Raw genomic sequence first — 48943 nt, forward strand, 5'->3', positions numbered from 1 at the left:
CTGGGCGGCGCCGTTACCCTTGCCGATGATCAGGTCGAGGCGGCCGGCGGACAGGTGGTCCAGGGTCGCGTAGTCCTCGTAGGCGCGCACCGGGTCGAGCAGGCTGAGCGTGGTGACGGCGGTGAACAGCCGGATCCGCGAGGTGAGCGCGGCGATGTGGCTCAGCACGACCGGTGGCGAGGAGGAGATGAACGGCCGCTCGTGGCGTTCGCCGACGCCGAATCCGTCGAAGCCGAGCTCCTCCGCCAGCAGCGCGTTGTCGATCACTTCGCGGAAGCGCTCCCCGGTGGACTTCCGCACGCCGGTCACGGGATCCGGGGCGTGCACGATGAGGGTGACGGCCAGGAATCTCACGGCGCCACCTGCCGGGCCGGCGGCCGCGCGTCGAGGTCGGGGCGGGCGTCGGGGTGGGCGAGGCCCAGGTGGTCGCGGAGTGTGGTGCCCGTGTAGTCGTGGCGGAACACACCGCGTTCCTGGAGCAACGGGACGACGGTGTCGGCGAATTCGTCGAGACCGCCGGGAGTGATGTGCGGGACCAGGATGAAGCCGTCGGCGGCGTCCGTCTGGACGAAGGTGTTGATGGTCTCGGCGACGGTCGCCGGGGAGCCGACGAACGACTGGCGGCCGGTGGTCTCGATGACCAGCTCGCGGATCGACAGGTTCCCGGCCGCTGCGCGTTCGCGCCATTGCGCGGCGACGGCGATCGGGTCGCGGAACATCCGGACGCTCGCCCGGCCGCGGGCGATCGTGTTCTCGCCGGGATCCGGGTCGATGTCGGGGAGCGGGCCGTCCGGGTCGTAGCCGGACAGGTCCCGGTTCCAGACGTGCTCCAGGTACTTGATCGCGGTCTGCCCGCTGACCTGCTGGCGTCGCACCTCACGCGCCCGCTCCCGCGCCTCGGCGTCCGTGTCGCCCAGCACGAAGGTCGCCGCGGGGAGGATGAGCAGTTGTCCTGGGGTTCGGCCGTGGCGGGCCAGGCGTCCCTTGACGTCGGAGTAGAAGTCCCGCCCCGCCTCCAGGGTGCTGTGCCGGCTGAAGATGGCGTCCGCGCTCGACGCGGCGAACTCGCGGCCCTCGTCGGAGTCGCCGGCCTGGAAGATCACGGGGCGGCCCTGGGGGCTGCGCGGCACGTCGAACCGGCCCTCGATGTCGAAGTGTTCGCCCCGGTGCACGAAGGTGCCGACGCCCGCGTCCTTGAGGAAGACGCCGGATTCGCGGTCGGCGACGATCTCGTCACCGTGCCAGGAGTCGAACAGTTCGGTGGCGGTGGCGAGGAACTCCGTGGCCCTTGAGTAGCGCTGGTCCTGCGGGAGGAAGCCGCCACGGCGGAAGTTCTCGCCGGTGAAGGCGTCCCAGGAGGTCACGACGTTCCAGGCGGCGCGTCCGCCCGACAGGTGGTCCAGGGTGGCGAACTGGCGGGCCACCTCGTAGGGCTCGTTGAAGGTGGAGTTGATGGTGCCGGTCAGGCCGAGCCGTTCGGTGACCGCGGCGAGGGCGGACAGCACGGTGAAGGTGTCGGGCCGTCCTACCACGTCCAAGTCATATATCCGGCCTCCCTGTTCACGCAGCCGCAGTCCCTCGGCGAGGAACAGGAAGTCGAACTTGGCGCGTTCGGCGGTCCGGGCGAAGTGCGCGAACGAGCTGAACTCGATGTGGCTCCCCGCCCGTGGATCGCTCCACACGGTGGTGTTGTTGACGCCGGGGAAGTGGGCGGCGAGGTGGATCTGCTTCAGGGGCCTGCCCGTGGTCGGGTCGCTCATGGTCGTGGGGCTCCTCAGGCTCGGACGGCTGCGTAGCGGTTGGCGGGGCGTTCGAGTCCGAGCAGGCCGCGCAGGGTGTCCGCCTCGTAGGCGCGCCGGAAGACGCCTCGGCGCTGGAGTTCCGGCACCAGGCCCCGTGTGATGGCCTCCAGGTCGTGCCCGATCGCCGCGGGGCGCAGACGGAAGCCGCTGAGTCCGGCCCGGCGCCGTTCCAGGAGCAGTTCGGCCAGTTGTGCGGGCGTACCGGTGAACACTTCGGCGTCACTGGCGTAGGAGTGTCCCGCCAGGTCGTCCAGGCGGGCCTTGCGGTCCTTCGCCGTCGCCGGGTCGCCGTCCAGGAACACGACCAGGTCACCGAAGATGTGCAGCGGCTCCTCGGCCCGCCCCGCCGCGGCCTGGGCGGTGCGGATCTCTTCCACGGCCGCGCGGGCCTGGTCGGTGTCGTGCGGGGTGATGTAGCCGATGTCGGCGGAACCGCCCACCAGTCGGCGGGCCGCGCCGTGGTGCGCGAGCGCGCTGACGAGGGGCTGTCCCTGCGGTGGCCGGGGGGTGATCGAGGGGCCCTTGACGCTGAAGTACCGGCCTTCGAAGTCGATGTAGTGCAGTTTGTCGCGGTCGATGAAGCGGCGGGTGGCGACGTCACGGATCTCCGCGTCGTCCTCCCAGCTGTCCCACAGGCGGCGTACCACCTCGACGTGGTCGGCGGCCTCCTCGAAGAGCTCGCCGATCAGTGCCCTGCCCGCAGGGGTGTCCCGGTCCCCGGCGCCGAGAGGCGGGAAGGAGCGGCGGCCGAAGTGCGCCGCCTCGTTCCGCCGTGCGGACACCTGGACGCGCAGGCCCGCGCGACCGCCGCTGACGTAGTCCAGGGTGGCGATCGCCTTGGATATGTGGAACGGCTCGGTGTGGGTGGCGACCACCGTCGGAATCAGGCCGATATGGCGGGTCAGCGGTGCGACGCGGGCGGCGATGAGCACCGCGTCCAGCCGGCCCCGTACCTGGTCGGTGCGGCCGTCCGGCTCTGTGGGGTGCGAGGACTGGAGTCCGAGCGCGTCCTCGAAGGTGACAAGGTCGAGCAGGCCGCGTTCGGCCTCGGTCACGAGGGCGGCCCAGTAGCCGGCGGTGAGCAGGTCGCGGGGCCGGGCGCCGGGCTCACGCCATGCGGCCGGGTGCCAACCCGTGCCGTCGAGCGCGACGGCGAGACGGAGCGGAGGGGATGCGGACACGAAAGGGGTGCCTTCCTGGTGCGGGAGTGCCGGGCGGGACGGTCGCGACCGTGTGCTCATCGCGGAACTCCGGAGCCCGCGAAGGGAACCTGGGCGGCGGGCGCGGCCCCCTGGGCGCGCAGCGGGTGGGTCCACAGACCCTGCGCCCGAAGCCTCGGCAGCACGCCCTCGCCGAACCAGTACGCCTCCTCCAGGTGCGGGTAGCCGGAGAGGACGAACTCCTCGATGCCCAGGGCGTGGTACTCCTTGATCCGCTCGGCCACCTCGGCGTGGCTGCCGACCAGAGCCGTGCCCGCGCCACCGCGCACCAGGCCGATGCCGGCCCACAGGTTGGGGTGGATCTCCAGGGAGGCGCGGCTGCCGCCGCCGTGCAGGGCGAGCATGCGCCGCTGCCCCTCGGACTCGCTGCGGGCGAGCCCTTCCTGCACCGCTCGCACCGTCTCCGGGTCGAAGCCGTCCAGGAGGCGGTGCGCCTCCGCCCACGCCTGTTCGGAGGTGTCGCGGGTGATGACGTGCAGGCGGATCCCGAAGCGGAGGACCCGGTCCTGACCGGCGGCGAGCCTCCTGATCCGGGCGATCTTCTCGGCGACCTGGGCCGGAGGCTCCCCCCAGGTGAGGTAGACGTCGGCGTGGCGCGCCGCGATCTCACCGGCGATGGGCGACGAGCCGCCGAAGTACACCTCGGGGACGGGGTCGGGCAGCCGCGCGAGCCGGGCGTCCGCGACCCGCAGGTGCTCGCCGTCCAGGTCGACTGTCCCGCCCTCCCACAACTCGCGTACGACGTGCAGGAATTCCCCGGTACGGCGATACCGCGCGTCCTTGTCGAGGAAGTCACCGTAGGCGCGCTGCTCGTGGCTCTCCCCGCCCGTGACCACGTTGAGCAGCAGCCGGCCGCCGCTCTGCCGCTGGAAGGTGGACGCCATCTGCGCGGCGAGCGTCGGTGAGACGAAGCCGGGTCTGAAGGCGACCAGGAACTTCAGCCGCTCGGTGTGCCGGCTGACCATGGCGGTGGTCAGCCAGGCGTCCTCGCACCAGGCGCCGGTGGGGGTCAGCGCACCGGTGAAGCCGAGGTCCTCCGCGGCGCGGGCGATCTGGCTCAGGTAGGCCACCGTGGGCGGCCGGTCCTGTCCCGAGACGGTGGCCGGGGTGCCGTGGCCGCCGCCGACGACATGACGGCTGTCTCCGTTGGTGGGCAGGAACCAGTGGAAGGTGAGGTTCACCGGGGCTCACATCTCTCGCGGGTCGTCGGCGTTCGCGGTCGGGGCGTTCATCCGGCGGCCGCCAGCAGGGCCGTACGGCTTCCGAGGGCGACTGAGAACTGGTCCACGACCTGTGCGAGGGCCTCGGCCGGACCCGGCGCGACGGTCAGGTTGCCGTCGTCGCCCACCGCGATGTCCTTGTCCAGCGTGAACCAGCCCTGAACGATATGCGCGGCGCCCATGGAGCTGAGCACCGGACGCAGGGCGTAGTCGATCGCCAGGACGTGGGCCGTGGTTCCGCCGGTGGCCAGCGGAAGGACGGTCTTGCCGGCCAGGCCGTACTGCGGCAGCAGGTCGAGCAGCGCCTTCAGCAGCCCGGAGTAGGCGGCCTTGTACACGGGCGTACCGATCACCACCCCGTCGGCGCGGTCGAAGAGCGCGGCCGCCTCGCGGATCGCGGGGTGCTGGAAGTCCGCGCCGAGGAGGGCGTCGGCGGGGATGGTGCGGACGTCCAGCGGGATCACCTGGTGTCCCTGGGCCGTGAGCCGCGCGTCCAGGTGGCGCAGCAGCCGGCCGGTGCGGGAGGTGGCGGAGGGACTTCCGGAGACGGACAGGACGGTGGCCATGGCGGACCTTTCGGGGCGTGGGGACGGCTACTTGTTGGTCTTGGGCAGACCGGGCGGGTTGATCTCCGACTTCGCCACGGCTTCGTCGGACAGGCCCCAGCGCTTCAGCACCTTGGCGTAGGTACCGTTCTCGATGATCTTGTCGAGGGCGTCGGCGAGCGCCTTGACCAGTCCGTTGTCCTTCTTGGTGGTGGCCGCGATGAGTCCCTGGAGGGTGGCGCCGGCGCCGGAGTAGGTGCCGACGACCTCCGTCTTCCCGGTGGTGGCCGCGTGGTAGGCGGCGGTCGGGTTGGGGCCGAGGTAGAGGTCGATCCGGCCGGACTGGAGGGCGAGGTAGGTGTCGCTGTCGTTCTGGTAGTACTTGATGTCCACCGGCTTCAGGCCGGCCTTGACGTCCTCCTTGCTCCACTCGATGAGCAGCTTCTCCTGGTTGGTGCCGCTGCCCACGGCGACCGTCCGGCCGGCCACGTCCTTGGGCCCGGTGACCTTCAGACCGCTGCCCCTCTTCGCCTCGAAGCCGAGGTTGTCCTCGCGGTAGGCGGCGAAGTCGTACTTCTCCTTGCGTTCCTCGGTGTCGGTGATGTTGCTGAAGCCGACGTCGTACTTGCCGCTGTCGAGGCCGACGAAGATGTTCTCCCAGGAGACGGTGTTGACGTGCGGCTTCAGGCCGAGGACGTCGGCGACCAGGTGGGCGATGTCGGGCTCGACGCCGATGACGGACTTGTTGTCGGTGGCGTAGAAGGTGAGCGGCGCGGCGGAGCCGGAGGAGCCGACGATCTCCAGCGTGCCTCTCTCGCGGATCGCCTCGGGCACCTCGGCGGCGATGGATTCGACCCTGCCGGTGGTGACGCGGTGCTGTTCGGGGCTGAGGTTGATCTTCGTCCTGCCGCCCGTCGTGGCCGCGACCTCGGTCGTGCCGCCGTCGGAGGGGTTGCCGCAGGCGGCGAGGACGAGGGCCGAGGCGAGCGTGAGGCCTGCCGCGGCGGTTCGGCGGGCGGTGAGGGTGGGCACGGTCGTTCTCCTTGCGTGGGCGTGCGGGGTGAGGGGCGGTCAGAGGACCTTGGAGAGGAAGGCGCGGGTACGTTCCTGCCGCGGGGCGTCCAGGACGGCCGCCGGCGGACCCTGTTCCACGACGACCCCGCCGTCCATGAACACCACGGTGTCGGCGACCTCGCGGGCGAAGCCGATCTCGTGGGTCACGACGATCATGGTGGTGCCGGTCCGGGCCAGGTCCTTGACGACGTCGAGGACCTCGCCGACCAGTTCCGGGTCGAGCGCGGAGGTGGGCTCGTCGAAGAGCAGCACCTTGGGTTCGAGGGCGAGCGCGCGGGCGATGGCCACGCGCTGCTGCTGGCCGCCGGAGAGCTGCCGCGGATAGGCGTCCGCCTTGTCGGCCAGGCCGACGCGCTCCAGCAGCCGGCGGGCGCTTTCCTCGGCCTCCTTACGAGGGCGGCGCAGCGCCGAGACGGGGGCCTCGACGAGGTTGTCGAGCACGGTCAGATGCGGGAAGAGGTTGAAGTTCTGGAAGACGAACCCGATGTGGGTGCGCTGCTTGAGGACGTCCCGCTCCTTCAGTTCGTGCAGCTTGCCGCCGGCGCGGCGGTAGCCGATGAGTTCGCCGTCGATGCCGATCCAGCCGCGGTCGACCTTCTCCAGGTGGTTGATGGTGCGCAGCAGCGTGGACTTCCCGGAGCCGGAGGGGCCGAGGATCACGGTGACCTCGCCGGCGCGGACCCGCAGGTCGACGCCGCGGAGCACCTCCAGCGGGCCGAAGCTCTTGTGGACGCCGTGCACGTCCACCATCACGTCGTTCATCGGCCTTCTCCCGCGGGTGCCAGGGCCTTCAGGGGGATGACGGGACCACCGCGCCGGTTCGCCGCGGCGAGCAGGTCGCGCGGGAAGCGGCGGGCGCGCCGGAGCGGGCTGGGCGGCGGGGTGCGACCGGCGCCCCGTGCGTACCGGCGCTCGACGTAGTACTGGGCGACCGAGAGCAGGGAGGTCAGTGCCACGTACCAGGCGGTGGCGACCAGCAGCAGCGGGATCACCCGGCCGTTGCGCCCGTAGATCACCTGCACCCGGTAGAAGAGCTCGCCGATCGACATCACGTAGACGACCGAGGTGCCCTTGAGCAGGCCGATGATCTCGTTGCCTGCCGTGGGCAGAATGGCGCGCATGGCCTGCGGCAGCACGATCCGGCGGATCTGCCGCAGCCGGGGGATGCCCAGCGCGGCGGCGGCTTCCAGCTGGCCGTGGTCGACCGAGACGACGCCGCCGCGGACGATCTCGGCCGCGTAGGCGGCCTGGTGCAGCGTCAGCCCGATCACGGCGGCCCCGATGGTGCCGATCAGGCTGTTGCTGTCGACCGACCAGAGCACCGGGCCGAAGGGGACGCCGACGCCCAGCTCCTCGTACAGAGCGCTCAGGTTGAACCAGAACACGAGCTGGACGATCATCGGGATGGACCGGAAGATCCAGATGTAGGTCCAGGCGACGGTCCGCAGCACCGGGCTGTGTGAGAGTCGCATGAAGGCCAGGACGGTACCGAGGAGGAAGCCCAGCACGGTCGCGTAGGCGGTGAGCTGAAGGGTCACCCACACCGCCTGGACGATCGTCTCGGACAGGACGTAGTCGCCGAAGACTCCCCATTCCCAGACCGGGTTGGTGGCCAGCCCGTGCACGAACTGGGCGACCAGCACGACCACGGCGACGGCCGCCGTCCAGCGGGCGTAGTGGCGGACGGGGACGACCTCGAGAGCGGCCGGCTCGTCCGGAGCGGGCGGCGCGCCGGGGTCGGGGGCGGTGTCCGGCAGGGCCGCGCCGGGCGGGGCGGCGCCGGTGGTGGATGACATCGTCATGTTCCTGCTCGACTCTCAGCTGTGCTCGGGCGGATTGATCCGGGACGACTCGATCGCGGAGGCGGAGGTGCCCCACTTCCTGAGGATCCGGGCGTAAGTGCCGTCCTCGATCAGCTCGTTGACGGCGGCCTGGAACGCCTTGGTGAGCGGGGAGCCCTTCTTGAAGGCGAAGCCGACGTCGAGGCGGTGGTACTCCCCCACGAAGGCCGTCCCCGACGCGGGCTGCGCGGCCTGGTGGCGCAGGCCGTTGATGGTCGACATGATCACGTCGATGCGACCCTGCTGGAGCGCGGTGAGGGTCGCCGCGTTCTCCGAGTAGACCTGCACGTCGTACGGCTTCCTGCCCGCCTTCGCGCACACGTCCTTCTGCGCGGTGAGGGTCGCCTCGAACGTGGTGCCCGCCCCGGTGCCGATGGTCAGCCCGCACAGCTGGGTGAGGTCGGTGACCTTCTTCTTGAGTACGGCCCCGCCCTTCTTCACCGCGAAGCCCTGGCCGTCGTCGATGTAGGTGACGAAGTCGATGGTCTTCAGGCGTTCGGTGGTGACGCCGAAGTTGCCGGTGCCGAAGTCGTACTTGCCGCTGCCCAGGGCGGGCAGGATCGTCTCGAACGAGGCACCCTGACGCCGCAGCCGGATGCCGAGGACCTTGGCCGCCGCGTCGGCGAGGTCGATGTCCTGGCCGGCGGGCGCCTTGTCCGGGCCGTTCGGGTAGTACGCGCCGGGCGGGGACCCGATCGAGCTGCCGACCCGCAGCGTGCCCGCCCTGCGGACGCCGGCGGGCAGCAGGGCGGCGACGGAGTCCACCTCGCGCACGGCGGCGACCGGGTCGTCGGTCGGGGCGGGGGACGCCTGGGCACCCACCGCCGTGGCGCCGGGGGTGTCGCCGGAGCCGCAGGCGGCCACCGCCAGCAAGGGCAGCAGCGCGAGGCCGGCGGCGACCCGCGGACGGGTTGCGGACCTTCGGAGGTTTGCGGGGCGGCCCCCCTTCCCGTCCCGGCCGCCGAGGTGGGGTGGTCGGGACACGGAAGTCATTCGCCCACCGCCGCGAAGGTCCGGGGCCCGTGTGCCGCCCGCTCGGTCTCGCGTTCGGCGTCGCGTTTGGCGACCTCCTCACGGACGATCGGGATCACGTACCGGCCGAAGTCGATGGCGTCGCCCAGCAGGTCGTAGCCGCGTGCGGAGAGGATGTCGACACCGAGGTCGTAGTAGTCCAGCAGGGCCTGGGCGACCGTCTCCGGGGTGCCGACCAGGGCGTTGGAGTTGCCCGCGCCACCGGTGGCGGCGGCGGTCGGGGTCCACAGGGCTCGGTCGTAGCGCTCCCCCGCCTCGGCGATGGCGACCAGCCGCCGCGAACCGGTGTTCTCAGGAGTCGCGGCGCCGCGATGGGGCCGTACGGGGCCGGCGGCGCGCCGCTCCCGAATGGCACCGAGCGTGCGGTGGGCCTTCTCCCAGGCGAGTTCCTCGGTCGGGGCGATGATCGGGCGGAACGCGACCTGGATGCGGGGCACGTCGGCGCGGCCCGCGGCCTTCGCCGCGGCCCTGACCTCCTCGATCTGCTCGGCGGTCCGCTCCAGTGGCTCGCCCCACAGGCAGTAGATGTCCGCCTCGGCGCCCCCGGCGGCGTACGCGGCGGGTGACGAACCGCCGAACGACACCCTGGGGCGGGGCTGCTGGACGGGGAAGACGTCGCTGACGAAGTCGTGGAAGCGGTAGTGCTCGCCCTCGTGGTCGAACGGCTCGCGGCTGGTCCAGATCTTCTTGACGATCCGGATGTACTCGCGGGTGCGGGCGTAGCGCTCGTCCTTGGTGAGGGTGTCGCCCTCGCGGCCCTGCTCGTGGTCGTTTCCGCCGGTGATGAAGTGCACCGTCAACCGGCCCTCGCTGATGCGGTCGAGGGTGGCGAAGGTCTTCGCGGCGAAGGTCGGGTACGAGACGTTCGGGCGGTGGGCGAGCAGGATCTGGAGCCGGTCCAGCCGGCTCGCGACGAACGCGGCGGCGGGCGCCGGATCCGGCGATCCGGAGCCGTAGGCGAACAGCACCCGGTCCCACCCGTGCTCCTCGTGGGCCCGGGCGAGCCGGAGCGTGTACTCCTTGTCGAAGGCGGCGCCGGAGCGCGGGGTGGTCTCGGAGCCGTCGTTGGTGGCGGCGATGCCGAGGAACTCCACTGGCATGGGAGATGGCCTTTCCTCAGGTCTTCGGTGCCGGGTCCGGGCAGGCGGAGCGGCCGGCGGGCACGGCGGAGCAGCAGCCCCGCGGATCGTGCGACGGCACGTCCCGGGTGCTGGGAGACGGGTTGAGCGGGTGTGACGACGCGGGGGCGATGGGCGTCGGCTGAGCGGGGCGGCGGCAGCGCGCGTCGGTGCGTCCCGCGGACCGTCCCCACACGGATCAGCGCGGATCAAGCGCGGATCAAGCTCGGATCAGCGCGTGTCGGCGAGGGCGTGGGACGGTGCCACGAGGGGAGGAACTCGGCCCGCGACGGGGTGACCGAGGGAGGGAAGGGCCGGTCGGACGGCCCGCTGCCGCTTCAGGCGCAACACGCCGCGGACCACACCCGACCGAAGTCGATGTGGCCACGGGTGACCAGGCGCTGATCGGCATTCATGTGCTTAATTGAGCAGTACATCTCGCGTTCCGTCAACCACGGCCCGGATGACGGACGGGCGTTGAGCCGCTCCCGCGTGGTTGACACCGGCGCGCCGCCGCCGCATACGATCGAGGAGGAAACGGCTCCGCCGCGCGCGGCGGCCGTTCCGGCCGCGTTGAGGGACGCGGCGACCGTGACGACGCCGAAACCGGGGCCGCCCGCCCCCTCCTGCCCGCGCTGTCTCCGCGCGGATTCCGCGCACGTGTGTGCCGCCGTGCGGTCAACGGCGCCCGCGCCTCCCTCCCCTGGAGAGTCCCCCTGATGGTTTCGCCGTCCGACGTCACCGATTCCTCCCGCCCGCCGGCATCCGCCCCGCCCGCGGACCTCCGGGCGACCCCCGGCCAGGGCCCCGCCGCCGACCTGCCGCGCATCGTGCCCCGCCGGCACCTCGGCCGCCGGCTGACGGCCGGCGCGGCGCTGCTGGCCCTCGCCATGGCGGTCGACTCCGTGGTCCGCAACGACGCCTTCCAGTGGGCCGTGGTCGGCCGGTACTTCACCACCTCCGCCGTGCTCGACGGGCTGCTGCTCACGCTCTGGCTGACCGGTGTGGTCATGGTGCTCGGCTTCCTGCTCGGCATCCCCTTGGCGGTGATGCGGCTGTCCGGCAACCCGGTGCTGCGTACGCTGAGTTGGGGATTCGTCTGGATCTTCCGGTCCACCCCGCTGCTGGTGCAGTTGCTGTTCTGGTTCAACATCGGCGCCCTCTACCCGACGCTCGGCCTCGGTATCCCGTTCGGGCCGCGGTTCTTCACCGTCAGGACGGTCGACCTGCTCGGCCCCACCCTCACCGCCGTCATCGGGCTGACCCTGCACGAAGCCGCCTACGCGGCCGAGGTGGTGCGCGGCGGGATCCTCTCGGTGGACGCCGGCCAGACGGCGGCCGCCCAGGCTCTCGGCATCGGCAGGCTGCGCACCCTGCGCCGGATCGTCCTGCCGCAGGCGATGCGTTCCATCGTGCCGGCCGCGGGCAACATGCTGATCGGCACGCTGAAGGGCACCAGCATCGTCAGCGTGCTGGCCGTGCACGACCTGCTGTACTCGGTGCAACTGGTCTACAACCAGACCTACCAGATCATCCCGCTGCTGATGGTCGCCACCCTCTGGTACATCGCCGTCACGACGCTGCTCAGCGCGGGACAGTTCTACGTCGAGCGGCACTACGCGCGCGGCTCCACCCACCGGCTGCCGCCCACCCCGCTGCACAGGCTCAAGGTGCGTGCGGCCGGACTGCGCGCCCGGCTGGAGAGGGCGACCGCACCGGAGGCCCGCCCGGCGGTCGACGGCGACCGGTGAACACATCCGCGGTGAACACGTCCGCTCAGCGCCTTCCCTATAATTCCTATCGATTTACTAGGGAAGCGTTGACGCCGGCCCGGCGGGATGCGCAGGATGATGTACGCGCCGCTGCGGCAACGACCCCTTCGCCGCCGGGCGCGAGGCGCACGGCCGGTACCTGGCAGCACGGGCGGGCTGGTGAGCCAACCGCCCCTCGAAACCCTGCCGTTGACTTCGAGGAGACCTCCACCATGGACGTTGCCACCGCGCCGTCCGGCCCCCTTCCGGACTCCGGCCCGACCGGACCCGGCCACGCGCACTGGCTGCGCGTGGCCCGCGAGGCGGCGGACGACCTGGCCACGGACGCGGTGGCCCGGGAGCAGGCGGGCAAACCCCCGCTCGACGAGGTGTCCCGGTTGCGCGAGGCGGGACTGCTGGCGCTTCTCGTGCCGGCGGAGTCGGGAGGGGGCGGCGCGGACTGGACCACGGCCTACGCCGTGGTCCGGGAGATCGCGGCGGCGGACGGCGCGATCGGCCAACTGCTCGGCGGTCACTACTTCCTGGCGTGGAGCGCCCGGTTCCTCACCGACCCCTCCCGCGCCGCCCGGCTGGAGCGGCGGTGCGCGGCGGAGCAGTGGTGCTGGGGCGGCGGTCTGGCCCGTCAGGATTCACTTCTGACGCTGACCCGGGCGCGCGGCGGCGGCCATGTGCTCGACGGCCGGCAGAGCTACTCCACCGGAGTCCTGGTCGCCGACCGCCTCGCCGTGCGGGCCGTGCGGGCCGATACCGGCGAACCGCTCGCCGTCGTCGTCGATCCCGCCCACGACGGCGTCGGTACCGGTGGCGACGCCGACACCTTCGGCCAGCGTCTCGCGGCGGGCGGTAGCGTGGAGTTCGACTCCGTACCGGTCGCCGCCGACGACGTACTCGGTTCCCTGTCCGCGGACGAGGACATCCTGTCGCCCCCGACCGCCCTGGCCTCTCCGGTGGGGCGTCTTCTCTCCGTCCAGCTCCGTCTCGGCATGGCGGAGGGGGTGCTCGCCGAGGCCCGGGAGTACAGCCGGGCGGGCCACTCGGCCCCGCACCCGGCCCGGCCGGCCGGCTCCGACCAGGACCCGCAGGTGCTGGCCGCCTACGGTGAACTCGCCGTCCTCACCCGTTCCGCGTCCGCACTCACCGATCAGGCGCTGGAGGCCGTGCACGGCGGGCTGGCACGCGGCGCGGACCTGACCTACGACGAGTACGCGGACATCTCCGTCCTGGTCGCCATGGCCGAAGCCGCCTCGTCCCGGGCCGCGCAGGAGTCCACCGCCCGCGCCCTCGACATCGTCGGCGCCCGGTCGGCCTCCTCCCGGCTAGGCTTCGACCGCTTCTGGCGCAACGCCCGGACGCACACCCTGTACGAGCCCGTGGCCCCCCGGCTCCGCGACGTGGGGGACTACTTCCTCAACGGCGCGCACCCGCCGTTCGTCCTGCCCGCCTGAGCGCCGACCGTCCATCATGCGAACACCCCCTTGGGGTGAGCGCCGCCTTCTGCCACCATCCCTAGCGACCAGGTAGGAAAACTAGGGAAGGCGGGGGTGTGGTCATGAGGGCACCGAACCGCGCGTTCCTCCCGCCGCTCGCGCTGACCTCACGTCGGCACATCGACTTCGGCCGCACGTCCAGTGCCATCTGTCGCCTGTCTGAGCCGTCCGCGAACCCCGCCCGCCCGGGCGGGCCGGTCGCTTTCGCCTGACGCGCCTCCCGATCCGCCCACGGGTCCGGATCCGTTTCCCCGCTGCCGTGGATCGGCCGGCGGAGCACACGTGCCCAACGGCGCCCGCCTACAGCCCTGCTCGCATTCCGCGCCTCCTCGCTCACCCCTCCCCTGAGAGGACACCTCCGTGTCTGCCGCAAGACCGCTCACCACCCTGCGCACCCTCGCCGCCCTCGCGGCGCTCCCCGTCCTGCTGACCGCCTGCGGGTACGGTTCCGAGTCGACCGACGACGGGAAGAAGAGCGCGGTCGCGGCGGGTGCCGAGAAGCTGTCCACCGACGAGGTGAAGATCGGCTACTTCCCCAACCTCACGCACGCCACCGCACTCGTGGGCGTCCAGGAGGGCCTGTTCCAGAAGGAACTGGGCGGCACCACGATCAAGACCTCCACCTTCAACGCCGGCCCCTCCGAGATCGAGGCGCTCAACGCCGGGTCCATCGACATCGGCTGGATCGGCCCCTCCCCCGCCATCAACGGCTACACCAAGTCGAACGGCAAGAACCTGCGGATAATCGGTGGTTCGGCCTCCGGCGGCGTGAAGCTGGTCGTGAACCCGAAGAAGATCAAGTCCCTGAAGGACGTCAAGGGCAAGCGGATCGCCACACCCCAGCTCGGCAACACCCAGGACGTGGCCTTCCTCAACTGGGCCGCGGAGCAGGGCTGGAAGGTCGACGCACAGAGCGGCAAGGGCGACGTCTCCGTCGTCCGCACCGACAACAAGGTGACCCCGGACGCCTTCAAGTCCGGTTCCATCGACGGCGCCTGGGTGCCCGAGCCCACCGCGTCCAAGCTGGTCGCCGAGGGCGGCAAGACCCTGCTCGACGAGTCGACGCTGTGGCCCGGCAAGAAGTTCGTGATCACGAACATCATCGTGTCGCAGAAGTTCCTCAAGGAGCACCCGGACGTCGTCGAGGCCGTACTGCGCGGTTCGGTGAAGACCAACGCGTGGATCAACGCCAACCCGGACGAGGCGAAGGCGTCCGCCAACAAGGCGCTGGAGGAGCTGTCGGGCAAGGCGCTGCCCGCGGACGTCATCGACCCGGCGTGGAAGTCCATCACCTTCCTCGACGACCCGCTGGCCTCGACCCTCGGCACCGAGGCCGAGCACGCGGTGGCGGCGGGCCTGCTCGACAAGCCCGACCTGAAGGGCATCTACGACCTCGCGCCTCTCAACAAGGTCCTCAAGGCCGAGGGCAAGGACGGCCTCGACGCGGCCGGCCTCGGCACCGAGTAGCACCGGCCGACCGCGGCGGGCACGCCCCGCTCGAACCTGGCCCCGGCACCGGGCCGGTCATCCTCCGCTCACGCGGGTACGGATGGCCGGCCCGCTGTCATGTGTGCGGGAGGGGACACCCTCCGTCACGTCACTGGACACCTGCCGGTCGCCGCCGCACCCCCTCCCGGCGCGCCCCACCCGCCCGTCCGCCTGCGCACTGCGCCGAGGCGGGCCCCTGCCCACTCCCCCATCCCCTTCCCCCACTCCGACCTCAGGAATACCCCCCGGGGTACCCGTGTTACGGTGGAACACATACCCGGGGGGGTAATCTCCGTGGAAGGGGCATCTCCGTGTTCTTCATCGACACCATCGAGCTCGAGGGGCTGGGCAACCGCCACTACCTGGCCGGCGGCCGCGACACGGCCGTGGCCGTGGACCCGCCGCGCGACTTCGACCAGGTCCTGGCTGCGGCCGCCCGGCGCGGGGTGCGGATCTCGCACGTGGTGGAGACCCACATCCACAACGACTACGTCACCGGCGGCCTCGAACTGGCCCGGGTCACGGGCGCCGCCTACCTGGTTCCGGCCGGGGCGCACGTCTCGTTCGCCCGTGTGGCGGTGGGCGACGGCGACACGGTCGCCCTCGACGGCGGCCTCGAACTGCGGGCCGTCGCCACGCCCGGCCACACCCCGCACCACACCTCCTACGTGCTGCACGAGGACGGCGTACCGGTGGCCGCGTTCACCGGCGGGTCGCTGCTGATCGGCACCGTGGGCCGCCCCGACCTGGTCGAGCCCCGGCTGACCGAGCGGCTGGCGCGCGCCCAGCACGCCTCCGCCCACCGACTCGCGGCCGAGCTGCCGGACGAGACCCCGGTGCTGCCGACACACGGTTTCGGCAGCTTCTGCTCCTCGGCGCAGGCGGAGGGGGACGCCACGACGATCGGCAAGGAGAAGACCGCCAACGCGGCTCTCACCCAGGACGTGGACTCCTTCGTCGCCCACCTGCTCGCCGGTCTCGACGACGTCCCCGCCTACTACGCGCACATGGGTCCGGCCAACGCCGCGGGTCCGGCCCCGGTCGACCTGACTCCCCCGGCCGTCGCGGACGCGGACGAGATCGCCGCCCGGCTCGCGGCCGGTGAGTGGGTGGTGGACCTGCGCAACCGGGTCGCGTTCGCCGAGGGGCACGTCGCCGGGTCGTTCAACTTCGAGGCGGACGGCAAGATCGCCACCTACCTGGCCTGGATGATCCCGTGGGGCAAGCCGGTCACCCTGCTCGCCGAGTCCCCCGAGCAGCTAGCCGCCGCGCAGCGGGAGCTGGTCCGGGTGGGCATCGACCGGCCCGCCGCCGCCGCGACCGGGACGCCCGAGCAGTGGGTGCCCGAGGGCGGCCGGCCTGCCACCTTCGCCCGCTCCACCTTCGCCGGCCTGGCCGAGCGCGGTACCGACGGCGTCGTCGTGCTGGACGTGCGACGGGGCTCCGAGCGGGCCGCCGGTCACATCGAGGGCTCCGTGCACATCCCGGTCCACGAGCTGCACAAGCGGCTCGCCGAGGTACCGGCGGGCACGGTCTGGGTGCACTGCGCCGGCGGGATGCGCGCCGGTATCGCCGCCTCGCTGCTCGACGCCTCGGGGCGGGACGTCGTGGCCGTGGACGACGGCTTCGACGCCGCCATCGCCGCCGGACTGACCGTGGTCCCCGGCTGAACCCGCCCCGCCCCTTCCGTTCCGAACCCACGAGAGGTCGTGCGATGTCCCTCTTCCGCCGCGGCGAGGACCGCGTCACCGTCGACGATGCCCGCCGGCGTGTCCAGGACGCCGAGGCGCCGGCCGTCCTGCTGGACGTACGCGAGCAGGACGAGTGGAACGCCGGGCACGCGCCCGGCGCGGTCCACGCGCCGCTGTCCCGCCTGACCGCCGGGGCGATGCTGCCGGACGCGGCCCGGGAGCGGCCCCTGGTGGTGATCTGCCGCGGCGGGAACCGCTCGCGGCAGGCCGCCGGGCTGCTCGCCGGCCGGGGCGCCGAGGCGGTGGACGTCAAGGGCGGCATGAAGGCGTGGGCCGCCGCCGGGCACCCGGTCGTCGACGAACGCGGGAACCACGGCTCGATAGCATGACCGCTCTGCTCCTCGCGCTCTTCGCCGGTGCCGTCGTCGGTCTGGCCCTCGGTGGGCTCGGCGGTGGCGGCAGCGTCCTGGCGGTGCCCGCCCTGATCTACCTGCTCGGCCTCTCCCCGGCGCAGGCGACCACGGCCGCCCTGGTGATCGTCACCCTGACGTCGGTCACCGCACTCGCCGGTCACGCCCGGGACGGCAACGTCGCCTGGCGTACCGGTCTGCTCTTCGCGGCGGCGGGCATCGTGCCCGCCATGATCGCCGGGGCCGCCGCCGGACGACTGCCCCAGACCGTACTGACCGCCGCCTTCGCCGTCGTCGCGGCACTCGCCGCGCTGCGCATGCTGCGTCCCGCCCGGACCGAGGGCTCCGGTGCGGTGCGGCCCGGGAAGGCCGGTGCCGCCGGTGCCGGGCTCGGCGCGGTGACCGGGTTCCTCGGCGTGGGCGGCGGCTTCCTCGCCGTGCCGGCCCTGGTCGGCGTGCTGAGCCTGCCCATGCGCCGGGCCGTCGGCACCAGCCTGCTGGTCATCACGGTCAACTCGCTGGCGGCGCTCGGCGCCCGGGCCGGCAGCGGGACGCGTCTGGACTGGGCGGTCGTCGCGCCGTTCACCGCTGCGGCGATCCTCGGCGCCTGGGACGGCAAACGGCTCTCGAAGAAGATCAGGGGCCAGGCCCTGCAGCGCGTGTTCGCCTGCGTGCTGCTCGCGGTGGCCGCCCTCATGCTCCTCGACGCGCTCGTCTGACCACTGCGGCCCGGCCCCCACCGGCCCGCCTCACCACTCCAGCAGTACGGCCCCCGCCCGGGGCGCCTCCACAGACAGGAAAGAGATCAAACGATGACCACCCCCCTCACCCTCGACCCCCAGCAGGCCCGCTCCCGGCTGCACGAACTCACCGTCATCGACGTCCGCACCCCCGGCGAGTACGCGGGCGGCCACATCCCCGGTGCACTCAACATCCCGCTCGACCAGCTCGGCCGGGCGGTGCCGGACATCCGGGCCGCCGCCGAGCGCGGCGAGGTCCTCGTCGTCTGCGCCTCGGGCGCCCGTTCCGAGAACGCCTGCCGGACGCTCGCCGAGAGCGGCGTGCACACCGCCACCCTCGCCGGCGGCACCGGCGCCTGGGCCGCCCAGGGCAACGACCTCGCCCGTCCCGAGGGCGGCACGCGGGCGGCCTGGGGCATGGAGCGGCAGGTCCGCCTCACCGCCGGCTCCGTGGTCCTGCTCGGTCTCGCGCTGGGCGAGTTCGTGCACCCCGCCTTCCGGCTGCTGTCCGCGGGTATCGCCGGCGGACTGGTCTTCTCGGCGGTGACCAACACCTGCGGCATGGCCGCCATGCTCGCGAAGCTCCCCCACAACCGGCCCCGCCAGGCCGACCTGGAGGCGACGCTGACCCGTCTGCGCGGCAACTGATCCGGGACCGCGGCGACGACCGCGCCCGCGTGCCCGCCGTGCCGGTGCACGGCGGGCACCGCACACGGCGGAGGGGTGACCCCGGGATCCGGGACCACCCCTCGCGCCCGTGTGAGGGCGTCAGCCGAGGTCGCGCACCCTGACGGCGTGGATGCCGCGGCCGTGCGTGGCCGCGTACAGGGTGCCCCCGTCGGGGCTGAGCCTGAGCTGCAGCACGGCGACGGCCGGGAGGGAGCCGACGCGCTGCCACTTCGTGCGGCCCGGCGCGCGGTAGACGACGCCGAGGTCGGTGGCGAGGGCGAGTCCGCCGTCCTGGGTCACCACGGCGGAGTCGGCGGGCACGTCGGGCAGGTTCGCCGAGACGTCCTTCCAGGTGGTGCCGCCGTCGGTGGACTCGAAGACGTGGCCGTGCCCGGCGCCGGGGCCCTCGGTCCAGTGCCGCGAGAAGCCGTTGACCGCGAGGAAGACGTGGTCGGCGTTCCTCGGGTCGACGGCGAAGCCGCTGAGGTAGCGGTTGGGTACCGTGCCGTCCGCCCCGGTGGCCGGCAGGCCGATGTCGTGCCAGCCGGTCCCGTCGGCGTTGCCGACGGCGATGCCCCGGGCGAACCCGTCCTCGTTGCAGGGCCCGCACCAGGCCGCGTACACCTTGCCGCCCGAGGCGGCGACGGCGGTCGCGGTGCGGCCGGCGCCGAGGTCGTGCACGCTCCGCCACTCGGAGCCGCTGCGGATGGCGTAGCCGTGGTCCTGCACCCAGATGTGCCGGCCGCCGGCGATCCAGGTCGCGCTGTTCCTCATGTCGGCCGCGAGCGGAGCGATGAAGCGGGCCTCACCGGTGGTGTTGTCGGCCGGTGCGACGTTGTACGAGGTCGCCTTCGCGGGGTCGGTCGTCCAGGAGCCGTCGTTCACGGCGCAGTTCTGGGTGACCTGGACGGCGAGGTAGACGTACTCCTCGGCGATGTTGCAGCCGTCGGCCGGGTCCGTGAGGGTGTCACCGCCGTCACCGCCGAAGTCGGAGCCCATGACCTTGTCGTCGCTGCGCAGGATCGACTGGCCGTTGTCCTGCAGTCCACCCGTGACGGACACCCCGTGGTGGCCCGGGTCCCGGCCGACGCCCACCGAGTAGTACTGGAGGGTGTCGATGGTGCCGTCGTTGAGCGAGGCCCAGTCCGTGGCGTGGCCGGAGGAGTCCTGGGAGCCGTGCACCGGGCGGCGGTAGGCGCCGCCGTCGTTGCCGACGTAGACGTAACTCCGGCCGTGGTAGCGGCCGATCGCGACGCCGTGCTGGTCGGAGTGCGTGGTCTGGTTGCAGCTTCCGGTCTGCCGGGCGGGATCGATGCTCCAGCAGGGGAAGTTGAAGTTCCAGTACGGGCCGACGGTGGACCAGGTGGCGCCGCCGTCCCTGGTCTCGTAGACCTCTTCGAGGCCGGCGTACACGTGCTCGGGGTCGGCCGGGTCGACGGTGAGGAACTGGTTGTACCAGGCCTGCACACCCGGCATGTAGCCCGCCGTGGTCAGCGCGGAGCCGTCGGCCGCCAGCTGCTTGTAGTCGGCGATCTTCGTCCAGGGCCCGAAGGGTGAGGCGGCGCTGTAGATGCCCTGCAGGCCGCTGTCCGGGTTGGTGGCCATCTGCTCGGGCGACTGGTCGATGGCGTAGTAGCGGGAGCCGTCGGCGGAGCGGGCGAAGGTCACCGTGCCCACGTTGTCGGCGTCGGTCGGCAGCGCACCGAAGCCGCCGGTGATCCGCTTCCAGTGGCCCGCGGTCCTGGTGTAGAAGCCGTTGTAGTCGTCACCGCTGCGCCAGCCGGCCGCGAGGATCACCCTGGCGGGGTCCTTGGGGTCGACGGCGATGTCGTTGGTGATGTTCTTGTAGGCGGCGTCCCCGTCCGTCGCCTTCGGGCCGCCCGGCAGATAGTCGGGATTGGGCGCGAACTCCAGTTTCCAGGAGCCGTGCAGGTTCTTGGTGGAGTGGCTCCACACGCCTTCGCTGGTCGCCGCCCACACCCTGCCGCCCGCGAAACGGAGTTGGCGGACGGTGGTGCTCTCCAGCTCGTCGCCGCCGACCCGGCTGCGGGTGCTGAAGGCACCGTGGTGCGGGTCGGACAGCACGTACACGCCGCTGCCCAGGTAGGCGTCCGCGTTGGTGTTGGCCTCGCCGGTGCCGAGCCACAGCCGTCCGGTGCCGTCGACGGCGAGCGCTCCGGTGGACTGCGAGGGCAACCGGTCGCTGATGGACCGCCAGTGCCCGCCACCGGTGCGCGAGCGCCAGACTCCGCCGCCGGCACTGCCCGCGTAGACGTAGCCGTCGTCGTCCGCGGCCATCGCGGCCATCCGCCCGGTGACGTTTCCGGAGCCGCCGCTGGAGTTGGAGTCGATGTCGCGGTAGCGGGGGTCGTCGGAGTCGTAGGTCAGCCCGGTGACGTGCCGCCAACTGCCCTTGGTCTGCCGGAGACCGTTCAGTCCCCGCCAGGCGGCGCCGTAGGCGCCCGGTGTGACGACGCCGGGCGCGGTACGGGCCTCGGCGTACTGGTCGGCACCTTCGGCGATCTCGTCCGCCTCGTTGCCGTCGTCCCCTTCCTCCGGCCTCGCCCGGGGACCGCCGGTCCCGGTCGAGTGCTCGCGCTGGGCGGCGAGCCGGTCGAGCGCGCGGACCCCGAAGGGGCTGACATGGTGACCGGGCGCGGCGGTCGCGGGTATCGCGACCAGCCCGGCGGTCGCCGTAATGGCGCAGATCGTGAGCCATCGTCTTCTGCGGGTTGGTGCCGGCACCGAAACCTCCAGAACGGGTGTGGTACAGCCGTCGCAGGCGACCCGATCACGAGCGGGCGGGCGGATCCGGCACTTGGCCAACTCTTTGTCCGGAACCTGTCAGTTGTTGCCCAGGCGCCCTGCAGGGGTCCGTGGACGATCAATCACCTCTCGGCCCGGGGTGACCGGCCGGGCGAGTGTCCGCCCGCCGAGACCGACCTGGACGCGCCGGGCCTGCTGGAGCCGTTCGACGGCCGCGCGGACGGCGTGCCGGTTCACGCCGAACTCGGACGCCGGCTCCCGTTCGGCCCCGAGCGCCGAGCCGGGCGGCGGTCCGCCGTCGGGAATCCTGTCGCGCAGGACGGCGAAGAGCCTGGTCGGAGACCACTTCACGCCGGATGCCGTGCCGTGTCATGGCGAGCAGCGCGGGCCGTTCGCGGCGACCGGCCGACTGGTGGGACCAGCCTTTCCCGGGCGCCGGGCCACTGACCGAAAGCGCACCGGGCCAGGTGATGATGACGGGCCGTCCGGGAAACCACGCCCCAGAACCACCCGCGCACCGGCGACCGAACGGAGAACAACCGATGGCCACCACGCCAGGCACCGCCCCGCCGCTCACGGTGGAGCCCAGCAGTCTGCGGTTACCGGGGACCGTCCTCGGCGTGGGGCTGGGAGGGTTCGCCGACGGCATCCTGCTGCACCAGCTCCTGCGGTGGCACCACATGCTCACCAGCACCAACCACGACCGGGTCGGGCTCAAGTACTACGACCCGCACACGGTCTCGGGCCTGGAGATGAACACGCTGTGGGACGGCGTCTTCCACACGGTGTGCTGGGTCGCCGTGCTCCTGGGCCTGGCCGTGCTGTACGCGCGGGTCACGCACCATCGGCGGGCGGTGTGGGGCTCACGGGTCCTGTGGGGCTGGATCCTCTTCGGCTGGGGCCTGTTCAACCTGGTCGAGGGCGTCGTGGACCACCAGGTCCTGGGGATCCACCACGTCCACGGAGGCCCCCACCAGGCCTGGTGGGACGCCGGTTTCCTCGTCCTGGGCGGCCTCTTCATGCTCGCCGGCCATCTGGTCCAGCGCGGTGGAACAGTCCTCGGTCCCGAGGCGCCCCGCGGGACCGAGCGAACCGGAGACCACGTCTGATGGAGGACATGCACCAGCACGGCGGTGACGGCGGCGCACCGGCGGTGCTGCCGGTCCTGCTGATCCTCTCGATCCTGCTCGCCGCCGCCGGCTGCTACCTGCTCGCCGCGCACCGCGCGCGGCGCCGCAACCCCGCGCGCGGCCGGCACGGTTGGCGGTCGGTGTCGTTCGTGGGCGGGCTGTGCCTGCTCGCCACCGCCCTTCTTCCGCCGTTGTCGTCCGCCGCGCACTCCGACTTCCGTGCGCACATGGCACAGCACATGCTCATCGGCATGTACGCGCCCATGGCGCTGGTGCTGGCCGCACCGGTGACCCTCCTGCTGCGAACGCTGCCGGCCGCCCGGGCCCGCACGCTCTCGGCGGTGCTCCACAGCGCCCCGGCCCGGGTACTGGCCCATCCGGCGGTGGCGCTCGTGCTGAGCACCGGCAGTCTCGGAGTGCTCTACTTCACGCCGTTGTACGACGCCGCCATGGGCCATCCCCTGGGCCACCGGCTCATGCAGGCGCACTTCCTGGCGTCGGGCTGCCTGTTCGCCCACGGCGTCGCCGGCCCCGACCCCGCGCCCGCCCGCCCCGGAGTCCGGACCCGACTGGTGTATCTGGGTGTCGCGATCGCCGCGCACGCCCTGATCGCCCAGGCGATGTACGGCGGCTTGTTCGTCGACGTCCACGCCCCCGTCGAACAGGTCCGGCAGGGCGCGGAGATCATGTACTACGGGGGCGACATCGCCGAACTCCTGCTCGCCGGGGCACTGGTGGCGACCTGGCGGCCCGAGCGCCGCGCGGGGACCGTCCCACGGCCGGGGCGGCCCGGAGCGACCGCGACGGCGGGACACTGATCCCGGCGGGTTTGACCCTCGACCAGGTCGAGGGCCCAGGGTTCCGGGTGTGGAGAACGAGATGCGCAGTATCGGGGAGACGGCCCACGCCAGCGGACTCGGCGTGAGCGCCCTGCGGTTCTACGACCGTGCGGGCGTGCTGGTCCCGGTCCGGGTGGACCCCGTGACCGGGTACCGCTGGTACGGCCACGAGCAGCTGGAGGAGGCCCGGGTGCTGGCACGCCTGCGCCGGGCCGGTATGCCACTGGCGGACATCCGGCTGGTGCTGGCCGCCTGGTCCGGTGCCGACACCGGCCTGGTCCGCACCCTGCTGGAGGCCCATCTGCGCCGGCTGCGGACCGGACTGTCCGAGGCCCGCGGCGAGTTCTCCACACTCCGGGCCCTACTCGACCAGAGGGAGAACGACATGCCCGCGCTCCACACCGCCCCCACCGCCCCCGTCCACCTGTCCGTCCCGGCACCCGCCCTGGCGGCGGCCCTGGACGCGGTGCGCTTCGCGGCCGGCACCGACCCCGAACTGCCCATGCTCGGCGGGATCCTGCTCGACGTCGACGGCGACGCACTGCACACGGTGGCCACCGACCGCTACCGGATGGCCGTCTCCCGGGCATCGGTCACCGGGCACGACGGCCCCCGCGTGCAGGCCGTCGTCCCCACCCCGCTCGCCGACGCCATGCGCGCCCTGCTCGGCGGAGACGAGCCCGTCCACCTGGAGCTGGACGGCGACCGGGTGACCCTGGAGGCCGGCGACCGTCAGGTGGCCGGGCGCCGCCTCGGCCACGACTTCCCCGACTACCGCCGCCTGGTCCACCTGCCGGCGGGCCGCCGCGCCGTGGTGGACGCGCCCGCCTTCCGCGCGGCGCTCGAGACCGGCCCGGTCCACGAACACGACGACTCCACGGCCGAGTTGAGCGTGCTGGAGGTGCCGGAGGACGGCACGGTGACCGTCTGCGGGACCGCCGGGACCGGCCCGGACCGCATCGCCGTCAACCGCGAGTTCCTGCTCCAGGCCCTCACCGCGGCCGCCCACGACGACCTCGTCCTGGAGTCCACGTCCTCGACGGCTCCCCTCGCGATCCGCCGCCCCGACGACGCGCACACCTTCTCGCTGCTGATGCCGGTGCGGCTGGAGGACTGACGAGAGAGAGAAGTGTCAGAAGGGGGAACTTGGATCTTGCGTGGCATGTGCATGCTGGGCGTAGGATGACCGCGCTGCAAGCGGGTGGACTAGACCAAACGTCGGTTCTGTGTCGTGAGCGTGCGACACCAGCGGGGGCGTCCAGGGGGCTGTCGCGTGCCGGAGGGCACGCTCGCCTGTCATGGGTGGCCATGAGGGGGGCTCAACACGTGTCCGAGACAGCTCCGTGCCGTCGCTGTGCCGATCGCCGGGCCGCGGAACTCCACCATGAGCGGCGCGACTTCATGAAGCGCGGGTGACTCGGCGGACCGCGGCGCACACCGGTGCCGCTGTCCGCCTCCCGTCCGGCGTCACCGGCCGGCTCCCCGGCACCCCCGCCCGGCCCACGGGCCCTTCCGGGCCGAGTCGTGCCCGGACACGGGCGCGCATACCCCACCGAGAAGCGAGGACACTCTCCTTGAGATCCAACAGACGCATACGCGGGCGGCTCGGCGCCGTGCTGGCCTGTGCCGTGCTGGCCGGCGGGCTGCTGCAGAGCGCCACCGCGCTCGCGGCACCCCACGCCGCACCGAGGCCCACGTCCGCCGAGCCCGGCAGCGCCGGCACCGAGCCCGGCGGACGGGTGGCCGGCCCGGACAAGAAACTCGGAAAGGGGTGGCGGAGCAGCAAGGACCGGGCCGTGACCGCCGCCGCCGACGTCGACGGGCTGCACGTCCTGGTCGCGGACAGCGCGCGGGCCTACGAGTGGAAGACCGCCGCCGTGCTCAGCGAGCCCGGCATGCCGGCGGACTCGTGGCTCGGCAACCAGTGCGTCATGGACCGCGACCACGCCGCCGTCGTCTACGCGCCGCGCACCTTCACCAACAAGCCGGACCTGATGCAGGGCGGCGCCTTCGCCGCCGTGGTGAACCTGGCCACCGGCAGGGTGACGAAGCTGCCGTTCACCGCGTCACTCGCGTACTTCGACCCGTCCTGCAACCCGGCGACCCGCACCGCCGCGTTCACCGCCTTCCGCGACATGAACGACCCGGCCGCCACCCGGACCCGCGTGGTCACCGTGGACACCACCGGGAAGACCGTCGGCGAGGCCTCCGCACGCGGCGAGGTCACCAGCGCGGTTCCCGTGGCGGGCGGCGCGGTCGGTGCCCTGGGCCACGACGTGGTCCGGCTGGGCCACCGCACCGGCAAGGCCGAGAAGCTGTTCACGGCCGGCGGGGTGCCGTACGACATCCACCCGGTCGGCGGCGGGAGGATCGCCTTCGTGGAGCGGCGCGGCACCGAGGTCGCGCGTGCCCGGGTGTGGGGCGGGCACGGCGTGCCGGCCACGGTCGCCACCGGCAGGCTCGGCGAGCTCGACCTCGAACGCGGCGGAGCCGCCGGGGTGTTCCTCACCGGACGTCCGACCGGCGCCACCCACACGGCGGGCACCGGCATCACCCGGGTGAACGCTCCGACCGGCACGGTCGTCTCCAGCCAGGGCCGGCTGGCCGTCGATCCGGTCCTCACCCCCGGCGTGCGGGCGGGGCTCGACCACATCGCGAACGCGGGCAAGGGCTTCACCAGGGCCGAACCCGCACCGCGCGGCGAGGCCGGCCGGTCCCCCGCCACCGTGGCGGCGAACACGCCGGTGACGGTGACCTCCACGGCCACGGGCACCGGCGCGAGGCTCCGGCAGACGGTCGTCCGTACCGACGACTCCGCGGGCAAGAGCCGGCCCTCCCCGGCGCTGACCGGCGCGAGCGTGCCGGACTCCGGCACGAGCGAGCCCAGGCGGGCGACGCTCACCGCCGCCGCGGCCGTCGCTTCGCAGGACCCTACGGACCCCGACCGCTGGTGCTCCGTCTCCCGCAACGACGTGAACGCGCAGGCACTGCAGCCCACGCCGAACCAGGTCGAGTGGGCCGTGGACATGGCCGTACGCGGCCAGCTGCGCTCCCAGTACATCCGCCAGGGCGGGTACCGCAACCAGACCGGGATCGGCACCATCGACCCGCAGGGCCTGTTCCCGGCACCCACGCTGACCGGCGGCGGGCGGATCCCGGCCAACGTGATGCTGGGCATCATGGCCCAGGAGTCCAACCTCTGGCAGGCCGAGTCCGGTTCCATCCCCGGCCAGATGGGCAGCCCGCTGGCCGCGGTGGACGGCTACTACGGGCACAAGGCCGACCCCAGTGATCCGGACGTGTACTGGCACATCAACTGGGACAAGTCGGACTGCGGTTACGGCGTCGGCCAGGTCACCGACGGGATGCGGCTCGCCGGGCACGAGAAGACCGGTGAGACGAGTCTGTCGCCGGCCCTGCAGAAGGCCGTCGCCGTCGACTACGCGACCAACATCGCCGCCTCCATGAAGATCCTCGCGGACAAGTGGAACGAGGTGCACACCGACGGTCAGAAGGTCACCGTCAACGACGACGACGCCTCCCGGGTGGAGAACTGGTTCACCGCCGTGTGGAACTACAACCTCGGCTTCAACGCGCCCACTCCGCACACCACCGGCCCGTGGGGTCTCGGCTGGTACAACAACCCGGCCAACCCCATCTACAAGAAGAGCTGGGGCCACCCGTTCATGGACACCGACGTGGACGGCACGGAGGCGAACAAGGACGCGGCGCACCCGCAGGACTGGCCGTACGAGGAGAAGGTGATGGGCTGGTCCGCCTGGTCCATGGACACCGGCTACTCCTACGCGACGTCCGGCCGCCAGGACTGGCCCGGTGAGTCCGGGTTCTCCTCGGCCGGCTTCCGGCCCGCCTGGTGGGTCACCAAGGAGCAGCGGAGCCAGGTCTCGCCGCCGCTCAGCACGTTCTGCAACGAGTACAACTACTGCGACTCGGGCAACCCGCCGGACTGCGACACCGAGGCGTGCTACTCGCAGTACTGGTGGCACGCGCCGAACGCGACCTGGAAGAGCGACTGCGCGACCGACTGCGGCCACGAGAGCATCAAGTACCAGACGCTGGTCTCCGAGCCGGGACGCGGCTACCGCCTGCAGCACGGCGCATCGGTGTGCTCCGGCGCCCCCGGCACCCATGTCGTCGCCTCCGTGGCCAACGGAACCGAGTCATGGGGCGACTGCGGGCAGGTGACGTCCTCGGGCAGCTTCCAGTTCGACTTCAACGCCGACAGCGCGAACCACTACGAGGCCAAGGCGGACCTGCACCAGGTCGGCGGCGGCTACGGCGGTCACTTCTGGTACGCCCACACCCGCGACACCGAGCATCTGGGCGGCGACTACGGCCCGATGACCATCAGCGGCACCTGGACGCTGGGCCAGAGCCTGGACTGGGCCCGGGTGTTCGTGCACGTCCCCGACACCGGGGCACACACCCAGCAGGCCCACTACGTGGTCAAGGGTGTCGCGGGCGGTGACCGTGACCGGTACGTCAACACCCACTACGGCAGGAGCACCTGGGTGGAGCTCGGCGTCTACCACTTCACCGGGACGCCCCGCGTGCAGCTCACGAACACCACGGACGACGGCACGGCCGACGAGGACATCGCGTTCACGTCGATCGCCTTCCAGGAACTGCCGGGCAAGCCGGCGGACATGGTCGTCGTGATGGGCGACTCCTACTCGGCCGGCGAGGGCGCGGGGGCCTACTCCCCCGAGTCCGACCGGGACAGCGAGAAGGAGACCTGGAACGCCTGCCGGCGCAGCGACAACTCCTGGTCGCGCAAGGCCACCCTGCCCGGCCGGTCCGCCACCCTCGGCCAGGTCGCCGACCAGCACCCCGCCTCCGCCGACTTCCTGGACGTGGCCTGCTCCGGCGCGCTGACCTGGAACGTGCGCGGAAAGGCGACGGACGACCAGGGCAACGACTACGACACCTGGCCCGTGTCGTGGGACGACCGGAGCAAGTACGCGAAGGCCGACGGCCAGTTCCACGAGATCGCGCAGATGAAGTCCGGCGTCCTCAGCGCGGACACCACCCTGGTCGCCCTGACGGTGGGCGGCAACGACGCGGGCTTCCCGGGCGTGATGCAGTCCTGCGCCACCACGGGCTGTCCCGCCGAGGACGACGTCGACCGCGACATCGACGACACCATGCCGAAGATCGAGAAGACCCTGCGGGAGATCCACGACCAGGCGCCCAACGCCAAGATCGTCCTGCTGGGGTACCCGCAGCTCTTCAACGAGGACTCCCTGACCTGCGTCAGCGGCGTCGGCGGGGCGGGGATGATCCGCGTCAACGCCATGGCCCGGACCATGGCGAGCAAGCAGGAGCAGATGGTCGCGTCCCTGCGCTCGGCGGGCCTTCCGGTGAGCTACGAGTCGCCCGACCCCGACTTCGAGGGCCGGCGCGCCTGCGACGACCCCGAGGGCATCAACAAGATCGTCGTCGCCCCCCAGGGGGACGGTGACTTCCGCTGCGAGCTGGGAGGAAGCTGGTGCGTCAGCCGCGAGAGCTACCACCCCAACGGGACCGGTACGAGCGCCTACGCGCAGGCGTTCGTCCGCGCCGTGGGAAAGCTGTGATCCGCCGTGCCGGCTGACGGTCGCGGGAGGACCGCCGGGTGGGCGAAGGCGCTGGCCGCCGTCGTTCTGCTGGTCCTTCTCCCCCTGGTGGTCTGGGCGTTGTTCTCCTTCCAGGGGTCCGGCGCATTCCCCTGGTGAGGCCGGCGGGTGCGTGACGCACCCGCCCCCGGACGTGCGCTTCGACCGGGCCCGCTCCCGACCCGGCGGGTCGGGAGCGGGCCCGGCGAGGCAGTCCGGGGGCCGTGGATTTCCTGTCGCCTTTCCAGGCCCTCTCTGTAAGATCCACTTCAAATGATCATCACAACCCGAGCGAAGGGTTCCTCCCCCATGAAGAACGTCCGCCTGCGGTCCAGGATCGGCGCGGTGGCGTCCGCTTTCGCCGCGACCGCCGCGCTCATGGTCAGCGCCACCCCCGCCCACGCCGCCGAGTACAAGGTCACGGACAACTGCGACGTGCCCTGGATCACCTGTTCCGAGGGCGATCTGTGGCTGCTGTACAACTCCAAGGACCTGGCGGTCAGCGGCGGCAGATACGTGACGAGCTGGTCGTCGTTCTACGGCAACGTGAACGACTACTGGGGCACCAGCCAGTACCAGGGCTCCACGCTGACCACGTACCGCTACGTGTTCAACGGCAACGGCACCGGTGCCGGCCAGTACACGAAGAACAACGCGGCCTCGGTGCAGAACTGCGCCCCGGCCGACAACTACCGCGTGTACTACAACTCGGGCTACGGCGGCACCTCGCAGTACTTCGCGCACAACGAGCCCTACGGTGACTGCAACCTCACCAACCTGATCTCGGCGCTGAAGAACAACAACGCCTCCCAGCACTTCGCCTGATCCGAACCGAGGAGTCACCCCCATGTGGAACAAGCGCGTCTTCATCGCCGCAACTGTCATGATCGCGACAACCGGGATGCTCTCGGCCTGCGGAACGAGCGGCTCCGGCCATGACGCGGCGGCCCCGGTGGCGGCTGACAAGCCGCTCGTCGACAAGGCCAACTGGCCCAAGGCGACCCCGCAGCGCGGCCTCGCCAAGGGCCTGTCGCTGCCGCTCGAGGCCTACATGCAGACCTACTCCGACACCGTCACCCTGGACACGGCCACGCGCCACCTCCAGGAGAAGTGCATGGCCGGCTACGGCTTCGACGTCAAGCTCACCGTCGCCGGCGCCACCCCGCCGCCGAACGACAACGACGCCAACATGGAGCGCCGCTACGGCCTGACCGACCGCGCGACCGCGGCGAAGTACGGCTACGGCCTGCCCGACGCCCTGACCGACCAGCCCCGGCAGAAGGTGCCCAGCCTGACCGAGACGCAGGTGGAGGTGCTGACCGGGCACGGCAAGCCGACCAAGGCGGGCGCGGACGGCTCCTTCGTCGCCAAGGCGGCCCCGAAGACCTACAACGGCAAGAAGATCCCCGCCAAGGGCTGCGTCGGTTACGCCGCCGAGAAGATCGGCGAGCCGGCCGCCGACTTCCAGCTCGTCTCCGAGCTGAACGGCCGGTCGTTCCTGGAGTCGATGCGGGTCCCGGCCGTCAAGAAGGCCATGGGCGCCTGGTCCCAGTGCATGAAGGGCAAGGGCTACGAGGCCGCGACGCCGACCGAGTCGGCCGAACTGGTCCCGCACACCGACCCGGCCTCCCAGAAGGAGATCGACGTCGCCCTGGCCGAGATCGACTGCAAGCAGCGGACCGGGCTGGTGAACGTCTGGTTCAAGGCCGAGACCAAGATCCAGAAGCAGCAGATCACGGCCCACCGGAGCAGCCTCGCGGCCGCGAGGACCGAGAACACCAAGGCTCTCACCGCCGCCGGCACGGCGCTGAAGGACTGACGTGGGGCAAGGGCCCCGGCCACCGTGCGACACGGTGGCCGGGGCCCTGTCGCGGCTCCGGTCAGGTCCGCAGCCACACCGCCGTGTCGCGCGGCAGCCGGCCCGCGCAGTCGAGCGGACCGCTCGCGAGCAACAGGTCCTCGTACGGCGGGAGTCCGGCCGGGTGCCCGGACAGGTTGACGACGCAGACCAGGCCGTGCGCCCGGGCGAAGGCCAGCACACCGTCACCGGCCGGAAGCCAGGTGAGGGGCCCGTCCCCGAAACCCGGCACGGACCGGCGCAGGAACAGGGCCGCGCGGTACAGCGCGAGCATCGACTCCGGGTCGGCCGCCTGCCGGTCGACCGCGTAGTGGCCCCAGTCCTCCGGCTGCGGGAGCCAGGGCCCGGCGCCGGCGCCGAACCCGCACCAGGGGGCGCCGGCCTCCCAGGGCAGCGGGACGCGGCAGCCGTCCCGCCCCGGATCGGTTCCTCCCGAGCGGAAGTGCATGGGGTCCTGGATGCTCGTCCGCGGCACCTCGGCCTCGGGCAGCCCCAGCTCCTCCCCCTGGTAAAGGTAGACGGAGCCGGGCAGGGCCAGGGTCAGCAGTGCGGCGGCACGGGCCCGCCGGGTGCCCAGGTCCAGGTCGGTCGGGGTACCGAAGGCCTTCGCGGCGAAGTCGAAGGAGGTGTCGGCCCGCCCGTAGCGGGTGACGGTGCGCGTGACGTCGTGGTTGCACAGCACCCAGGTGGCGGGGGCTCCGACGGGGGCGTGCTCGGCGAGGGTGTCGTCGATGGCGCTCCGCAGCCGGTCCGGTTCCCAGGGGCAGGCGAGAAACTTGAAGTTGAAGGCGGTGTGGAGTTCGTCGGGCCGGAGATAGCGGGCGAAGCGCTCGGCGTCCGGCAGCCAGACCTCGCCGACGAACACCGCCCCGTACTCGTCGGCGATGGACCGCCAGGAACGGTAGACGTCGTGCAGTCCGTCCTGGTCGATGTACGGGTGCGGGTCCACGCCCTCCTCGAAGTCGGCGAGCGCGGGGTCCTTCACGAGCAGGGCGGCGGAGTCGATGCGTACGCCGGCGACGCCGCGCTCGAACCAGAACCGCAGGATCTCCTCGTGCTCCCGGCGGACCGCCGGGTGGGCCCAGTTGAGGTCGGGCTGCTCCGGGGTGAAGAGGTGCAGGTACCACTCGCCGTCGGGCACCCGGGTCCAGGTGGGCCCGGCGAACTGCGACGGCCAGTCGTTGGGCGGCTGGTCGCCGTCCTCGCCGCGGCCGGGACGGAAGTGGAACAGCTCCCGCTCGGGGCTGCCGGGTCCGGCCTCCAGCGCGGCGCGGAACCAGGGGTGCTGGTCGGAGACATGGTTGGGGACGATGTCGACGATGACCCGGATGCCCAGTTCGGCGGCCTCCGCGATGAGCTTCTCGGCCTCGGCGAGGGTGCCGAACGCCGGGTCGATGGTGCGGTAGTCGGAGACGTCGTAGCCGCCGTCGACCAGCGGGGAGGCGTACCAGGGGGTGAACCAGACGGCGTCCACGCCCAGTTGCGCGAGATGGGGCAGTCTCGCCCGGACTCCCGCGAGGTCCCCGGTGCCGTCGCCGTCGCCGTCGGCGAAACTGCGCGGGTACACCTGGTAGATGACGGCGTCGCGCCACCAGTCGTCGGTGCGGGGCGAGTGAGGGGCTGCCAACTGACGTTCCTTTCGGGCAGGGTGGATCTTCGCCGCCGGCCCGGATGCTGCGGGGCGTCGGACGGACCGGCGGCGAAGGCTCGGGAGGGGAAGGAGCGGCCGTGCCGGGAACCGGCGGGCGGTGGCCCGTGGGGTCAGCCCTTCAGGCCGCCGGCGGTCAGGCCGCTCATGATGTTCCGCTGGAAGACCAGGAAGATCAGCAGGGTCGGCAGCGAGGCGATCGTCAGGGCGGCGATCAGGATGTTCACGGGGACCCCGGTGGAGAGCGAGTAGATCCCCACGTTGAGGGTCTGCTTCGACGGGTCGGGCAGGGTGAGCATCGGCCAGAGGAAGTCCTTCCAGACGCCGACGATCGCGAAGATCGACACCACGCCGAGGATCGGCCGGGAGACGGGCAGCACGATCGACCACAGGATCCGCGTCGGGGAGGCGCCGTCCATGGCGGCCGCGTCGAGGAGTTCCTTCGGGATGGAGTCGAAGAACCGCTTGAGCAGAAAGATGTTGAAGGCGTTGGTGACCGACGGGAGCCAGATCGCCCAGGGCGTGTTCAGCAGGTTCCGGTGCACGATCGGCACGTCGAGGACGGTCAGGTACTGGGGTACGACCAGCACGGTGGCCGGGATCATGAGCGTGGCCAGCATCAGGCCGAGGATCGCCCTGCCCAGGACCGGCCGTAGCCTGGACAGCGAGTAGGCGGCGGCCACGTCCAGGACGAGCTGGCAGGCCAGCGCGCCGAACGCGTAGAACGTCGTGTTGAGCAGCAGCCGGGAGAGGTCCATGACGTCCCAGGCCCGGGTGTAGTTGCCCGGGGTGAAGGACCTGGGCACCAGGGTCGGCGGGGTGCGGATCACCTCCTGCGGGTCCTTCACACCGCTGGAGGCCAGCCAGTACAGCGGGCCGAGGAACACCAGGACGAAGGCCGCGACGACCACGGCGAAGACCACCCGGTAGAGCAGTCTCCCCCTCGGCCTGGCGAGGCGGGCCGGTGAGATGAGTGTGCGTGTGGACATGCCGGTCTCCCCCGTCTACTCGTCGCCGGCGCGGCTGAGCCGCACGTACGCCGCCGAGAAACCGGCGAGGATTACGAGCAGGAGCAGGCCGAGCGCCGCCGCGGCACCGTAGTTGTTGAAGTTGAAGGCGTACTGGTAGATCAGGTACACGACCGTGGTGGTCGAACCCTCGGGGCCGGCGCCGCCGGTGAGCAGGAACGGCTCGACGAAGACCTGCATCGTCGCGACGACCTGCATCAGCAGCATCAGCGAGAGGACCAGCCGGGTCTGCGGGACCGTGACGTGCCAGACCTTGCGCAGCAGTCCGGCGCCGTCGAGTTCGGCCGCCTCGTACAGCTCGCCGGGGATGCCCTGGAGCGCGGCGAGGTAGATCAGGGTCGCGCCTCCCATGTTCATCCAGGTCGAGGCGATGACCACGGACAGCATCGACAGGTCGGGGTCCTGCAGCCACTGCTGCTCGGGCAGGTGCAGAACGCCCAGCAGCTCGTTCAGCAGGCCGTATCCGGGGTCGTACAGATATTTGAAGAGCAGCACGGAGGCGACCGGCGGCAGCATCACGGGCAGGTAGACGAGGAGCCGTAGGAAGCCCTGGCCGTGCCGGAACTCGTTGATGACGATCGCGGTGACGAAGGGGACCGCGAAGCCGAGGACCAGCGCCAGCAGGGTGAACACCAGGGTGTTGCGCCAGGCCTGCCAGAAGGCGGGGTCGTGGTAGACGGTTTCGAGGTTGTCCAGGCCGGTCCAACTGGTCCCGCCGTTGCCGGTCTTCTGGAACGCGAGGGCGAACTCCCTGATCATCGGGTACCAGGAGAACACCGCGAAGCAGATCACCGCGCCGATGAGGAAGCCGTGGGCGGTGAGGTTGCGCCGCACCTCGCGGGCCAGCCGGCCGCCGGGGGGTGGCGGGCCCGCCGTGCGCGGGGGTGCCGGGCGGGCGGGGTCCGCGGTGCTCGGGGTCAGGCTGGGGGCCGCCATCGTCGCTCCTTGCTGCTCGGCTGCCGGGTTGCTGGGGCGCACGCGCCGCGGTGACCGCAGGGCAGCGGTGCGCATCCGGTGCTCCCGGCGGGGGCCGGCTCGTGGGCCCGCCCCCGCCGGGGACCGGTCACTGGTTGGCGAGGACCTGGTCGACCTGGGACTCGGCCGTGGCGAGCAGCTTGTCGACATCGGCGTCCTTGTCGGTGAGGATGCCGGACATCACGTTGTCGAGGACCTTGTAGATCTCCTGTGCCTTGGGCGGTTCGGCCTTGCCGGGCACCGGGTTGTCCATGAACGTCTTGAAGTTGGCGACGGGCATGGTGGCGTTCGCCAGGCGCGCGGCGTCGTCCTTCTTCTTCGACTCACCCAGCCAGAAGTTGGGCTGCGGGACGCCGACCGGGAGCTTGTCGGCCTTGGTGCGGTCCCACTCGAACTGGCCCTTGCCGACGGTGAGGTTCTTGAAGTTCAGCCAGGCGACCGCGGCCTTGATCTTGTCGCCGGAGATGCCGCTCTTGATCATGTAGTTGTTGCCGCCGGCCAGGGTGTTCTTCGCCCCCGGGATCGGGCCCATGCCGAAGTTCTCGTACTTGGCGCCGAGTTGCTGGACCATGTACGCGATGTCGTCGGGGGCGGCGAGGAACATGCCGAGCTTGTCACTCGCTATCTGCTTCTGCAGGTCGCCCCACTTGAGCAGCTGGGTCTTGCCCATGCTGTCGTCGTCCCAGCGCATGGCGTGCAGGTTGCGCGCCACCTGCCGGCCGATGTCGTTGTCGAACGCGGCCTTCTTGCCGCTCGCGTCCACGATGTCACCGCCGAGGCTGTACACCTGGGCGGTGAAGTGCCAGCCGCCGGTGTTGGCCGCGCTGTAGTCGCCGTAGCCGGCGACGCCGTCGCCGAGAGCGGCGATCCTCTTCGCCGCGGTGCGGACCTCGTCCCAGGTGCGCGGCGGTGCGTCGGGGTTCAGGCCGGCCTGCTTGAAGAGCTTGCGGTTGATGAGCAGGCCCATGGTGTAGTTGCTGGTGGGCAGGCCGTAGAGCTTGCCGTCCTGCTTGAGCGAGCCGAGGACGTTCGGGTCGATGTCCTTCAGCAGCGGCACGGTCCGGTCGTTGACGTAGGCCGTGATGTCCGCGGCGCCGTCGTTGTCCAGCACCTGGGGCAGGTCGGTGAAGTACGTGTAGAAGACGTCGGGCTGGGACTTGGCCTTCAGCATCGCGGTGAAGCGGGGCGGCTCCAGGCACTGGCCGGGTGTGGAGCGGCCCTCGATGGTCACGTTCGGGTACTTCTTGTTGAACTCGGCGACGTCCTGCTTCCACTCCCTGAGTTCGGCCGCCTTGGCCGCCGGGGGCATGCAGTCGATGGTGATCGTCACCTTGGTCCTGGGATCCAGGGGGGCGGCCGGGTCGGAGGAGCCACCTCCTTCGGAACCACCGGCGCCGTCGTTGCTCGCGCTGGTGCCGCAGGCGGCGAGCGCGGTCAGGGTGAGCGCGGAGACGAGGGCGACCGCGCCGGAGCGGCGGGTACGGCGGAACCGGGCACTTCTCATGGGTGGTCCCCTTCGGGCATGAACGGTGAGGTCGCCCCACCGTCGGTGCGACTCGGTGCGTTGTGGGGCGCCGCACACTCAACCACCCTCAACAACAGGCAGCAAGATGTCGCGCTAATTTCGTAATTGTTTGACAGTCGAGGCCCGCCACAGACGCAGGCTCCGCGTGGACCTCAGGGCCCGAACAGCCCCCCGTCAACGGCAAAGCAGCCTGCGGCCCGCCTCGGGAGACTCCCGAGGCGGGCCGCGGCATCCGCGTCACGAGGACGCAAAGCGCACGCAAGTCTGCTGCAAACTCCCGCAAACAGCTTGCGGTGCTCTCAGGGGTTGATGTTGATCTTCAGGGTGAACGTGGTGTTGCGGACGTCCACCGCGTTGCCGCGTCGTACCCGGTGACCTTGGTGTCGTCCGAGGAGGCGGACCAGGTCAGCTTGATCTTCCCGTCCGCGGGCTCGGTGTACGCCAGGTTCGACGGGGCGGTCGGCGCCTGGGTGTCGACCTTGTCGCCGGTGCGGGTGACGGTGTTCAGGACGACCTCGTCCAATCTGGGCCTCACGAATGAAGCACTCTGATGTCTCCTCCTTGCGTTGAACGCTCAGAGAGTTCCAGAGGACTGTGGGGTCGTCTACGCTGTCGACCCGAAAAATTGTCGATCAGGGGCATACGAAAACACCGGCACCGGGGACCGTGGAGGCGGTCCCCGGTGCCGGTGCCGGCCGGAGGGGAAAGGGAGGGGATCAGCCCGCGGGCGGGGGCGCCGTGGAGCCGCGCAGCACCAGTTCGGGCTCGAAGAGCAGCTCGCCGGGGTGCGAACGGGCGCCCTGGAGCTGGGCGCACAGCAGCTCGACGGCCGCCCGGCCCATCGCCTCGATGGGCTGACGGACCGTCGACAGCGGAGGCTCGGTGCAGTTCATGAACGCGGAGTCGTCGTACCCGACGACCGAGACGTCTCCCGGGACCGTGAGCCCGCGCCTGCGCACGGCCCTGATGGCACCGAGCGCCAGCGGGTCGCTCGCGCACACGATGCCGGTCACCCCGCGCTCCAGGAGCCGGGCGGCCGCGGCCTGCCCGCCCTCCAGCGAGAACATCGACCGCGCGACGAACTCGTCCGGCAGCTCCTCGCCCGTGCGGCGCGCCACCAGCCGGGCGGCCTCCAGCTTGCGGCGGGAAGGGACGTGGTCGCTCGGGCCGAGCACCAGCCCGATCCGCTCGTGCCCCAGCGAAGCCAGGTGGCGCCAGGCCTGCTCGACGGCGACGGCGTCGTCGCAGGCGACACAGGGGAAGTCGAGGCCCGCGATGGAGGCGTTGACGAGGACCACCGGGATGTCCCGCTCGGCCAGCTGCCGGTAGTGGTCGTGCGGTGCGTCGGCCTGCGCGAACAGTCCGCCGGCGAAGACCACGCCGGACACCTGCTGCTGCAGCAGCAGGTCCACGTAGTCGGCCTCGGAGACACCGCCCTTGGTCTGCGTGCAGAGGACGGGGGTCAGTCCCTGCTGGGCGAGCGCGGCGCCGATGACCTCGGCGAACGCCGGGAAGATCGGGTTCTGCAGCTCCGGCAGGACGAGTCCGACGAGCCGGGCGCGCTCGCCGCGCAGCTGCGTGGGCCGTTCGTAGCCGAGGACGTCCAGGGCGGTGAGCACCGACCGGCGGGTCGACTCCGAGACCCCGGGCTTGCCATTGAGGACACGACTGACCGTCGCCTCGCTGACCCCCACTTTCTTAGCCACCTGAGCAAGTCGTCGCGTCATGTACGCAAGCCTAGCGCAATTTCCGCAAATGAATTGCGGAGATTGCCGCCCGCTCGGGACGCCGTGACGGACGCCCGGGTGCCTGGGCACGCGGCGCGCCTCACCGGGCGGGCGCGGCGAGGACGGTGCGGCAGTCGAGCCAGGCGTCGGCGCTCAGCAGCGGCCGGATGCGGGTGAACAGCGCGAGCAGGTCGGCGCCCCACCGGTCACGGAAGGCGGGGTCGAGGCGGGCGAGGTCGAGTTCGTTCGCGGCCGACAGTTCGGCGAAGTCCCGGCGCGCCCGTGGCCCGGGCACGTGGGACTCGCCGGTGAAGCGGTCGTGGAAGGGGGCGCCGGGGCGCCCGAGGTCCGGGTAGGTGGCCGCGCGGTCGCAGGAGGCGTAGAGGTGGACGATCGACTCGGCCTCGGCGCCGATCGCCGCTTCGAGTTCCGCCCGGCGGGTCACCGGGAGCAGGGCGCCGGGAAAGCCGTCGGTGCCGTAGAACGCGTGGCAGAGTCCGGCCAGCCGGAGCGCCGGACGGGCCTGCCAGAGCGCGAGCCGGTCCTGTACGCGGCGCAGGTGCGCGAGGAGGGTGCCGCCGGGGTGCGCCATGGTCTGCGCGCCGCACTCACGGAGCAGGGCCAGGGCCCGCTCGGCGGCGTCGGCGGGTGTGCCGGTGTCCGGTTCCATTCCTTCTTCCGTCCTCTCACTCTCAACGGGCCGATCCCGGGTGGAACTTGGGGAGCCGCACGGTGATCTTCGTGCCGGCGCCGACGCCGGTCTCTATGACGAGGCCGTGGCCGTCGCCGTAGACCTGGCGCAGCCGCATGTCCACGTTGCTCAGGCCGATTCCGGCGGACGGCCCGCCCCGGCCGCGCAGCAGGTCGCGCAGGCGCTGCGGGTCCATGCCGACGCCGTCGTCCTCGATGACGACCCGGGCCTCGGTGCCCTCGTCCTCGGCGGTGATGGTGATCCGGCCGCGGTCCACGGACTCCTCGAGACCGTGTTTGAGCGCGTTCTCCACGAGGGGCTGCAGACAGAGGAACGGCAGGGTGACGGGCAGTACCTCGGGGGCGATCCGCAGGGTCACCTCCAGGCGTCTGCCGAAGCGGGCTCGGGCGAGTTCGAGGTACTGCTCGATCGAGCGCAGTTCCTCGGCGAGCGTGGTGAAGTCGCCGCCCCGGCGGAACGAGTAACGCGTGAAGTCCGCGAACTCCAGAAGCAGTTCGCGGGCCCGCTCGGGGTCGGTACGGACGAACGAGGCGATGGAGGCGAGCGAGTTGTAGACGAAGTGCGGGGAGATCTGGGCGCGCAGGGCCCGGATCTCGGCCTCGATCACGCTGGACCGCGCCCGGTCCAGGTCGACGAGTTCCAGCTGCACGGAGACCCAGCGGGCCACTTCCTCGGCGGCCCGGACGACGACGGCGGACTCCTGGTCGGCGAAGGCGGCCAGCGCGCCGGCCTCCCGGCCGTCGACCGTCAGCGGGACCATCACCCCCCAGCGGACGGGGCAGCGGGCGTCGGGGCAGGTCAGCGGGAACGTCCTGGTGCGCGCCGCGTGGGTGAGCTGGGCGGCGGCCGCGGCCCGGTGGTGGTCGCCGGTGCCGTCCCAGGCGAGCACGGACTCCTCGTCGGCCAGGGCGAGGGCCACCGTGCCGAGCAGCGGCCGCAGGCGGCGGGCGGCCTTGCGGGCGGTGTCCGGGGTGAGTCCGGCGCGCAGGGGCGGTGCCGCGAGCGAGGCGGTGTGCAGGGTGTGGAAGGTGGCCCGCTCCACGGGCGTGCCGACGTCGGCCGCGTTCTCCTGCTGGCGGCGGGCCCCGGCGTGGCCGAGTGCGGCCCCCAGGGCGAACAGCCCGAGAGCGGCCACGGCGAGGACGACGGTGCCGAGCGCGGTCACGGACGGCGCCCCCGGGACCGCGCCGGACCGGCGCCCCGGGCGGTGGTCCGGCCGCTCGCGGGCTCGGGCAGGTGCAGCCGGGCCATCGTGGCGGCCGCGGTCGCCGGGACGCGGTGCCGGGTGGCCAGGGAGACCAGCACCATCGCCGCGAAGCCCACGGGGACCGACCAGACGGCCGGCCAGGCCAGCAGGGTGTGCAGCGGGCCGGATCTCGCCCCGCCGGCGATGGTCACGGTCACGGCGGTGAGCCCGGACCCGCCGCCGAGGAGCAGTCCCGCCACCGCGCCCGGCGGGGTCAGGCCGCGCCACCAGATGCCGAGGAGCAGCAGCGGGCAGAACGAGGAGGCGGACACGGCGAAGGCGAGGCCGACCGCGTCGGCCACGGGGAGGTCGGTGACCACGGTGCTGGCGGCGGTGGGCACCGCGATCGCGGGCAGGGTCGCGAGCCGGAAGTTCCGGATACCGAGGGTGGGCAGCACGTCCTGGGCGAGCACCCCGGCGACGGACATGGTCAGTCCGGAGACGGTGGACAGGAACGCCGCGCAGGCGCCGCCCGCGACCAGGGCGCCGAGCAGGTCGCCGCCGAGCCCGCCGATCAGCCGCTGCGGCAGGACGAGCACCGCCGCGTCGGTGTCGCCGGTCAGCAGCAGGTCGGGCGCGTAGAGCCGGCCGAGCACCCCGTAGAGCGGGACCAGCAGGTAGAAGGCGCCGAGCAGGCCGAGGACGACGACGGTGGTGCGGCGGGCGGCGCGGCCGTCGGGGTTGGTGTAGAAGCGGACGACGACGTGCGGCAGTCCCATGGTGCCGAGGAAGGTGGCGAGGATCAGCCCGTAGGTGGCGTACAGGCCGTGCTGTTCGCGGCCCGCCGACAGCGGCTGCGCCCAGTCGGCGGGGGCCGTGCCGGGCCCGCCGTCGTCGGGCAGGGGCACGGGGGTGCCGGGCGGGAAGGTCAGGGCGGTGCCGGCGCCGACGCGGTGGGTGCCGGTGCCGAGGGTGAGCGGGCCGCCGTCGAGGGGCCGTCCGTCGACGGTTCCGGTGCCGGTGACGCGTACCGGTTCGTGGACGGTGAGGGTCAGCGGCCGGTCGCCGGCGACCCGGGTGGAGCGCTGGAGGACGGGCCGCTCGTCCCAGGCGGGGGCCGGGGCCCGGTCGGCCCGCCAGGCGATGAGCAGGAACACGGCGGGCACCAGCAGGGCGGTGAGTTTCAGCCAGTACTGGAACGCCTGGACGAAGGTGATGCTGCGCATGCCGCCGGCGGCCACCGCGACGGTGACCACGGCGGCCACGACCAGGCCGCCGAACCAGCCGGGCGCGCCGGTGAGCAGCCGGAGGATCAGCCCCGCGCCGCGCAGCTGGGGCAGCAGGTAGAGCCAGCCGACACCGACGACGAGCACGCTCGCGATCCGCCGCACGGCACGGGACTCCAGGCGGGCCTCGGCGAAGTCCGGCAGGGTGTAGGCGCCCGAGCGGCGCAGCGGGGCGGCGACGAAGGCGAGTAGCACCAGGAAGCCGGCCGTGTAGCCGATGGGGAACCAGAGCATGTCGGCGCCCTGGGCGAGGACGAGTCCGGCGACGCCGAGGAACGAGGCGGCGGACAGGTACTCGCCGCTGACGGCGAAGGCGTTGAGCCGCGGCGGGACGCTGCGCGAGGCGACGTAGAAGTCGGAGGTGGTGCGTGAGACGCGCAGGCCCAGCGCGCCGACGAGCACCGTGGCCAGGACCACGGCCGTCACACCGGCGATTCCGTACGTCTGGTTCAACGCCCGGTCACGTCACCCTCGTTGCGCTCGGCACGGCGGACGTACCAGGCCCCGGTGCACAGCAGGACCGGATACGGTGCCACGCCCAGCAGCAGCCAGACGGCGAGCGGGACGTCGTGCCCGGCGCCGCCGGACGAGAGGATCCGCAGAAGCACGGGGAGCAGGCCCAGCGAGAGGGCGAGCAGGGCCGTCGCCGTGAGGGCGGCCCGGAGCTGACGGCGTATCAGCAGCCGTACGGGGGCGTCCTCGGGGGCGGCGGGACCGCCTGGCGGGATCGTTGCGCGGGGCGGGGGAAGGCCCGCGCGGTCGGTGCGGGGCCGTCCGGTGACCACCTCTCTGCGAGGGACGGATTCGGCACCCATCACGCACTCCCCGACGCCGCGGTGATCACCTTGATGCGGCGAGTGTACGCAGCGCCGGGGCGGTCAGGTAGGTACTGGACGAGGATCGCCACAGGGCCGCCACGGCCGCTTCGCGAGGCCCCGCGCACCGGCTCCCGTCACCGTCGTCCGCGTACCGTCCCCCGGGCCCGCGCGGCCAGCAGATCCCGCAGTTCCCGGGCGTTGCGACGGCTCACGGCGAGGATCCGGTCGCCGATCCGGACGGTCAGGTTGCCGCCGTCCAGGCGGAGTTCCTCGATGCGGCCGAGGGCGACCAGGCGGCTGCGGTGGATGCGGACGAATCCGCGGGAGCGCCACTGCTCCTCCAGGGTGGTGAGCGGGACGCGCACCAGGTGGCTGCCGTGCGGGGTGTGCAGGCGGGCGTAGTCGCCCTGTGCCTCGACATAGGTGATGTCGGCGACCGGGACGAACCGGGTCACCCCGCCGAGTTCCACCGGGACCTGGTCGCCGGGGGCGCCGGCCGGGGCGGTGCCGCCCGCCGGGAGCCGGGGCGGCCGGGGTCCCTGCCCGGCCCGGGTCAGTTCGGCGACCCGGCGTACGGCCTCCGCGAAGCGCTCCTTGCGCAGCGGCTTGAGCAGGTAGTCCACCGCCTTGAGGTCGAACGCCCGGAGCGCGAAGTCCTCGTGGGCGGTGACGAAGACGATCAACGGCGGGTCCGGGTGGTCGGCGAGCAGACCGGCCAGGTCCAGGCCGCTCAGACCGGGCATGTTGATGTCGAGGAAGACGACGTCGAAGGCGTCCGGACCGTCGGGGCCGATGGCCGTGGCCCGCTCCAGCAGGCGCACCGCTGCGGCGGCGTCGAGGGCGGGTACGACGGTGCCGATCCGCTCGTCCTCGCCCAGCAGGTACAGCAGTTCCCCGAGCGCGGGCTCCTCGTCGTCCACGGCGAGCGCGCGCAGCGGCTCCTGTCCGTCGCCGGCTCGAAGCCCGGGCCGCCCGGCCGCGCCCATGTCCCGCATCTCCCCGGTCCCCTGTCCCGTCGTCCCGTGCCGTCACGCGGCCCCCGGCGCCCGGAATCCGCCGCCGGCACCCCGGTACCGTCAGAGGGCATCCTGACCCCTGGGTACCGCGGCCGTCGAGAAGCCGGCGGCGGGCGCGTGCCGGTCAGTCCGGCAGCCGCATGCGCACCCGCTCCCCCGGTCCGACCCGGACCACCCGGTCCTGCAGGCGGAAGTCGATGGGCGGACGGCCGGAGGCGGCCGGCACCACGGCCTCCAGCAGGCCCGCCCGCAGGCGCAGGCTCACGCCCCAGTGGCCCTGGTAGCGCAGGGAGAAGCCGTACGAGGAGAGTTCCGGCAGCGGCACCGGGTCGAGCCAGAGGGCGCCGTCGCGGGTCTCCAGGCCGGTGAGGCAGCGCTGCACCAGGTCGAGGGTGCCGGCCATGGCGCCCAGGTGGATGCCCTCGCCGGTGGTGCCGCCCTGGACGTCGGCGATGTCGCCGCGCAGTGCCTCCTGGACGAAGCCCCAGGCGTCGGCGCGGCGGGCGCGGGCCAGGATCCAGCCGTGCACCAGGCCGCTGAGGGTGGAGCCGTGGGAGGTGCGGTGCAGGTAGTGGTCGACCGTCGCGGACCAGATGTCCTCGTCGAGGCGGTGGCCCAGCCGCCGGAACAGCGACTGGAGTTCGGCGGGTGAGAACAGGTAGCCGAGCATCAGCACGTCGGCCTGCTTGGACGCCTTGTAGCGGTTGACGGTGTCGCCCTCCGCCTCCAGGATCCGGTCCAGGCGCCGGATGTCGCCGTACCGGTCCCGGTAGGCCTGCCAGTCCAGCTCGGCCAGGTCGCCGTAGCCCTCGAACTGGCTGATCACGCCGTCGTGGTAGGGCACGTGGAGGGTGCGGGAGACCTCCTCCCAGCGGGCGAGTTCGTCCTGTTCCAGACCGATGCCCTCGGCCAGTTCGAGGCGGCGCGGCTCGGGCAGGTCGCGCAGCAGGCCCAGGGCGCGCAGCAGCACCCAGGCCGCGGTGACGTTCGTGTACGCGTTGTCGTCCAGGCCGGGTCCGGCGGCGTCCGGGTAGGCGTCGTGGTACTCGTCGGGGCCGACCACGCCCATGATGCGGTGCCGTCCGAGGTGTTCGTCGTAGGTGGCCGAGTCGGCCCAGAAGCGGGCGATCTGCAGCAGCATCTCGGCGCCCTCGGTGTGCAGGAAGTCGGTGTCGCCGGTGGCCTCGCAGTACTGCCACACGTTGTAGGCGACCGCCGATCCGACGTGCCGCTGCAACCTGGAGTGGTCCGGCAGCCAGCGTCCCGAGCGGGGGTTGAGGTGCAGTTCCTGGGTCTCCTCCCGGCCGTCGCTGCCGCTCTGCCACGGGTACAGGGCACCGCGCCGGCCCACCTCGTGGGCGGAGTGGACGGCCGCGTCCAGACGGCGGTGGCGGTAGTGGAGCAACGCCCGGGACACCTCGGGCAGATGGAGGTTCAGGTACGGCAGCACGAACAGCTCGTCCCAGAAGACGTGCCCCCGGTAGGCCTCGCCGTGCAGTCCGCGGGCGGGGACGCCCACGTCGAGGTCGGCGGTGTGCGGGGAGAGGCACTGCAGCACATGGAAGAGGTGCAGGCGCAGGATGCTGCCCGGCTCGCCGGGGACGTCGAGTTCGGCGCGCCGCCAGAGCTGTTCCCAGGCCGTGGCGTGCGAGGCGAGCAGTTCGTCGAAGGGCGGCGCGGTCTCGGCCCGGTCCACGGCGGCCCACAGCGGGTCGCTGATGGCGGGGTCGTGGGAGGTGTGCAGGGCGACACACTTGTCGACGGTGACCGTGCGGCCGGGCGCGAGGGCGAGCCGCAGCAGCCGCACGGCCCGCGTCGGTTCGTGCGCGTCGGTCGCCGGGGCGTCGGCGGTCAGCCGGCAGGCGAGTCCGACGCCGATGTCCGAGGTACGGGTGCGGCAGCGCAGCCACATCGCGCCGGACTCGGCGCTGCCCGCCTCGATCCGGGTGAGGTGGCGGCCGTCGAGGTCGCGGTAGCGGGCCACCCCGGAGTTGGTGACACCGCCGTCGAGCGCGGCCTCGACGTCGAGTTCGCCGGTCCAGTCCTCGGCGGTGATGTCCGTGCGCAGCGCGGCGAGATGCGGGTCGGCCATGTGGACCAGGCGGAGCTGGCGCACCAGGAGCGTGCCGCCGCCGTCGAGCCGGTACCGGGTGAGGCGTTCCAGTACGCCCGGGTCCAGGTGCAGGATCTGCCGGTGCTCGGCGACCGGGGTGGTGTCGGGGCCGAGCCAGTCGTGGCCGTCCGGGCGGATGCGCAGCGGCAGCCAGTCGGGGAGGTTGACCATGTCCTCGTTGCCGACCCGGCGGCCGGCGACCTCGGAGGTGAGCCGGTTGTAGACGCCGGCCGCGTAGGTGCCGGGGTAGTGGACGGCGTCCGCGGCGCACTCGGGCAGCGCGCCGCGGGTGGCGAAGTAGCCGTTGCCCAGCGTGCACAGGGACTCCCGCAGGCGTTCCTCCGCGGGGTCGTAACCGTCGTACTCCCACAGCAGTCCCCGCGTCTGGGCGGCCCCCCGGCCCGGGTCCCCCGTCGTGGCGGTCACCGTTCGGACAGCAGGCCGGCGAGGATCCGGTCCGGGGTGAGGGGCAGTTCGCGGAACCGGATCCCGGTGGCGTGGTGGACGGCGTTGCCGAGGGCGGCGGCGGTGCCGACGATGCCGATCTCGCCGATGCCCTTGCTGCCCATGGGGTTGAGGTGCGGGTCGTCCTCCTCGATCCAGTCGGCCTCGATGGCGGGGACGTCGGCGTGGGCGGGCACGTGGTAGGACGCGAGGTCGGTCTCCGGGAAGTCGCCGAACGGGGCGTCCACGGTGCTGCCCTCGGTCAGGGCCATGCCCAGGCCCATGGTCATGCCGCCGACGAACTGGGAGCGCGCGGTACGGGCGTTGAGGATCCGCCCGGCGGCGAAGACACCGAGCATCCGGCGGGCCCGTACCTCACCGGTGACCGTGTCCACGGTGACCTCGGCGAAGTGGGCGCCGAAGGCGTGGCGGGCGTACGGGGAGTCGGCGTCCGCCCGGCCGGCGGTGTCGGAGCGGGCCGTCAGGCCCTCGGCGGGCGGCGGGCCCGGGTGCTCGGCGAGCCGGGTCGCCAGTTCGGCGCAGGCCTCGTGCACGGCCCAGCCCCAGGACGCGGTGCCGGAGGAGCCGCCGGCCAGCGACGCCGCGGGCAGGTCGCTGCGGCCCACCTCGGTGCGTACCCGGTCCAGGGGCGCGCCGAGCGCGTCGGCGGCGACCTGGGCGAGGACGGTACGCGCGCCGGTGCCGATGTCGGCGGCGTTCACCCTGATGACGAAGGTGCCGTCGGGCAGGGCCTGGGCGGTGGCGGTGGACGGCCAGATCTGGACCGGGTAGGTCGCGGCGGCCACCCCGGTGCCGATGAGCAGCGGGCCCTCGGTCCGGGAGAGCGGGCGCGGGTCGCGCCGGTCCCAGCCGAAGCGGCGGGCGCCCTCGCGCAGGCACTCGGCGAGGTGCCGGCTGCTGAACGGCTTGCCGCTGCCGGGCTCGTCGTCCGGCTCGTTGCGGATCCTCAGTTCGACGGGGTCCAGGCCGAGGGTGTCGGCGAGCTCGTCCATCGCCGACTCCAGGGCGTACATGCCGGGGGCCTCGCCGGGGGCGCGCATCCAGGAGGGGCTGGGGACGTCCAGGGGCACCACGCGGTGAACGCTGAGCAGGTGCGGGGCGGTGTACATGACGCGGGAGGGCACCGCGGCCTGCTCCACGAACTCCTTGACGTGCGAGGTGTGCGTGGTGACCTCGTGCAGCACGGCGGTGAGGTGTCCGTCCGCGGTGGCGCCGAGGCGCAGCCGGTGCACGGTGGGCGCGCGGTGGCCGACGACGGTGGGCAGGTACCGGCGGGGGTAGACCAGGGTGACCGGCCGGCCGGTGCGCCGGGCGGCCATCGCGGCGAGGACGACGTCGGGGCGCGGGGTGCCCTTGGAGCCGAAGCCGCCGCCGACGTGCTCGGCGACCACGGTGACGTGCTCCTCGGGCAGGCCGAAGAGACCGGCGAGCACGGACCGGACGGTCGTGCCGCCCTGGCTGGAGGTGTGGACGGTCAGCCGGTCGCCGTCCCACTGCGCGGTGGTCGCGTGCGGCTCCATGGGGTGGTTGTGCAGGGGCGGCACCCGGTACTCGTTGTCGAGGCGGACGTCGGCGGCGGCGAAGGCGGCGTGCGGGTCGCCGTGTTCGACACGGCCCGGCAGGCCGGCGTTGGCCTCCTCGGGCTCGTAGGCGTCCGGGTGGTCCGGGCGGAGCACGCAGTCGTGGTGCTCGGCGGCATAGGTGACGCGGACGGCCCGGGCGGCGGCGCGGGCCGCCTCCAGGGTCTCGGCGACGGCCAGGGCGACGCACCAGCCCCGGTGCGGCACGTGCCGGTTCTGCAGGACGGCGAGGGTGGCGTCGTCCGTCGCGCCGAGGCGCGGGGCGTCGCCGGGGGTCAGCACGGCGAGCACGCCGGGCAGCGCGAGGGCGGCCGCGGTGTCCACACCGGTGACCCGGCCGCGGGCCACGGCGGCGGGCACGGGCCAGGCGTGGGCACGGCCGGGCACCGGGTACTCGGCGGCGTACCGGGCGTTCCCGGTGACCTTCTCGCGCCCTTCGCGGCGGCCGGCGGGCGCCCCGAGTGCGGTGCCGGTGCGCGGGGTGGGGTGGGGGTCCTGCTCCAGGGCGCCGGAGCGGGGCCGCCGGTCGGCGCCGGCCTCACCCGGGGCGCCGGTGGCGGCGCGGGTGACGGGGTCGTCGTGCGGCGGACCGGCGTCGGCCGGAGGGGCGTCCCGGGCCGCCCCGACGGCGGCCATCGCGTCGTCGTGCGGCAGACCGGGGCCGGCCGGCGGGTCGTCCCGGGGCAGCCCGGTGGCGGCCATCGGGTCGTCGTGCGGCAGGCCGGTCCCCGGCAGCGGGCCGCCGTGCTCCAGAGGGTCGTTCGCCATCGGGTTCTCCTGGGGTCGGCCGGGTCCGGGGGTCAGGCCGTCGCGGGTGCGGGGGCGAGGCGGTTCAGGACGTCCAGGGCGAGGTTGCGGGCCAGGGGCACCTTGTAGGCGTTGTCCCGCAGCGGCTCGGCGCGTTCCAGTTCCAGCGCCACGGCGCCCTCGAACGCGTCGGGGGTCGCCGCCGCGCCGAGCAGGGCCGTCTCCGCGTGATGGGCCCGCCAGGGCCGGTGGGCGAGGCCGCCGAAGGCGAGTCCCACCTGCTCCACGCGTCCGTCCGTGACCCGCAGGACGACGGCCACCGAGGCCAGGGCGAAGGCGTACGAGGCACGGTCGCGGGCCTTGCGGTAGGCGGAGGGCACCCCGGCCCGGACGGCCGGGATCAGCACGCCGGTGATCAGCTCGCCGGGGCGGATCTCGGTGTCCCGCTCCGGGCGCACTCCGGGCAGCCGGTGGAAGTCGGCGACCGGGATGGCGCGTTCGCCCTCGGTGCCGTACAGCTCGACCCGGGCGTCCAGGGCCGCCAGGGCGACGGCCATGTCGGAGGGGTGGGTGGCGATGCAGTGCGGGGAGTGGCCGAGCACGGCGTGGTCGCGGTGGACGCCGTCGCGGGCACCGCAGCCGCTGCCCGGCTCCCGCTTGTTGCAGGGCTTGTCCAGGTCCTGGAAGTAGGTGCAGCGGGTGCGCTGGAGCAGGTTGCCGCCGGTGGTGGCGGCGTTGCGGAGCTGGCCGGAGGCGCCCGCGAGCAGTGCCTGGGAGAGCACCGGGTAGCGGTCGCGGACCAGCGGGTGGGCGGCGAGATCGCTGTTGCGGACGGTGGCGCCGACGCGCAGCGCGCCGTCCGGCAGTTCCTCGACCGCGTCCAGCGGGAGCCGGCCGACGTCGATGAGGACTCCGGGGGTCTCCACACCGAGCTTCATCAGGTCGACGAGGTTGGTGCCGCCGGCGAGGTAGCGGGCGCCTGGGTGGGCCGCGTACGCCTCGACGGCCTCCTGGACGCCGGCGGGCCTGAGGTATCCGAAGCCTTTCACCCGATCACGTCCTCCACCGCTTCGACGATGCGCGGATAGGCGCCGCAGCGGCACAGGTTGCCGCTGAGCCGCTCGCGGATCTCGGTCCGGTCCAGCGGCACGGGCCGGCCGGAGGGCTCCGCCGGGTCGGTGACGTGGGAGGGGTGGCCGGCGGCGGCCTCGGCGATCATGCCCACGCCCGAGCAGATCTGCCCGGGCGTGCAGTAGCCGCACTGGAAGGCGTCGCGTTCGAGGAAGGCCCGCTGGAGGGGGTGCGGTTCCTCGCCGTCGCCGCCCAGGCCCTCGACGGTGGTGACCTCGCTGCCGTCGAGGGTGACGGCGAGCAGCAGGCAGCCGTTGACCCGGCGCCCGTCCACCAGGACGGTGCAGGCGCCGCACTGACCGTGGTCGCAGCCCTTCTTGGACCCGGTGAGGCCCAGGTCCTCGCGGAGCAGGTCCAGCAGGACCCGCCGGTGGTCGACGAGCAGGGTGTGGGGTTTGCCGTTCACCCGGAGGGTGATCTCCGAGTGCGGATCGAGCCGTTTTTCACTGGTCATGGCAGGCAGGGCCTTCCGGACGGGCCGTGGTGTCCGTGCACACCGCGTATCCAGGCTGCGACGCCTCACACGTCCCGGCCACTCCAGGGCCCCCGTGGCGCCCGTCGCCGGGCCCGGACGGCCGTCGCCGGGCGGGGGCCCGGGCGGGGCGTGGCGGCCCTCGATCAAGCTACCCGAAACAAAACCGACATGATTTTGTTTGTGTTGCAGGTGTA

40 protein-coding genes (1 of these 40 running past the window's edge) are annotated in these 48943 nt (G+C 72.5%); 13 read left to right on the forward strand and 27 right to left on the reverse strand.

The genetic code is table 11. The features are described from left to right. The 10 genes from ACWCPN_RS32050 to ACWCPN_RS32095 all read right to left on the reverse strand — a co-directional run. Nucleotides 1–354, reverse strand: partial view of an LLM class flavin-dependent oxidoreductase gene (locus ACWCPN_RS32050; protein WP_451213408.1) — the 5' end (the start) only. 738 nt of this gene lie to the left of the window's left edge; the window shows 354 of its 1092 coding nt (coding positions 1–354); it begins with the start codon at nt 352–354; the stop codon falls past the left edge of the window. Continuing rightward, entirely contained in the window at nt 351–1760 is a 1410-nt protein-coding gene (locus ACWCPN_RS32055; protein ID WP_451213411.1) for an NtaA/DmoA family FMN-dependent monooxygenase, read from the reverse strand. Before ACWCPN_RS32055 ends, ACWCPN_RS32050 begins: the two co-directional genes overlap by 4 nt. A gap of 14 nt (nt 1761–1774) precedes the next feature. Then, a complete protein-coding gene (locus tag ACWCPN_RS32060; protein ID WP_451213413.1) occupies nt 1775–2983 on the reverse strand; it encodes an LLM class flavin-dependent oxidoreductase in 1209 nt (402 codons plus the stop codon). 56 nt (nt 2984–3039) lie between these two features. Beyond that, nucleotides 3040–4203, reverse strand: coding sequence for an LLM class flavin-dependent oxidoreductase (locus ACWCPN_RS32065; RefSeq protein ID WP_451213416.1), 1164 nt, complete (start codon nt 4201–4203; stop codon nt 3040–3042). Between the two features lie 47 nt (nt 4204–4250). Continuing rightward, entirely contained in the window at nt 4251–4808 is a 558-nt protein-coding gene (gene ssuE / locus ACWCPN_RS32070) for an NADPH-dependent FMN reductase (protein WP_451213419.1), read from the reverse strand. Nucleotides 4809–4835: 27 nt separating this feature from the next. Continuing rightward, a complete protein-coding gene (locus tag ACWCPN_RS32075) occupies nt 4836–5819 on the reverse strand; it encodes an ABC transporter substrate-binding protein (protein ID WP_451213422.1) in 984 nt (327 codons plus the stop codon). Nucleotides 5820–5858: 39 nt separating this feature from the next. Continuing rightward, nucleotides 5859–6623 carry an amino acid ABC transporter ATP-binding protein gene (locus ACWCPN_RS32080; protein ID WP_451213426.1) on the reverse strand — a complete coding sequence of 255 codons (765 nt, stop codon included), beginning with the start codon at nt 6621–6623 and terminating at the stop codon, nt 5859–5861. Beyond that, the gene (locus ACWCPN_RS32085) at nt 6620–7657 is read right to left on the reverse strand and encodes an amino acid ABC transporter permease (RefSeq protein ID WP_451213429.1); all 1038 of its coding nucleotides are present in this window, start codon (nt 7655–7657) and stop codon (nt 6620–6622) included. Before ACWCPN_RS32085 ends, ACWCPN_RS32080 begins: the two co-directional genes overlap by 4 nt. A 21-nt stretch (nt 7658–7678) precedes the next feature. Beyond that, nucleotides 7679–8575 carry an ABC transporter substrate-binding protein gene (locus ACWCPN_RS32090; RefSeq protein WP_451213431.1) on the reverse strand — a complete coding sequence of 299 codons (897 nt, stop codon included), beginning with the start codon at nt 8573–8575 and terminating at the stop codon, nt 7679–7681. Between the two features lie 116 nt (nt 8576–8691). Continuing rightward, nucleotides 8692–9834 (reverse strand): LLM class flavin-dependent oxidoreductase, encoded by a 1143-nt coding sequence (locus ACWCPN_RS32095; RefSeq protein ID WP_451213434.1) that lies wholly within the window; start codon nt 9832–9834, stop codon nt 8692–8694. Nucleotides 9835–10571: 737 nt separating this feature from the next. Here ACWCPN_RS32095 and ACWCPN_RS32100 point away from each other — a divergent pair. From ACWCPN_RS32100 to ACWCPN_RS32130, 7 genes are all read left to right on the forward strand, one after another. Continuing rightward, complete coding sequence (locus tag ACWCPN_RS32100) at nt 10572–11603, forward strand: amino acid ABC transporter permease (protein ID WP_451213437.1); 1032 nt, start codon at nt 10572–10574, stop codon at nt 11601–11603. A gap of 233 nt (nt 11604–11836) precedes the next feature. Then, entirely contained in the window at nt 11837–13069 is a 1233-nt protein-coding gene (locus tag ACWCPN_RS32105; protein ID WP_451213440.1) for an acyl-CoA dehydrogenase family protein, read from the forward strand. A gap of 402 nt (nt 13070–13471) precedes the next feature. Next, a complete protein-coding gene (locus ACWCPN_RS32110) occupies nt 13472–14578 on the forward strand; it encodes an aliphatic sulfonate ABC transporter substrate-binding protein (RefSeq protein WP_451213443.1) in 1107 nt (368 codons plus the stop codon). 332 nt (nt 14579–14910) lie between these two features. Next, nucleotides 14911–16269 (forward strand): MBL fold metallo-hydrolase, encoded by a 1359-nt coding sequence (locus ACWCPN_RS32115; RefSeq protein ID WP_451213446.1) that lies wholly within the window; start codon nt 14911–14913, stop codon nt 16267–16269. Nucleotides 16270–16313: 44 nt separating this feature from the next. Continuing rightward, the gene (locus tag ACWCPN_RS32120) at nt 16314–16679 is read left to right on the forward strand and encodes a rhodanese-like domain-containing protein (protein ID WP_451213449.1); all 366 of its coding nucleotides are present in this window, start codon (nt 16314–16316) and stop codon (nt 16677–16679) included. Continuing rightward, nucleotides 16676–17419 carry a sulfite exporter TauE/SafE family protein gene (locus tag ACWCPN_RS32125; protein WP_199212898.1) on the forward strand — a complete coding sequence of 248 codons (744 nt, stop codon included), beginning with the start codon at nt 16676–16678 and terminating at the stop codon, nt 17417–17419. The genes ACWCPN_RS32120 and ACWCPN_RS32125 overlap by 4 nt, the downstream gene beginning before the upstream one ends. Before the next feature lie 93 nt (nt 17420–17512). Then, nucleotides 17513–18088, forward strand: a complete 576-nt coding sequence (locus ACWCPN_RS32130) for a rhodanese-like domain-containing protein (RefSeq protein ID WP_451213453.1) — start codon at nt 17513–17515, stop codon at nt 18086–18088. A 120-nt stretch (nt 18089–18208) separates the two neighbouring features. On the opposite strand, the gene ACWCPN_RS32135 is transcribed toward ACWCPN_RS32130, so the two are convergent. Further along, the gene (locus tag ACWCPN_RS32135) at nt 18209–20854 is read right to left on the reverse strand and encodes a glycosyl hydrolase (RefSeq protein WP_451213456.1); all 2646 of its coding nucleotides are present in this window, start codon (nt 20852–20854) and stop codon (nt 18209–18211) included. Between the two features lie 99 nt (nt 20855–20953). Continuing rightward, nucleotides 20954–21226 carry a GntR family transcriptional regulator gene (locus ACWCPN_RS32140; protein WP_451213459.1) on the reverse strand — a complete coding sequence of 91 codons (273 nt, stop codon included), beginning with the start codon at nt 21224–21226 and terminating at the stop codon, nt 20954–20956. Nucleotides 21227–21417: 191 nt separating this feature from the next. Here ACWCPN_RS32140 and ACWCPN_RS32145 point away from each other — a divergent pair, with 191 nt between their 5' ends. The 6 genes from ACWCPN_RS32145 (at nt 21418) to ACWCPN_RS32170 (ending at nt 30278) form a co-directional block, all read left to right on the forward strand. Continuing rightward, a complete protein-coding gene (locus ACWCPN_RS32145; RefSeq protein ID WP_451213462.1) occupies nt 21418–21984 on the forward strand; it encodes a DUF2243 domain-containing protein in 567 nt (188 codons plus the stop codon). Then, entirely contained in the window at nt 21984–22823 is an 840-nt protein-coding gene (locus ACWCPN_RS32150; protein ID WP_451213464.1) for a cytochrome c oxidase assembly protein, read from the forward strand. The genes ACWCPN_RS32145 and ACWCPN_RS32150 overlap by 1 nt, the downstream gene beginning before the upstream one ends. A gap of 61 nt (nt 22824–22884) precedes the next feature. After that, nucleotides 22885–23961: a DNA polymerase III subunit beta family protein gene (locus ACWCPN_RS32155; protein WP_451213466.1), complete on the forward strand. Its 1077-nt coding sequence runs from the start codon at nt 22885–22887 to the stop codon at nt 23959–23961. 457 nt (nt 23962–24418) lie between these two features. After that, on the forward strand, nt 24419–28441 hold the full coding sequence (locus ACWCPN_RS32160) for an SGNH/GDSL hydrolase family protein (protein ID WP_451213469.1): 4023 nt from the start codon (nt 24419–24421) through the stop codon (nt 28439–28441). A 327-nt stretch (nt 28442–28768) separates the two neighbouring features. Continuing rightward, the gene (locus ACWCPN_RS32165) at nt 28769–29284 is read left to right on the forward strand and encodes a hypothetical protein (RefSeq protein WP_199212894.1); all 516 of its coding nucleotides are present in this window, start codon (nt 28769–28771) and stop codon (nt 29282–29284) included. A 22-nt stretch (nt 29285–29306) separates the two neighbouring features. Next, entirely contained in the window at nt 29307–30278 is a 972-nt protein-coding gene (locus tag ACWCPN_RS32170) for a hypothetical protein (RefSeq protein ID WP_451213474.1), read from the forward strand. A 61-nt stretch (nt 30279–30339) separates the two neighbouring features. Here the strand turns inward: ACWCPN_RS32170 and ACWCPN_RS32175 are convergent, their stop codons facing one another. The 15 genes from ACWCPN_RS32175 to ACWCPN_RS32245 form a co-directional block, all read right to left on the reverse strand. Next, nucleotides 30340–31944: a glycoside hydrolase family 13 protein gene (locus tag ACWCPN_RS32175; RefSeq protein ID WP_451213477.1), complete on the reverse strand. Its 1605-nt coding sequence runs from the start codon at nt 31942–31944 to the stop codon at nt 30340–30342. 134 nt (nt 31945–32078) lie between these two features. Beyond that, complete coding sequence (locus ACWCPN_RS32180; protein ID WP_451213480.1) at nt 32079–32954, reverse strand: carbohydrate ABC transporter permease; 876 nt, start codon at nt 32952–32954, stop codon at nt 32079–32081. 15 nt (nt 32955–32969) lie between these two features. Further along, on the reverse strand, nt 32970–33929 hold the full coding sequence (locus ACWCPN_RS32185) for a carbohydrate ABC transporter permease (RefSeq protein WP_451213483.1): 960 nt from the start codon (nt 33927–33929) through the stop codon (nt 32970–32972). Nucleotides 33930–34056: 127 nt separating this feature from the next. Then, complete coding sequence (locus ACWCPN_RS32190; RefSeq protein ID WP_451213486.1) at nt 34057–35472, reverse strand: ABC transporter substrate-binding protein; 1416 nt, start codon at nt 35470–35472, stop codon at nt 34057–34059. 340 nt (nt 35473–35812) lie between these two features. Further along, complete coding sequence (locus ACWCPN_RS32195; protein ID WP_451213518.1) at nt 35813–36028, reverse strand: hypothetical protein; 216 nt, start codon at nt 36026–36028, stop codon at nt 35813–35815. Nucleotides 36029–36209: 181 nt separating this feature from the next. Then, nucleotides 36210–37220 carry a LacI family DNA-binding transcriptional regulator gene (locus ACWCPN_RS32200; protein WP_451213489.1) on the reverse strand — a complete coding sequence of 337 codons (1011 nt, stop codon included), beginning with the start codon at nt 37218–37220 and terminating at the stop codon, nt 36210–36212. 100 nt (nt 37221–37320) lie between these two features. Beyond that, a complete protein-coding gene (locus ACWCPN_RS32205; protein WP_451213492.1) occupies nt 37321–37890 on the reverse strand; it encodes a DUF6817 domain-containing protein in 570 nt (189 codons plus the stop codon). A gap of 22 nt (nt 37891–37912) precedes the next feature. Further along, nucleotides 37913–39097 (reverse strand): sensor histidine kinase, encoded by a 1185-nt coding sequence (locus ACWCPN_RS32210; protein WP_451213495.1) that lies wholly within the window; start codon nt 39095–39097, stop codon nt 37913–37915. After that, nucleotides 39094–40857: a sodium/solute symporter gene (locus tag ACWCPN_RS32215; protein ID WP_451213498.1), complete on the reverse strand. Its 1764-nt coding sequence runs from the start codon at nt 40855–40857 to the stop codon at nt 39094–39096. The genes ACWCPN_RS32210 and ACWCPN_RS32215 overlap by 4 nt, the downstream gene beginning before the upstream one ends. After that, nucleotides 40854–41219, reverse strand: a complete 366-nt coding sequence (locus ACWCPN_RS32220; protein ID WP_451213501.1) for a hypothetical protein — start codon at nt 41217–41219, stop codon at nt 40854–40856. The genes ACWCPN_RS32215 and ACWCPN_RS32220 overlap by 4 nt, the downstream gene beginning before the upstream one ends. Before the next feature lie 137 nt (nt 41220–41356). Then, nucleotides 41357–42217, reverse strand: coding sequence for a LytR/AlgR family response regulator transcription factor (locus ACWCPN_RS32225; protein WP_451213503.1), 861 nt, complete (start codon nt 42215–42217; stop codon nt 41357–41359). Nucleotides 42218–42362: 145 nt separating this feature from the next. Further along, nucleotides 42363–44777: a glycoside hydrolase family 65 protein gene (locus ACWCPN_RS32230; RefSeq protein WP_451213506.1), complete on the reverse strand. Its 2415-nt coding sequence runs from the start codon at nt 44775–44777 to the stop codon at nt 42363–42365. Further along, nucleotides 44774–47164, reverse strand: a complete 2391-nt coding sequence (locus ACWCPN_RS32235) for a xanthine dehydrogenase family protein molybdopterin-binding subunit (protein WP_451213509.1) — start codon at nt 47162–47164, stop codon at nt 44774–44776. The genes ACWCPN_RS32230 and ACWCPN_RS32235 overlap by 4 nt, the downstream gene beginning before the upstream one ends. A gap of 32 nt (nt 47165–47196) precedes the next feature. Continuing rightward, a complete protein-coding gene (locus ACWCPN_RS32240) occupies nt 47197–48192 on the reverse strand; it encodes an FAD binding domain-containing protein (RefSeq protein ID WP_451213512.1) in 996 nt (331 codons plus the stop codon). Then, nucleotides 48189–48728 (reverse strand): (2Fe-2S)-binding protein, encoded by a 540-nt coding sequence (locus tag ACWCPN_RS32245; RefSeq protein ID WP_451213515.1) that lies wholly within the window; start codon nt 48726–48728, stop codon nt 48189–48191. Before ACWCPN_RS32245 ends, ACWCPN_RS32240 begins: the two co-directional genes overlap by 4 nt. Nucleotides 48729–48943: the final 215 nt, after the last annotated feature.

The organism is Streptomyces sp. NPDC002386 (assembly GCF_053593175.1).

What these genes read in the sequence shown, in the direction of transcription:
- ACWCPN_RS32180 (WP_451213480.1), bottom strand. Translation starts at nt 32,954, where the DNA reads ATGTCCACACGCACACTCATCTCACCGGCCCGCCTCGCCAGGCCGAGG.
- ACWCPN_RS32120 (WP_451213449.1), top strand. Translation starts at nt 16,314, where the DNA reads ATGTCCCTCTTCCGCCGCGGCGAGGACCGCGTCACCGTCGACGATGCC.
- ACWCPN_RS32225 (WP_451213503.1), bottom strand. Translation starts at nt 42,217, where the DNA reads ATGCGGGACATGGGCGCGGCCGGGCGGCCCGGGCTTCGAGCCGGCGAC.
- ACWCPN_RS32095 (WP_451213434.1), bottom strand. Translation starts at nt 9,834, where the DNA reads ATGCCAGTGGAGTTCCTCGGCATCGCCGCCACCAACGACGGCTCCGAG.
- ACWCPN_RS32200 (WP_451213489.1), bottom strand. Translation starts at nt 37,220, where the DNA reads ATGACGCGACGACTTGCTCAGGTGGCTAAGAAAGTGGGGGTCAGCGAG.
- ACWCPN_RS32105 (WP_451213440.1), top strand. Translation starts at nt 11,837, where the DNA reads ATGGACGTTGCCACCGCGCCGTCCGGCCCCCTTCCGGACTCCGGCCCG.
- ACWCPN_RS32245 (WP_451213515.1), bottom strand. Translation starts at nt 48,728, where the DNA reads ATGACCAGTGAAAAACGGCTCGATCCGCACTCGGAGATCACCCTCCGG.
- ACWCPN_RS32165 (WP_199212894.1), top strand. Translation starts at nt 28,769, where the DNA reads ATGAAGAACGTCCGCCTGCGGTCCAGGATCGGCGCGGTGGCGTCCGCT.
- ACWCPN_RS32170 (WP_451213474.1), top strand. Translation starts at nt 29,307, where the DNA reads ATGTGGAACAAGCGCGTCTTCATCGCCGCAACTGTCATGATCGCGACA.
- ACWCPN_RS32220 (WP_451213501.1), bottom strand. Translation starts at nt 41,219, where the DNA reads ATGGGTGCCGAATCCGTCCCTCGCAGAGAGGTGGTCACCGGACGGCCC.
- ACWCPN_RS32055 (WP_451213411.1), bottom strand. Translation starts at nt 1,760, where the DNA reads ATGAGCGACCCGACCACGGGCAGGCCCCTGAAGCAGATCCACCTCGCC.
- ACWCPN_RS32205 (WP_451213492.1), bottom strand. Translation starts at nt 37,890, where the DNA reads ATGGAACCGGACACCGGCACACCCGCCGACGCCGCCGAGCGGGCCCTG.
- ACWCPN_RS32185 (WP_451213483.1), bottom strand. Translation starts at nt 33,929, where the DNA reads ATGGCGGCCCCCAGCCTGACCCCGAGCACCGCGGACCCCGCCCGCCCG.
- ACWCPN_RS32125 (WP_199212898.1), top strand. Translation starts at nt 16,676, where the DNA reads ATGACCGCTCTGCTCCTCGCGCTCTTCGCCGGTGCCGTCGTCGGTCTG.
- ACWCPN_RS32235 (WP_451213509.1), bottom strand. Translation starts at nt 47,164, where the DNA reads ATGGCGAACGACCCTCTGGAGCACGGCGGCCCGCTGCCGGGGACCGGC.
- ACWCPN_RS32145 (WP_451213462.1), top strand. Translation starts at nt 21,418, where the DNA reads ATGGCCACCACGCCAGGCACCGCCCCGCCGCTCACGGTGGAGCCCAGC.
- ACWCPN_RS32085 (WP_451213429.1), bottom strand. Translation starts at nt 7,657, where the DNA reads ATGTCATCCACCACCGGCGCCGCCCCGCCCGGCGCGGCCCTGCCGGAC.
- ACWCPN_RS32130 (WP_451213453.1), top strand. Translation starts at nt 17,513, where the DNA reads ATGACCACCCCCCTCACCCTCGACCCCCAGCAGGCCCGCTCCCGGCTG.
- ACWCPN_RS32190 (WP_451213486.1), bottom strand. Translation starts at nt 35,472, where the DNA reads ATGAGAAGTGCCCGGTTCCGCCGTACCCGCCGCTCCGGCGCGGTCGCC.
- ACWCPN_RS32100 (WP_451213437.1), top strand. Translation starts at nt 10,572, where the DNA reads ATGGTTTCGCCGTCCGACGTCACCGATTCCTCCCGCCCGCCGGCATCC.
- ssuE (WP_451213419.1), bottom strand. Translation starts at nt 4,808, where the DNA reads ATGGCCACCGTCCTGTCCGTCTCCGGAAGTCCCTCCGCCACCTCCCGC.
- ACWCPN_RS32150 (WP_451213464.1), top strand. Translation starts at nt 21,984, where the DNA reads ATGGAGGACATGCACCAGCACGGCGGTGACGGCGGCGCACCGGCGGTG.
- ACWCPN_RS32080 (WP_451213426.1), bottom strand. Translation starts at nt 6,623, where the DNA reads ATGAACGACGTGATGGTGGACGTGCACGGCGTCCACAAGAGCTTCGGC.
- ACWCPN_RS32155 (WP_451213466.1), top strand. Translation starts at nt 22,885, where the DNA reads ATGCGCAGTATCGGGGAGACGGCCCACGCCAGCGGACTCGGCGTGAGC.